The sequence below is a fragment of the Variovorax sp. J31P207 genome (assembly GCF_030316965.1).
Taxonomy (GTDB): Bacteria; Pseudomonadota; Gammaproteobacteria; order Burkholderiales; family Burkholderiaceae_C; genus Variovorax; species Variovorax ginsengisoli_B.
In genome coordinates this window covers 1-55,720 of record NZ_JASZYN010000004.1, presented here as the reverse complement: position 1 = coordinate 55,720, position 55,720 = coordinate 1, and the positions used below count along the sequence as shown (strand labels likewise).

At 69.4% G+C, this 55,720-nt stretch carries 55 protein-coding genes (1 of these 55 cut by a window edge); 30 read left to right on the top strand and 25 right to left on the bottom strand.

Annotation, left to right across the window (positions count from 1 at the left end; genetic code table 11):
• The 3 genes in view from QTI68_RS14860 to QTI68_RS14850 are tightly spaced (at most 55 nt apart) and all read right to left on the bottom strand, a layout consistent with a single transcriptional unit that may run on beyond the window.
• Positions 1 to 41, bottom strand: the 5' end (the start) of a protein-coding gene (locus QTI68_RS14860) for a Crp/Fnr family transcriptional regulator (RefSeq protein WP_286367633.1). Its footprint begins 682 nt before the window's first position; the window shows 41 of its 723 coding nt (coding positions 1–41); its start codon is at positions 39 to 41; its stop codon lies off the left edge, out of view.
• Positions 42 to 96: 55 nt separating this feature from the next.
• Complete coding sequence (locus QTI68_RS14855) at positions 97 to 876, bottom strand: oxepin-CoA hydrolase, alternative type (protein ID WP_286522335.1); 780 nt, start codon at positions 874 to 876, stop codon at positions 97 to 99.
• Between the two features lie 10 nt (positions 877 to 886).
• Positions 887 to 2,407: a 3-hydroxyacyl-CoA dehydrogenase gene (locus tag QTI68_RS14850; RefSeq protein ID WP_286522334.1), complete on the bottom strand. Its 1,521-nt coding sequence runs from the start codon at positions 2,405 to 2,407 to the stop codon at positions 887 to 889.
• A gap of 197 nt (positions 2,408 to 2,604) precedes the next feature.
• Between QTI68_RS14850 and QTI68_RS14845 the strand changes: the two genes are divergently transcribed.
• Positions 2,605 to 4,698 carry a hypothetical protein gene (locus tag QTI68_RS14845; protein WP_286522333.1) on the top strand — a complete coding sequence of 698 codons (2,094 nt, stop codon included), beginning with the start codon at positions 2,605 to 2,607 and terminating at the stop codon, positions 4,696 to 4,698.
• On the opposite strand, the gene QTI68_RS14840 is transcribed toward QTI68_RS14845, so the two are convergent.
• The 4 genes from QTI68_RS14840 to lexA all read right to left on the bottom strand — a co-directional run bounded on the left by QTI68_RS14840 (position 4,688) and on the right by lexA (position 8,118).
• Complete coding sequence (locus tag QTI68_RS14840) at positions 4,688 to 5,860, bottom strand: MFS transporter (RefSeq protein WP_286522332.1); 1,173 nt, start codon at positions 5,858 to 5,860, stop codon at positions 4,688 to 4,690. The genes QTI68_RS14845 and QTI68_RS14840 overlap by 11 nt on opposite strands.
• Positions 5,857 to 6,864 (bottom strand): D-2-hydroxyacid dehydrogenase family protein, encoded by a 1,008-nt coding sequence (locus QTI68_RS14835; RefSeq protein ID WP_286522331.1) that lies wholly within the window; start codon positions 6,862 to 6,864, stop codon positions 5,857 to 5,859. The genes QTI68_RS14840 and QTI68_RS14835 overlap by 4 nt, the downstream gene beginning before the upstream one ends.
• 83 nt (positions 6,865 to 6,947) lie before the next feature.
• Positions 6,948 to 7,295, bottom strand: a complete 348-nt coding sequence (locus tag QTI68_RS14830) for a hypothetical protein (RefSeq protein WP_286522330.1) — start codon at positions 7,293 to 7,295, stop codon at positions 6,948 to 6,950.
• Positions 7,296 to 7,443: 148 nt separating this feature from the next.
• Complete coding sequence (gene lexA, locus QTI68_RS14825; protein WP_286504326.1) at positions 7,444 to 8,118, bottom strand: transcriptional repressor LexA; 675 nt, start codon at positions 8,116 to 8,118, stop codon at positions 7,444 to 7,446.
• Positions 8,119 to 8,192: 74 nt separating this feature from the next.
• On the opposite strand from lexA, the gene QTI68_RS14820 reads away from it, so the two are divergent.
• Genes QTI68_RS14820 through QTI68_RS14810 form a run of 3 tightly spaced genes read left to right on the top strand, consistent with a single transcriptional unit; the run spans position 8,193 to position 10,108 of the window.
• A complete protein-coding gene (locus tag QTI68_RS14820) occupies positions 8,193 to 9,182 on the top strand; it encodes an asparaginase (RefSeq protein WP_286522329.1) in 990 nt (329 codons plus the stop codon).
• Positions 9,183 to 9,198: 16 nt separating this feature from the next.
• Positions 9,199 to 9,603 (top strand): hypothetical protein, encoded by a 405-nt coding sequence (locus QTI68_RS14815; protein WP_503011681.1) that lies wholly within the window; start codon positions 9,199 to 9,201, stop codon positions 9,601 to 9,603.
• A gap of 31 nt (positions 9,604 to 9,634) precedes the next feature.
• Entirely contained in the window at positions 9,635 to 10,108 is a 474-nt protein-coding gene (locus tag QTI68_RS14810; protein ID WP_286522327.1) for a DUF6152 family protein, read from the top strand.
• Here the strand turns inward: QTI68_RS14810 and adk are convergent, their stop codons facing one another.
• The 6 genes from adk to QTI68_RS14780 form a co-directional block, all read right to left on the bottom strand.
• The gene (adk, locus tag QTI68_RS14805) at positions 10,109 to 10,765 is read right to left on the bottom strand and encodes an adenylate kinase (protein ID WP_286522326.1); all 657 of its coding nucleotides are present in this window, start codon (positions 10,763 to 10,765) and stop codon (positions 10,109 to 10,111) included. It abuts the gene before it with no gap.
• Positions 10,766 to 10,891: 126 nt separating this feature from the next.
• Positions 10,892 to 11,659 (bottom strand): 3-deoxy-manno-octulosonate cytidylyltransferase, encoded by a 768-nt coding sequence (gene kdsB, locus QTI68_RS14800; RefSeq protein ID WP_286522325.1) that lies wholly within the window; start codon positions 11,657 to 11,659, stop codon positions 10,892 to 10,894.
• Positions 11,660 to 11,666: 7 nt separating this feature from the next.
• Positions 11,667 to 11,849 (bottom strand): Trm112 family protein, encoded by a 183-nt coding sequence (locus QTI68_RS14795; RefSeq protein WP_286504333.1) that lies wholly within the window; start codon positions 11,847 to 11,849, stop codon positions 11,667 to 11,669.
• Entirely contained in the window at positions 11,830 to 12,804 is a 975-nt protein-coding gene (gene lpxK / locus QTI68_RS14790) for a tetraacyldisaccharide 4'-kinase (protein ID WP_286522324.1), read from the bottom strand. The genes QTI68_RS14795 and lpxK overlap by 20 nt, the downstream gene beginning before the upstream one ends.
• Complete coding sequence (locus QTI68_RS14785; protein ID WP_286523168.1) at positions 12,805 to 13,230, bottom strand: ExbD/TolR family protein; 426 nt, start codon at positions 13,228 to 13,230, stop codon at positions 12,805 to 12,807.
• Positions 13,231 to 13,232: 2 nt separating this feature from the next.
• Positions 13,233 to 13,799, bottom strand: a complete 567-nt coding sequence (locus QTI68_RS14780; protein ID WP_286522323.1) for a MotA/TolQ/ExbB proton channel family protein — start codon at positions 13,797 to 13,799, stop codon at positions 13,233 to 13,235.
• On the opposite strand from QTI68_RS14780, the gene QTI68_RS14775 reads away from it, so the two are divergent.
• The 3 genes from QTI68_RS14775 to QTI68_RS14765 all read left to right on the top strand — a co-directional run bounded on the left by QTI68_RS14775 (position 13,786) and on the right by QTI68_RS14765 (position 16,134).
• Positions 13,786 to 13,947, top strand: a complete 162-nt coding sequence (locus QTI68_RS14775) for a hypothetical protein (protein ID WP_286522322.1) — start codon at positions 13,786 to 13,788, stop codon at positions 13,945 to 13,947. The genes QTI68_RS14780 and QTI68_RS14775 overlap by 14 nt on opposite strands.
• A gap of 229 nt (positions 13,948 to 14,176) precedes the next feature.
• A complete protein-coding gene (xseA, locus tag QTI68_RS14770; RefSeq protein ID WP_286522321.1) occupies positions 14,177 to 15,454 on the top strand; it encodes an exodeoxyribonuclease VII large subunit in 1,278 nt (425 codons plus the stop codon).
• Positions 15,455 to 15,552: 98 nt separating this feature from the next.
• Complete coding sequence (locus QTI68_RS14765; protein WP_286522320.1) at positions 15,553 to 16,134, top strand: superoxide dismutase; 582 nt, start codon at positions 15,553 to 15,555, stop codon at positions 16,132 to 16,134.
• Positions 16,135 to 16,201: 67 nt separating this feature from the next.
• Here the strand turns inward: QTI68_RS14765 and QTI68_RS14760 are convergent, their stop codons facing one another.
• Positions 16,202 to 16,657 carry a DUF192 domain-containing protein gene (locus tag QTI68_RS14760; protein ID WP_286522319.1) on the bottom strand — a complete coding sequence of 152 codons (456 nt, stop codon included), beginning with the start codon at positions 16,655 to 16,657 and terminating at the stop codon, positions 16,202 to 16,204.
• Positions 16,658 to 16,837: 180 nt separating this feature from the next.
• Complete coding sequence (locus QTI68_RS14755) at positions 16,838 to 17,254, bottom strand: cell envelope biogenesis protein TolA (RefSeq protein WP_286522318.1); 417 nt, start codon at positions 17,252 to 17,254, stop codon at positions 16,838 to 16,840.
• A gap of 100 nt (positions 17,255 to 17,354) precedes the next feature.
• Between QTI68_RS14755 and icd the strand changes: the two genes are divergently transcribed.
• From icd to QTI68_RS14700, 11 genes are all read left to right on the top strand, one after another.
• On the top strand, positions 17,355 to 18,614 hold the full coding sequence (icd, locus tag QTI68_RS14750; RefSeq protein WP_286522317.1) for an NADP-dependent isocitrate dehydrogenase: 1,260 nt from the start codon (positions 17,355 to 17,357) through the stop codon (positions 18,612 to 18,614).
• A 238-nt stretch (positions 18,615 to 18,852) separates the two neighbouring features.
• Positions 18,853 to 19,212, top strand: coding sequence for an ATP-dependent Clp protease adapter ClpS (clpS, locus tag QTI68_RS14745; RefSeq protein WP_286504342.1), 360 nt, complete (start codon positions 18,853 to 18,855; stop codon positions 19,210 to 19,212).
• A gap of 67 nt (positions 19,213 to 19,279) precedes the next feature.
• A complete protein-coding gene (gene clpA, locus QTI68_RS14740) occupies positions 19,280 to 21,601 on the top strand; it encodes an ATP-dependent Clp protease ATP-binding subunit ClpA (protein WP_286504343.1) in 2,322 nt (773 codons plus the stop codon).
• Between the two features lie 91 nt (positions 21,602 to 21,692).
• Positions 21,693 to 23,150, top strand: coding sequence for a cardiolipin synthase (cls, locus tag QTI68_RS14735; protein ID WP_286522316.1), 1,458 nt, complete (start codon positions 21,693 to 21,695; stop codon positions 23,148 to 23,150).
• Between the two features lie 2 nt (positions 23,151 to 23,152).
• A complete protein-coding gene (sbcB, locus tag QTI68_RS14730; RefSeq protein WP_286522315.1) occupies positions 23,153 to 24,595 on the top strand; it encodes an exodeoxyribonuclease I in 1,443 nt (480 codons plus the stop codon).
• Between the two features lie 6 nt (positions 24,596 to 24,601).
• Complete coding sequence (locus tag QTI68_RS14725; protein ID WP_286522314.1) at positions 24,602 to 25,123, top strand: GNAT family N-acetyltransferase; 522 nt, start codon at positions 24,602 to 24,604, stop codon at positions 25,121 to 25,123.
• A 58-nt stretch (positions 25,124 to 25,181) separates the two neighbouring features.
• The gene (locus QTI68_RS14720; RefSeq protein WP_286522313.1) at positions 25,182 to 26,633 is read left to right on the top strand and encodes an efflux transporter outer membrane subunit; all 1,452 of its coding nucleotides are present in this window, start codon (positions 25,182 to 25,184) and stop codon (positions 26,631 to 26,633) included.
• A gap of 5 nt (positions 26,634 to 26,638) precedes the next feature.
• Complete coding sequence (locus QTI68_RS14715; RefSeq protein ID WP_286522312.1) at positions 26,639 to 27,823, top strand: efflux RND transporter periplasmic adaptor subunit; 1,185 nt, start codon at positions 26,639 to 26,641, stop codon at positions 27,821 to 27,823.
• Positions 27,820 to 30,984 carry an efflux RND transporter permease subunit gene (locus QTI68_RS14710; protein WP_286522311.1) on the top strand — a complete coding sequence of 1,055 codons (3,165 nt, stop codon included), beginning with the start codon at positions 27,820 to 27,822 and terminating at the stop codon, positions 30,982 to 30,984. The genes QTI68_RS14715 and QTI68_RS14710 overlap by 4 nt, the downstream gene beginning before the upstream one ends.
• A complete protein-coding gene (locus QTI68_RS14705; protein ID WP_286522310.1) occupies positions 30,981 to 31,667 on the top strand; it encodes a heavy metal response regulator transcription factor in 687 nt (228 codons plus the stop codon). The genes QTI68_RS14710 and QTI68_RS14705 overlap by 4 nt, the downstream gene beginning before the upstream one ends.
• Entirely contained in the window at positions 31,664 to 33,037 is a 1,374-nt protein-coding gene (locus tag QTI68_RS14700; protein WP_286522309.1) for a heavy metal sensor histidine kinase, read from the top strand. The genes QTI68_RS14705 and QTI68_RS14700 overlap by 4 nt, the downstream gene beginning before the upstream one ends.
• 6 nt (positions 33,038 to 33,043) lie before the next feature.
• Here the strand turns inward: QTI68_RS14700 and QTI68_RS14695 are convergent, their stop codons facing one another.
• The 9 genes from QTI68_RS14695 to QTI68_RS14655 are packed head-to-tail and all read right to left on the bottom strand — an operon-like array spanning position 33,044 to position 42,842.
• Complete coding sequence (locus QTI68_RS14695) at positions 33,044 to 34,324, bottom strand: amidohydrolase family protein (protein ID WP_286522308.1); 1,281 nt, start codon at positions 34,322 to 34,324, stop codon at positions 33,044 to 33,046.
• 6 nt (positions 34,325 to 34,330) lie between these two features.
• Positions 34,331 to 34,801, bottom strand: coding sequence for a DUF411 domain-containing protein (locus QTI68_RS14690; RefSeq protein WP_503011680.1), 471 nt, complete (start codon positions 34,799 to 34,801; stop codon positions 34,331 to 34,333).
• Positions 34,802 to 34,846: 45 nt separating this feature from the next.
• Positions 34,847 to 35,770: an ABC transporter permease gene (locus tag QTI68_RS14685; RefSeq protein ID WP_286522307.1), complete on the bottom strand. Its 924-nt coding sequence runs from the start codon at positions 35,768 to 35,770 to the stop codon at positions 34,847 to 34,849.
• Positions 35,767 to 36,828 (bottom strand): ABC transporter permease, encoded by a 1,062-nt coding sequence (locus QTI68_RS14680; protein ID WP_286522306.1) that lies wholly within the window; start codon positions 36,826 to 36,828, stop codon positions 35,767 to 35,769. The genes QTI68_RS14685 and QTI68_RS14680 overlap by 4 nt, the downstream gene beginning before the upstream one ends.
• Positions 36,825 to 38,366 carry an ABC transporter ATP-binding protein gene (locus QTI68_RS14675; protein ID WP_286522305.1) on the bottom strand — a complete coding sequence of 514 codons (1,542 nt, stop codon included), beginning with the start codon at positions 38,364 to 38,366 and terminating at the stop codon, positions 36,825 to 36,827. Before QTI68_RS14675 ends, QTI68_RS14680 begins: the two co-directional genes overlap by 4 nt.
• The gene (locus QTI68_RS14670) at positions 38,363 to 39,364 is read right to left on the bottom strand and encodes a BMP family protein (protein WP_286522304.1); all 1,002 of its coding nucleotides are present in this window, start codon (positions 39,362 to 39,364) and stop codon (positions 38,363 to 38,365) included. Before QTI68_RS14670 ends, QTI68_RS14675 begins: the two co-directional genes overlap by 4 nt.
• A gap of 27 nt (positions 39,365 to 39,391) precedes the next feature.
• Positions 39,392 to 40,021, bottom strand: coding sequence for a uracil phosphoribosyltransferase (gene upp / locus QTI68_RS14665; protein ID WP_286367663.1), 630 nt, complete (start codon positions 40,019 to 40,021; stop codon positions 39,392 to 39,394).
• Between the two features lie 56 nt (positions 40,022 to 40,077).
• A complete protein-coding gene (locus QTI68_RS14660) occupies positions 40,078 to 41,466 on the bottom strand; it encodes a DUF1688 family protein (protein WP_286522303.1) in 1,389 nt (462 codons plus the stop codon).
• A gap of 17 nt (positions 41,467 to 41,483) precedes the next feature.
• On the bottom strand, positions 41,484 to 42,842 hold the full coding sequence (locus tag QTI68_RS14655; RefSeq protein ID WP_286522302.1) for a GTP cyclohydrolase II: 1,359 nt from the start codon (positions 42,840 to 42,842) through the stop codon (positions 41,484 to 41,486).
• Between the two features lie 188 nt (positions 42,843 to 43,030).
• On the opposite strand from QTI68_RS14655, the gene QTI68_RS14650 reads away from it, so the two are divergent.
• Both QTI68_RS14650 and QTI68_RS14645 read left to right on the top strand, forming a co-directional pair.
• On the top strand, positions 43,031 to 43,582 hold the full coding sequence (locus QTI68_RS14650; RefSeq protein WP_286522301.1) for a sigma-70 family RNA polymerase sigma factor: 552 nt from the start codon (positions 43,031 to 43,033) through the stop codon (positions 43,580 to 43,582).
• Complete coding sequence (locus QTI68_RS14645; protein ID WP_286522300.1) at positions 43,579 to 44,220, top strand: DUF1109 domain-containing protein; 642 nt, start codon at positions 43,579 to 43,581, stop codon at positions 44,218 to 44,220. The genes QTI68_RS14650 and QTI68_RS14645 overlap by 4 nt, the downstream gene beginning before the upstream one ends.
• A 12-nt stretch (positions 44,221 to 44,232) precedes the next feature.
• Here the strand turns inward: QTI68_RS14645 and QTI68_RS14640 are convergent, their stop codons facing one another.
• Positions 44,233 to 45,750, bottom strand: a complete 1,518-nt coding sequence (locus QTI68_RS14640) for a helicase HerA-like domain-containing protein (protein WP_286522299.1) — start codon at positions 45,748 to 45,750, stop codon at positions 44,233 to 44,235.
• Positions 45,751 to 45,894: 144 nt separating this feature from the next.
• On the opposite strand from QTI68_RS14640, the gene QTI68_RS14635 reads away from it, so the two are divergent.
• Genes QTI68_RS14635 through fabG form a run of 10 tightly spaced genes read left to right on the top strand, consistent with a single transcriptional unit; the run spans position 45,895 to position 55,329 of the window.
• Positions 45,895 to 46,206, top strand: a complete 312-nt coding sequence (locus QTI68_RS14635; protein ID WP_286522298.1) for a phosphopantetheine-binding protein — start codon at positions 45,895 to 45,897, stop codon at positions 46,204 to 46,206.
• Between the two features lie 3 nt (positions 46,207 to 46,209).
• A complete protein-coding gene (locus QTI68_RS14630; RefSeq protein WP_286522297.1) occupies positions 46,210 to 46,848 on the top strand; it encodes a COG4648 family protein in 639 nt (212 codons plus the stop codon).
• Between the two features lie 14 nt (positions 46,849 to 46,862).
• Positions 46,863 to 48,560: an AMP-binding protein gene (locus QTI68_RS14625; RefSeq protein ID WP_286522296.1), complete on the top strand. Its 1,698-nt coding sequence runs from the start codon at positions 46,863 to 46,865 to the stop codon at positions 48,558 to 48,560.
• Positions 48,557 to 49,537, top strand: a complete 981-nt coding sequence (locus tag QTI68_RS14620) for a lysophospholipid acyltransferase family protein (protein WP_286522295.1) — start codon at positions 48,557 to 48,559, stop codon at positions 49,535 to 49,537. Before QTI68_RS14625 ends, QTI68_RS14620 begins: the two co-directional genes overlap by 4 nt.
• On the top strand, positions 49,509 to 50,162 hold the full coding sequence (locus QTI68_RS14615; protein WP_286522294.1) for a LolA-related protein: 654 nt from the start codon (positions 49,509 to 49,511) through the stop codon (positions 50,160 to 50,162). Before QTI68_RS14620 ends, QTI68_RS14615 begins: the two co-directional genes overlap by 29 nt.
• Positions 50,159 to 52,549, top strand: a complete 2,391-nt coding sequence (locus tag QTI68_RS14610; protein WP_286522293.1) for an MMPL family transporter — start codon at positions 50,159 to 50,161, stop codon at positions 52,547 to 52,549. The genes QTI68_RS14615 and QTI68_RS14610 overlap by 4 nt, the downstream gene beginning before the upstream one ends.
• Positions 52,549 to 53,394, top strand: coding sequence for a polysaccharide deacetylase family protein (locus QTI68_RS14605; protein WP_503011679.1), 846 nt, complete (start codon positions 52,549 to 52,551; stop codon positions 53,392 to 53,394). The genes QTI68_RS14610 and QTI68_RS14605 overlap by 1 nt, the downstream gene beginning before the upstream one ends.
• Entirely contained in the window at positions 53,391 to 54,137 is a 747-nt protein-coding gene (locus tag QTI68_RS14600) for a class I SAM-dependent methyltransferase (RefSeq protein WP_286522291.1), read from the top strand. Before QTI68_RS14605 ends, QTI68_RS14600 begins: the two co-directional genes overlap by 4 nt.
• The gene (locus QTI68_RS14595; protein WP_286522290.1) at positions 54,134 to 54,601 is read left to right on the top strand and encodes a hotdog family protein; all 468 of its coding nucleotides are present in this window, start codon (positions 54,134 to 54,136) and stop codon (positions 54,599 to 54,601) included. Before QTI68_RS14600 ends, QTI68_RS14595 begins: the two co-directional genes overlap by 4 nt.
• Positions 54,598 to 55,329 (top strand): 3-oxoacyl-ACP reductase FabG, encoded by a 732-nt coding sequence (fabG, locus tag QTI68_RS14590; protein WP_286522289.1) that lies wholly within the window; start codon positions 54,598 to 54,600, stop codon positions 55,327 to 55,329. The genes QTI68_RS14595 and fabG overlap by 4 nt, the downstream gene beginning before the upstream one ends.
• The last annotated feature ends 391 nt before the right edge of the window (positions 55,330 to 55,720 follow it).

Below are 55,720 nucleotides of genomic sequence, written 5' to 3'. Positions count from 1 at the left end.
ATCGCCTCGCGTTCTTCGATGGTAAGAATGGGGTCGTCCATGGACTGTCCTGTCGGTGACTGAAAGGCTAGGGGTTGTCGCGCGAGCGACCGGCGCTCATTGGTAGCGCGGCGTTTCCTTGGCGAGGAAGGCGGCGATGCCGATGCCGGCGTTGGCATGGTGCAGGTTGCGCACGAAGTGATCGCGTTCCTGTGCCAGCTGCGACACCAGCGTCGCGCCGCGCGCGTCGCTGAGCAGCTCCTTGATGCTGGCGAGCACGTTCGGCGCCCGCGCATTGAGCTTGGCGGCCAGTGCCAACGCGGCAGCGAGCGCCTGGCCGTTCTCTGTCAGCTGGTTGACCAGCCCGAGTTCATGCAGGCGCGCCGGTTCCAGCCGCTCGCCCTGCATCAGCCATTCGCTCGCCAGCTGGCGCGGCAGCGCCCGCGCCAGGTGCCAGCTCAGGCCGCCGTCCGGCGATAGGCCGACGTTGCTGTACGACGCGGCGAACACCGCATCGCGCGCCGACACCACGAAGTCGCAGGCCAGTGCCAGCGAAAAACCGGCACCGGCCGCCGCGCCCTCGACCGCCGCGATGACCGGCTTCGGGAAGGTGCGGATCGTGTCGATCCAGGCATGCAGGGCCTCGATGCTCTCGGCCTGCACCGAGGGCTCGCGCTCGCGGTTGGCCGACAGGCGCTGCAGCGAGCCGCCGGCGCAGAACCACTTGCCTTCGCCGACGATCACGACGCTCTTGATCTCCTGGCTGCTTTCGGCGCCGTTCAGCGCCTCGACGCCGGCGGCGTACATCTCGGGGCCCAGTGCGTTGCGCATCGAGGGATTGGAGAGGGTCAGCACCATGGTGCCCCCTTCGCTGGTGCTCTTCAGTTCTGCGGTCATGGCGGTGTGTTTACTCTTCGGGATGGGTGAGGCTCAGGCCGAGGGCGCCGCGGCGGCGCAGCCAGGGGCTCGGGCGGTAGCGCGGATCGCCGTAGACGGTCTGCAGGTTGAACAGGACTTCGAGCATGTTGGTCGGGCCGTACAGGTCGCCCATCGCCAGCGGGCCCTGCGGATAGCCGAGGCCGAGGCGCACCGCCAGGTCGAGGTCGGCCGGCGAGCAGACGCCCTGCTGGCACATGTCGGACGCGATGTTGACGATGGTCGCCACCACGCGCTGGGTGACGAAGCCGCCGCTGTCGCGGATCACGCTGACGGCCTTGCCGTCGCTCGCGAACAGCGCGTGGGCGGCGTCGCGCATGTCACGCCGGGTCGCCGGATTGGTGGCCAGCACGCGGCGCTTGGTGGCGGCATCGTCCACCATGAGGTCGATGCCGACGGTGCGGGTGGCGTCGAGCCGTTCGACCGCGGCCACCGTGGTGACGTCGAAGCCGAGCGGCGCGACCAGGATCAGCGCCGCGGAGGAGGGTGCGGCGCCGCTCTCGAGCTGCGCGCCCAGTGCATGCACCAGGCGCAGCAGTTCGGGGCGGCGGGCCGCGCGCGACGACACCCAGACCGGCGGCAGGGCGTCGACCTTCGGCACCGGCGGCTCGGGCACCGGCTCTTGGTTGCCTTCCGGATAGCGGTAGAAGCCGGCGCCGGTCTTGCGTCCCAGGGCGCCCGCGGCCACCCGCTGCGCGGCGATCGGGCTCGGCCGGTAGCGCGGCTCCTCGTAGTATTGGCGGTAGATCGATTCCATCACCGGGTGCGAGACGTCGAGCCCGGTCAGGTCGAGCAGCTCGAAGGGGCCGAGCCTGAAGCCGGCCTGGTCCTTGAGGATGCGGTCGATGGTCGCGAAGTCGGCCACGCCCTCGCCGGCGATGCGCAGCGCCTCGGTGCCGTAGCCGCGACCGGCATGGTTGACGATGAAGCCCGGCGTGTCCTTGGCCTGGACCGCGCTGTGGCCCATCTGCGCCGCATAGCCGGCCAACCGGGCGCAGACCTCGGGCTCGGTCTTGAAGCCGGCCACGACCTCGACCACCTTCATCAGCGGGACCGGGTTGAAGAAGTGGAAGCCGGCCATCCGTCCCGGCTGCTTCAGCACGGTCGCGATCGCGGTCACCGACAGCGACGAAGTGTTGGTGGCGAGCGTCGCCGATGCGGAGACTGCGGCCTCGAGCTCGCGGAACAGCTGGCGCTTGACTTCCAGGTCCTCGACGATGGCTTCGATCACCAGGTCGCAGCCCGCCAGCGCCTGCACCGAATCGACCGCCTGCACACGGCCGCCCAGGGCGTCGCGGTCGGCCGCGTCGAGCTTGCCTTTTTCGTGTAGCTTCTGCCACTGGGCGAGGAGGGCCTCGCGGCCGCGCGCCGCCGCGCCTTCGAAGCTGTCGAGCAGCAGCACCTGGCTTCCGGCTTGCGCCGCGATCTGGGCAATGCCTCGGCCCATGGCGCCGGCGCCGATGACGCCAACGTTGGAAAAGTTCACGGTCATTTGATAATTGTCTCTCTCTGGTTCATTGGTCCTGACCCCCGTGTCAGAATGTGTCAACTTTCGATTGCTATTTGCTGCCCATTTTGCAATTCCCACGCCTCGCGGCGAGCCTGCTGATTGTCGGCTTTGCCCTTGATTCTTACGCCTTGACGATCGGTCGGCCCCAAGGGGCTGTCTGGATCGGCAAGCCGATGGACGTGGCGATCCCACTGTCACTCGATGGCGCCGAGGCGGGCGGGTCGCTCTGCCTCGAGGCCGAAGTGCTGCAGGGCGACAGCCCGATGCCCGACCGGCGAGTGACAGTATCGTTCGAGCAGGGCGCCGGGGGCACCCGCATGCGCGTGCGCTCCACCGTGCCGATCGAGGAACCGGTGGTGACGCTGAACGTGCGTGCCGGCTGCGATCTGAAGTCCACGCGCAACTACGTGCTGCTGGCCGATGTGCCGGTCGATGCCGCCTTGCCTGCGGTGGCGGCGCCGTCGATGCGGCAGTTTCCCGAGTCCGCGCCGCTGCCGCGGCCTGTGGCGCGGGCCGTGCCCCGCAGCACGGCCGGCGATGGCGGCGTGTCCGGGCCGGAGGGCGCCAGCCCGCCGCCGGCCCCGCGCCGCAGCAGCCCGCCGCCGCCACGGGCTCCGGCCGCCGCCGAGGATCTGCCGCCGCGGCCGCGGCGCACGCCCGCCGCCGAAGCCGCGGCCGCCGCGAGACGCACGGCCGCCGCGGTCCCTGCGCCCGCCACGCGCGTCACGCCGCCGCCATCGCCGGCCGCCGCAGCCGACGCAGCGCCACGCGAGGCCGGCGCGGGACGGCCGCGACTGCAGGTGGAGGCGCTGGAGCCAGCACCGGCGCGGGCCGGCAACCTGAGGGCGACGCCCGAACTGACCCTGCCCGACGCGCCGGACCCGGTCCGCCGGGCCGCCGCCGCGGCGCTCTGGAATGCGCTCGATCCCGCCGCCGAAGAAGCGCAGCGCGAGGCCAAGCGCGCCAAGGACACGGACGCCGCGCTGGCCGCGCTGCGCGAGCAGGCCGCCCAGAACCAGCGGACCCTGCTCGAGATGCGCAGCGAACTGGCCGAGGCGCGCGAAAGCCGCTACGCCAATCCGCTGGTCTATGCCCTCGTGGCGTTCCTGTTGCTGGCATTGATCTGCATGTTCATGCTGTGGCGCCTGGCGCGCCGCGCGAGCGCACCGGCGTGGTGGGGCGAAGCGCCGCCGGGCGTCGACGACCCGCGCCGCCCGCGTCCGCACGGCGGTCTGCTCGACGACGAGATGGACCTGGACTCGGAGCCGCCCGGCAAGCGGCGCAGCGTCGGCCCCAGGACCTTCGGGCCGACGCCGTTCGCGCCGCTCGAGCCCGACGACGACCTCGACAGCGGCCCGCACGCACCGCTGCCGCACCCGGCCCAGCTGGCCGAAGGCACACCGGCGCGGCAGGTCAACACCGAAGAACTGTTCGACGTCCAGCAGCAATCCGATTTCTTCCTGTCGCTGGGCCAGCACGACCAGGCGATCGCAGTCCTGCGCGAGCACATCGCCGCCAATCCCGGCACCAGCGCGCTGGCCTATCTCGATCTGCTGCGGATCTTCCATTCGCTCGACCGCGAAGACGACTACACGCGGCTGGCCGAGGACTTCGAACGCGTCTTCAATGCCGATGTGCCGTCCTTCGCCCACTTCACCGACACCGGCAAGGGCCTCGAGCACTACCGCAGCGCGTTAGCGCGCATCGAGGCGCTGTGGCCCGCGCCGGGGACCCTGGCGCTGATCGAGGAGCTGGTGTTCCGCAGGCCCGGCCACAACGACGATGCCTTCGACCTCGCCGCCTACCAGGAGCTGCTGCTGCTCTATTCGGTGGCCAAGGAAGTCATCGATCCCGCCAGCGCGCCCGCTGCCGCCTTCGAGCCCCATGCCTTCGCCGACACGCAGGTGCGCGAAGGGCCGCCGACCGTGACCGCCCCGCCGGACACCGAACTGGCGCCGCCGACGATCACCGAAGGCCCGGTGCTGCCGCCCTCGATCTACGGCTCGATCGACCAGGGCATGCAGCACGAAACGGTGATCGACCCGGATGCGCAGTTGTCGCCGGCCGCCCCGGCCCCGACCGTCCGGCCGGCCGTGCTGCCCGACCTGGAAATGGACCTCGGTGCCTTCGACAAGACGGCCTACGAGACGATGCCGACACCGCTCGAGCCGGCCAAGCCGCCGACGCCCTCGAACGATCCGCACGTGATCGACTTCGAGCTGTTCGATCCGAGCACCGAAGCGGAAATCGCCCCGCGGCCGATCAAGCGCTGAATGCGGGCGCTCGGCGCTGCGCGCGGTCGACCGCCATGCTCAGTGCCAGCGCCAGCAGCATGGTGACCAGCCCGGCCCAGTTCATCCACGGGGCGGCGTCGTGGGCCAGCAGCCAGCCACCCGCCGCCGCGCCGACTGCCTGGCCGACATAGATGCCGGAACTGTTCAGCGCCACCGAGCCCGGCGCCAGCGCAGGCGAGAGCGACACCAGTCGCGCCTGCTGCGCCGAGTTGGTGGCGAAGCAACCCAGGCCCCAAGGCACCAGGATCAGCGCCAGGGTCGCGAAGCTGACCGCCAGCGGCCACAGCAGCAGGCTTGTTGCGATCAGCACCGTGGTGACCAGCACCATGCGCGCTGCCCCGATGCGGTCGATGTAGCGGCTCACGGCCATGTTGCCCAGCAGGCCGCAGAGGCCGAACCAGCCCCACAGCAGGCCCATCTGCGTCGCGTCGGCGCCCAGGCTCTCTCGCACGATCGGTGCGAAGTAGCTGAACAGCACGAACTGGCCGGCGCCCTGCAGGGCCGTGACGCAGACCACGCCCATCAGCAGCGGGCTTCTGAAGACGCGGCCCCAGGCCGCGCGGGACAGCGCCGCGGGGCGGATGCCGGTGGGCAGCTGGCGCCAGATCCAGACTGCGCTCACCACCGACAGTCCGGCGATCACGCCGAAGGCCGCCCGCCAGCCGAAGTGCCCGCCGACCAGCGCACCGATCGGCAGGCCCAGCACCGAGGCCATCGACCAGCCGAGGAAGACGAAGGTGACGGCGCGGCCGCGCTGCTCGGCCGGCACCAGCAGCCCGGCGCAGGCCGCGGCCTGCGCGGTGAAGACCGCCGGCGCGACGACGGTCAGCATGCGCACCAGCAGCAGGCTGCCGAAGTTCGGCATCTGCGTCGCCAGCAGGTGGCCGGCGGCATACCAGAGCATGGTGAAGGCCAGCAGCCGGCGGCGATCCCAGCCGGCGACCAACGCTGCCAGCAGCGGGGCACCGAGGCACATGACGATCGCGCCGGCGGTGATCAGCTGGCCGGCGGTGGCCGCGCCGACCTGGAGCGACTGGCTCAGCTCGTTGAGCGTGCCCGGCACCACCATCACGCCGGTGCCGATCACGAAGTTGCCTGCCAGCAAGGCCCACAAGGTGGCCGGCAGGGCAGGCCGGCTCAACGACGGACCTGCAGCGCGCCGGGATTGACGATGTTGGTCGGGTTGCCCTTGATGAAGCTCACGACGTTGTCGAACGCCTGGCCGAAGTACATCTCGTAGCTGTCTTGCTCGACGTAGCCGATGTGCGGCGTGCAGATGCAGTTCTCGAGCCGCAGCAGCGCGTGGCCCTGCAGCGGCGGCTCGCTCTCGAAGACGTCGATGGCCGCCAGCCCGGGGCGCCCGCGGTTGAGGGCGGCCAGCAAGGCATCCTGTTCGACCAGTTCGGCGCGCGAGGTATTGACGAACAGCGCGGTCGGCTTCATGCGCGACAGGTCTTCGAGCGTCACCAGGCCGCGGGTCTCGTCGCTGAGCCGCAGGTGCACCGACAGAACGTCGGCCGCGGCAAAGAAGGCTTCGCGATTGGGTGCCACCTGGAAGCCGTCGGAGCGCGCCTTGGTGCAGCTCTGCTCACGCCCCCAGATCACGACCTGCATGCCGAAGGCCTGGCCGTAGCGCGCCACCAACTGGCCGATGCGCCCGTAGCCCCAGATGCACAGGGTCTTGCCCTTGAGCACCGAGCCGAGGCCGAAGTTCGGCGGCATCGACGCCGACTTGAGGCCGGCCTGCTGCCAGGCGCCGTGCTTCAGGTTGCTGATGTACTGCGGCAGGCGCCGCATCGCGGCCATGATCAGTGCCCAGGTGAGTTCGGCGGGCGCCAGCGGCGAGCCCGACCCCTCGGCGACGGCGATGCCCTGCTCGGTGCAGGCATTGATGTCGATGTGCCCGCCGGCCCGGCCGGTCTGCGAGATCAGCTTGAGCTTGGGCAGCTTCTCGATCAGTTGCCGGGTGATCTGGGTGCGCTCGCGGATCAGCACGATCACGTCGGCGTCCTTGAGCCGCACCGACAGCTGGCCGATGCCCTTGACCGTGTTCGTGTACACCTTGGCTGCATAGGCGTCGAGCTTGGCAGCGCAATTCAGCTTGCGCACGGCGTCCTGATAGTCGTCGAGGATCACAATGTTCATGGCATGCCATTGTGCCTTGCACGAACGGCATGCTGTGCCAGCCCGGCGACTTTGTGTCGCGCTTCGGTGCTTCAGTGCAGGTATCAGTGCAGGTGGGCGGCCTGCGGCAGCGCCTGGGCGGCCTCCAGCGCGACCAGGCGGTCGAGCTCGGCGCAGACATCGGCCATGCGGCCGGAGATCACCATGCGGCCGGCCGCGCGGCCCGGCTGCTGTGCATCGACCATGCGAACCACGCGCAGCGGGCGCGCCGTGGCCCCCGCGGCGATGGTCGGACCGGCCGTGCCCTGGCGCAGCGGGCAGCTCGGGCGAATCCCGACGTAGCGCAGGCCCGAGGACATCGCCCGGCTCGAGCGGCGCCGGGGCATCCAGCGGTCGGCCAGCGATTGCAACGGCGTCAGAAAGTCAGCAATGCTGAGAAGAGCGATTCCCATGTGAACTCCAGAAAAGTCAGAGGTTGAACACAGGCAGGATTGCTTTCATCGGCCAGGACAGGGTGATGGCTCTTCGCCATACGCCCGCCACCTGTCGCGGCCGGACCGGGTGCGCACGCAGGACCGCGTGCGCGAATGAAAGGCGGGCCTACATCAGCATCGTGTTGCGGATCAGGCCGACCGCCAGGCCCTCGATCTCGAAGGGCTCGCCGGGCTGGACCACGATGGTGGGGTAGTCGGGGTTCTCGGCGTGCAGCTCGATGACCTGCTTGTTGCGCTTGAGGCGCTTGACCGTGACCTCGTCGCCGAGGCGGGCCACCACGATCTGTCCGTTGCGGGCTTCCTTGGTGGACTGGACCGCCAGCAGGTCGCCGTCCATGATGCCGGCGTCGCGCATGGACATGCCGCGCACTTTGAGCAGGTAGTCGGGCTGGCGCTGGAAGAGGGTGTTCTCGACGTAGTAGGTCTGGTCGACGTGCTCCTGGGCCAGGATGGGCGAACCGGCCGCCACGCGGCCGATCAGGGGCAGCGCCAGCTGCGCCATGCCGGGCAGCGAGAGCGAGAACTGGTTGTTGCGGGATTCGTTGAGGGAGCGCAGGGCGTCGCCCTTGAGCCGGATGCCGCGGGAAGTGCCGCTGACCAGCTCGATGACGCCCTTGCGGGCCAGCGCCTGCAAGTGTTCTTCGGCCGCGTTGGCCGACTTGAAGCCGAGCTCGGCGGCGATCTCGGCCCGCGTGGGAGGCGCGCCGGTGCGGGCGATGGCACTCTGGATCAAGTCGAGGATCTGCTGCTGGCGGGCTGTAAGCTTGACGGCGAACTGCATGTAGGCTCCTGTGGAGGCACTGGCTAAACGTCCAGTACCTGTATTTTTAACCAGTTTCGAGAAGTTGGCAAGCCATGGATCACATCTCCGAGAATTCCGCCCGTCGCGTCGTGGTGCTGGGCACCGGCGGCACGATCTCGGGCCGCGCCGGTGCGGCGAACGACAACATCGGCTACACGGCCGGGGAAGTCGGCGTCGCCGATCTGCTGCACGGCATCGACGCGCCGGCGGGCATCGCGCTCGCGGCCGAGCAGGTGGCGCAGGTGGACAGCAAGGACATGAGCTTCGCGATCTGGCGGAACCTGGCGCAGCGTTGTGCCCACTGGCTCGCCCAGTCGGACGTCGCCGGCCTGGTCATCACCCACGGCACCGATACGCTGGAAGAGACCGCGTTCTTCCTGCAGTCCGTGCTCGCGCCTTCGAAGCCGGTGGTCCTGACCTGTGCGATGCGGCCGGCGAGCGCTCTGGCGCCCGACGGGCCGCAGAACCTGCGCGATGCGATCGCGGTCGCCGCAGCACCGGACGCCCGGGGCGTGGTCGTGGTGTGCGCCGGCACGGTTCACAGCGCCGTCGAGGTGCAGAAGGTCCACACCTACCGTCTCGACGCTTTCGATTCCGGCGATGCCGGGCCGCTGGCCTATGTCGAGGAAGGGGCCGTCAGGCAACTCAGGGGCTGGCCGCATGCGGACCCGGCCGCGCGTTCGTCGTTCGATCGGATCGCCGCGGCGGCCGCCTGGCCGCGGGTCGAGATCCTGCTGAGCCACGCCGAGGCGGGCGGCTCCCTGGTCGAGATGCTGCTCGAGGAGCGCCGCCGTGGCGGTGCCTCGCCGGTGCAGGGCATCGTGCTCGCGGCAACCGGCAACGGCACCTTGCACCAGGCGCTGGAGGCGGCGGCGCTGCGGGCCCAGGCCGAAGGCGTCGCGGTGCTGCGTGCCACGCGCTGCGCCGAGGGGCGGATCCTCCCGAAGCCCGGCCAGCGCCTGCGCGACGCCGGCGCGCTGACGCCGGTCAAGGCGCGCATCGCACTCATGCTGGAACTGCTGGCGGGCGCCTCCGCCGTCTGATCCCGTGCTCGAGGTGTTGCGCTCGACCCCTTGGGCCTACCCGGCCCTGGAGGTCGTGCACATCGTCGGCATCGCCTTGCTGCTGGGCAACCTGGTGGCCCTCGAGGCGCGCGTCTTCGGCCACGCCGCCGTGCTGCCGGTGCAGGGGCTGGCCAGGCTGTCGCTGACCCTCGCGCTGTCCGGCTTTGCGCTGGCGGCCGCCAGCGGATCGTTGATGTTCGCCACCCAGCCGGCCGAGTTGCTCGCGAACCCGGTGTTTCTGGTCAAGATGGGCCTGCTGGGGGTGGCCGGCGCGAATGCGCTGTGGTTCCATGGCCGCCGCTCGCTGGCCAAACTCGACCTGCTGGCGCGGGTACAGATGTTGTCGTCCACTGCGATCTGGCTGGCGGTCGTGTTCTGCGGCCGCTGGATCGCCTATTGATGACCGCACGCACCCCGAAAGGAGTTCCCGCATGAAACGTCGCAGCCTCATGTTCGCCGCCGTCACCTTGCCGGGCGCCATGCCCTTCGCCTGGGCCCACCACGGGTGGAGCAGTTTCGACCAGGACCGTCCGCTCTATCTGGAAGGGAAGGTGGTGAGTTCGCGCTGGCAGAACCCGCATGCCGAACTGATGATCGAGGTGCCCGCCGATCTGCGCTTGCCTGCCGACCTGCCGAAGCGTGCGCTGCCGGCGCAGAGCGCGCCGGTCGATGGACCCGGCCTGCTCGCCAAGGCGGCGCTGCCGCGGCGCAAGGACCGCCAATGGGAGCTCGAACTGGCGCCGCTCACGCGCATGGAGGCCTGGCAGGTGCGCGAAATCAAGCCCGGGGCCCTGGTCTCGGCCATCGGCTTCGGCACCAAGGAAGAGAAAGGCGATGCCGTGATGCGGGTCGAGTACCTGTTCGTCGACGGCAAGGCCTACGGGCTGCGTTCCAGCCCGGCCTGATCAGCTGGACAGGGCGGCCAGGGCGCGCTGCGTGATGTCGTCGACGCTGCCGACGCCGCTGATTGCGCGGTACTTCGGCGCGGCGGCCGGCTCGGCCTTGGCCCAGTTCGAGTAGTAGTCGACCAGCGGACGCGTCTGCTGGCTGTAGACCTCGAGCCGCTTGCGCACGGTTTCTTCCTTGTCGTCCTCGCGCTGGATCAGGTCTTCGCCGGTGAGGTCGTCCTTGCCTTCGGTCTTTGGCGGATTGAACTTCAGGTGGTAGATGCGTCCCGAGGCAGGGTGCGAACGGCGTCCGCTCATGCGTTCGATGATGTCGCTGAAGGGCACGTCGATCTCGAGCACGTAGTCGAGCCGGACGCCGGCCGCGCGCATCGCTTCGGCCTGCGGAATGGTGCGCGGGAAGCCGTCGAATAGGAAGCCCTGGGCGCAATCCGGCAGCGCGATCCGTTCCTTGACCAGGTTGATGATCAGGTCGTCGCTGACCAGGGCGCCGGATGCCATCACGGCCTGGGCCTGCAGCCCGAGCGGCGTGCCGGCCTTGACGGCGGCGCGCAGCATGTCGCCGGTGGAGATCTGGGGGATGCCGTATTTCTGGCAAATGAAGGCCGCTTGCGTGCCTTTTCCTGCCCCGGGGGCGCCCAACAAAATCAGTCTCATGGTGTCCTCGGAAGGTTCTTCGATTTCTATCACGCCAAGTCGCGCGCACGAGGCGCGACGAAAAGGCGGAGTTGCTTCGAGGATAGCATGGGGTTCGGGCCGTTTCGGGGCCCCGTGCGGGCGAGGTCAGGTGGCGAAGAGGGCGCGGACCCGGGCCAGATCCTCGGGGGTATCGATGCCGGGGCCGGGGGCGTGGGCGCTGACATGGACCGCGATCCGGTGGCCATGCCAGAGGGCCCGCATCTGCTCGAGCGCCTCGGTGGTTTCGACCGGTGCCGGCGGCAGGCCCGGAAAGCCGCGCACGAAGCCGGCCCGGTAGCCGTAGATGCCGATATGGCGCAGCGGCGCCGGCGCGCTCGGCAGCGAGGTCGGGCCGCTGGCCGCGAAGCCGTCGCGCCACCAGGGGATCGGCGCGCGGCTGAAATAGAGCGCATGGCCACGGGCGTCGAGCACGGTCTTGACCACGTTCGGATTGACGAAGTCCTCGAGCGAGTCGATGGCGTGGGCCGCGGTGCTCATCGCGGCGTCGGGGTGGGCGGCCAGCGTGTCTGCCACCGCATCGATCAGGTCGGGCGCGATCAGCGGCTCGTCGCCCTGGACGTTGACGACGATCGCGTCGTCGGCCAGGCCGAGCTGGGTGCAGGCTTCGGCCAGCCGGTCGCTGCCGCTCGCATGGTCGGTGCGGGTCAGCAGCACCCGCACGCCATGGGCGTGGCAGGCATCGACGATCCGCGCGTCGTCGGCGGCCACCACCACGCTGGCGGCGCTCGAAAGCGCGGCCTGCTGGGCCACCCGCACCACCATCGGCACGCCGGCGATGTCGGCCAAGGGCTTGTCCGGCAGCCGTGTCGAGGCCAGCCGGGCCGGGATCAGGACCGTGAATGCGGTGCGCATGGACAACTCAAAGTCCGAGTTCTTCGTCGGACAGGGTGCGGGCCTCGGTCTCGAGCAGCACCGGGATGCCGTCGCGCACCGGATAGGCTAGGCGGGCGCTGCGCGAAGCCAGTTCCTGCTTTTCGGGGTTCCAGGTCAGCGGCCCCTTGGTGACGGGGCAGACGAGCAATTCAAGCAGCTTGGTGTCCATCGTTCGATGATAGCTTCGCGTCGAGGGCGGCGAAGAAGCCCGGCTCGGGTTCGAACACCAGTGGCACGGCCAGCGCCGCCGGGGTCCGGCGCCACAGCTTGACGGCGTCCTTCTCGGTGCACAGCAGGACCTGGCCGGTGTCCGCCGGCGGCTGCCAGCGGCTGAAATCGTCGTGGTCGGGCAGGGCGATGCTCTGCGCCAGGGCCAGTCCGCGCGCGCGCAGCATCTGGAAGAAGGCCTCGGGCTTGGCGATCGCTGCGACCGCGATCAACTGCCGTCCGGCCAGGGAGGCCAGCGGCACCCGGGAGCCGTCGCGCTGGAGCGCATGGTCGGCGAGCGTGCGGCGGGCCCGGAAGCCGGCAAATGCCGGCCGGTCGCCGGTATGGAGGACCAGGTCGCAGTGCCGCGGCCAGGGCTCGCGCAGCAGGCCGGCCGGCAGCAGCCAGCCGTTGCCGACCCCGCGGTCGTCGAACACGCAGATCTCCAGGTCGCGGCCCAGCGCAAGGTGCTGCAGGCCGTCATCGCTCACGATGACCTGGGTGGCCGGGTGCCGGGCGAGCAGGGCGCGGGCCGCCTCGATGCGGCGCCGGGCCACGAACACCGGCACGCCGGTGGCGCGGCGGATCAGCGCCGGCTCGTCGCCGACCTCCGCCGGGTCGCTGTCTTCCTGGACCTCCCGGCAATCGCGGGTGCTGCGGCCATGGCCGCGCGACACCACGCCGGTGCGCAGGCCGCGTGCCTCCAGGTGCCGGACCACCGACATCACCACGGGCGTCTTGCCCGAGCCGCCGGCGATCACGTTGCCGACGATAACCACCGGTACGCCGACGCGCTCGGTGCGCAGCAGGCCCTGGCGGTAGAAGCCTCGGCGCAGTGCGGCCAGGGCGCCGTACACCAGCGACAGCGGCCACAACAAGCGCGCCAGTGCGCCGCGTTGCAGCCAGGCTTGCGGCAACTAGCGCCCCGCCTGCGCGGCCGACTGGGTGGCGAAGGTGATCTGCATCAGGCCGGCCCGGCGCGCCGCTTCCATCACGGTGATGACCGATTGATGGGCGGCGCTGGCGTCGGCGCTGATGATCACGACGTTGTCCTTGGCGCCGCCGGCCGCCGCCGCCAGCGCGGCGGTCACGGTCTCGACGCTGCGGTCCGGCAGCACGGTCCGGTTGATCGAATAGCGGCCATCGGCCGACACCGCGACGATGACTTCCTTCGGGTAGTCGCGCTGGGCCTCGACGTCGGCCACCGGCAGCCGCAGCTGCATTTCGGTGAACTTGCTGTAGGTGGTCGACAGCATCAGGAAGATCAGCACGACCAGCAGCACGTCGATGAACGGGATCAGGTTGATCTCGGGCTCTTCGCGCGAGCCGTGGCGGAAATGCATCCTCATCGGCGCAGCGTGTCCAGGTGGCGGGCGAAGCGCTCGCCGGCCAGTTCGAGGTTCAGCAGGTACTCGTCGACCCGGCTGCGGAAGTAGCGCCAGAAGATCAGCGCCGGAATGGCGATGATCAGGCCGAAGGCCGTGTTGTAGAGCGCGATCGAGATCCCGTGCGCCAGCTGCGCCGGATTGCCCGAGCCGACCGCGCCATTGGCCGGCGACTGGGAGCCGAAGATCTCGATCATCCCGATCACGGTACCGAGCAGGCCGAGCAGGGGCGCCGCCGAGGCAATGGTCGCCAGCGCCGGCAGGTAGCGCTCGAGCCGGTGCGCCACCACGCGGCCGGCGGATTCCATCGAGACGCGCAGGTCGTCCTCGGTTGCCATCGGGTTGGTGTTGAGAGCCCGAAAGCCGGCCGCGAGCACCTCGCCGAGGCCGGAGTTCCTTTCGAGCTTGGTAACGACGTCGGGACCGGGAATCGATGTGCGCGAGACCGTGATGGCTTCGTCGAGCAGCTTGGGCGGCAGCACCTTGGAGGTCTTGAGACTGGTGAAGCGTTCGATGACGAGCGCCATCCCGATCACCGAACAAGCGAGCAGCGGCCAGATCGGCCAACCCGCAGCAACTATGATGGAAAACAAAAAATCCTCCGGCCCGTGGACTGCAAATGCGCGGCGATTATCCACCGAGGCGGCGCCGGGTCACGACATGTCTTTCATGTAGGCCTAGACGCACAGAAACTGTGGATAACTTTGTGACTAACACGCAGGGCAACTCGCCCGGAGCCGCACGGGCCGGGCATCTCGTTGGATCGACTGAATTTTGAGCAGCACTTTCTTCAATCAAATCAAAGGCTTGCACGACAACATGTGCCCGTGGTGCCGGCCCCGCCCCTTGGGCAGGGTCATCGGGGCTCTTGTGGACGAATCGTTAGCCGAAAGTGAGATGAGCAATGGCGGAACGTGAGCAACCGCCTTCGTCCGGCGCGAGAGTCTGGGCCGTCGGCGCCTTGTGCCGGGCGATCGCCGACGCGCTCGATGCGCGCTTCAACCCGGTCAGCGTGCGCGGTGAGATCTCCGGCTTTTCGCGGGCGGCCAGCGGCCATTGCTACTTCTCGCTGAAGGACGAATCCGGCCAGTTGCGCTGCGCCATGTTCCGTCGGGCGGCGAGCCTGCTCGATTTCTCGCCGCGCGACGGCGACCAGGTCGAAGTGCGCGGCCGGCTCGCGGTCTATGAGCCGCGCGGCGACCTGCAGTTGGTGGTCGAAAGCCTGCGCCGGGCGGGACAGGGCGCGCTGTTCGAGCAGTTCATGCAGCGCAAGGCCCGGCTGGAGGCCGAGGGCCTGTTCGATCCGGCCCGCAAGCGGGCGCTGCCGACGCTGCCGCGTGCGATCGGGCTCGTGACCTCGCTCGGTGCCGCGGCATTGCACGATGTCGTCACCGCGCTGCGCCGGCGCGCGCCGCACATCCCGGTCGTGCTGGCGCCGGCGGCGGTGCAGGGCGCCGCCGCGCCGGCCGAACTGGTGCGGTCGCTGCAGGGCCTCTACGCGCTCGAACCCAGGGTCGATGTCATCCTGCTGGTGCGCGGCGGCGGCTCGATCGAGGACCTGTGGGCCTTCAACGACGAGATCCTGGCCCGCACCATCGTGCAGAGCCCGGTGCCCGTGATCAGCGGCGTCGGCCACGAGACCGACTTCACGATCGCCGATTTCTGCGCCGACCTGCGCGCGCCCACCCCGACCGCCGCCGCCGAACTGGTCGCCGCGCCGCGCGAGGTGTGGCTCGGCGCACTGGACCTGATCGAGGAGCGCCTGCGCGACGCCGTCGCGACGCGCGTCGACCTGCTGGGGCAGCGCCTGGACCAGGCCACCGGCCGGCTCGGGCGCCCGTCGGCGCTGGTGGCCCGCCAGCGCCTGGGACTGGCGCACCAGGCCCAGCGGCTGCACTTCGCGGTGCTGGCGCGGACCGGCCGCTTCGCGCAGGCCCAGCAGGTCCTGGCGGCGAGGGGGCCGCTCGGGCTGCGCGCCACGCTGGCGCGCCACCACGAGCGGCTCGATCGTGCGGCGCTGCGCCTGCAGCTGCTCGACCCGGCGCTGGTGCTGCAGCGCGGCTACGCCTGGCTGACCGATGCCGATGGCCGGCCGGTCATGCACGCCGCCGACCTGGCGCCCGACGACCACGTGACGGCGCGGCTTTCCGACGGCACGGTGGCCCTGAAAGTGCTGCAATAGGGCGTGCGTCTGGGACAAACGCGACCGCGTCCGACGCCCCTTGCCCGAATCCTTCCTAGAATCTTCGATTCCTTCAACCAACCCGCGAGAAAAACACCATGGAACACGTTCTTCCTCCCCTGCCGTATCCGCTCGACGCCCTGGCGCCCGAGTATTCGAAGGAAACGATGGAGTACCACTACGGCAAGCACCACAACGCTTACGTCGTGAACCTGAACAACCTGCAGAAGGGCACCGAATTCGAGAGCATGACGCTCGAGGAAATCGTCAAGAAGTCCAGCGGCGGGATCTACAACAACGCGGCCCAGATCTGGAACCACACCTTCTTCTGGAACTGCATGAAGCCCGCCGGCGGCGGCGAACCCAGCGGCGCGCTGGCCAAGGCGATCGACGCCAAGTGGGGCAGCTACGCGGCCTTCAAGGAAGCTTTCGTGAAATCGGCCGTGGGCAACTTCGGCTCCGGCTGGACCTGGCTCGTCAAGAAGGCCGACGGTTCGGTCGACATCGTCAACACCGGCGCCGCCGGCACGCCGTTGACCACCGCCGACAAGGCGCTCCTGACGGTCGACGTCTGGGAACACGCCTACTACATCGACTACCGCAACCTGCGCCCCAAGTTCGTCGAGACCTTCCTGGCGAAGCTCGTCAACTGGGACTTCGTGGCCAAGAACTTCGGCTGATCCGGGTTCTGCGCCGACGCGAAAAAGCCGACCTGCGGGTCGGCTTTTTCGTTGGGGCGGCCGCGCCTCAGCGCCGGGCGGCGGTGAACAACTCGCCGCCGAGCTTGCTGCCGGCCTTGATGTTCTTGCGCGCGAACCAGCCCTGGTTCATTTCCAGGACGAAGCGCACCGGCTCCTTCGAGCAGTGCGAATCCTCGGTCATCGGCTGCATGTCGACCAGGTTCACGATGCGGCCATCGTCGGCGACGAAGGCGGCGGTCAGGGGCAGCAGCGTGTTCCTCATCCAGAAGCACTGGGTGGCGGGCTGTTCGAAGACGAACACCATGCCTTCGGTCGGCGGCATTTCCTTGCGGTACATCAGGCCGATTTCGCGTTCCTTTGGCGACTGCGCCACCTGGGCGTCGATCTGGTACATGCCGGCCGATATGCGGGTCCGCGGCAATTGGCTTTGCGGTTCCTGGGCATGGGAAATAGCCGTCAATGAAACAGACAGCGCGAGAAGACTGAAAAAACGCAAGAACATGGGTCGACTTTCGGGGACGGCAACGCAAACAAGAATGCCCGCGCAGGCGGGCATGATCGATTGAACGCAAAGCTTACCTTCTATTGGCCAGGATTGCCTGACCCAAAAGGACAGGATCGCTTCGCCAAGACGAAAAAAAGCGCTCCGTGGAGCGCTCTTTCAATAACGGAACGAATCCGATCAGTTCGGCGTGCCGCCTTGCGGGTTCATCTTGCGAACGCTGCCGTCCTTGTTGCGGCGACGGTCGCTGCGGGTTTCGGCGCGTGCCTGGCCGGCGGTTGCGGCACGGCTCGGGGCCAGGCCGCCGCTGCCTTCAGCGGTCTTGGGGGCGTCGCCACCTTGAGGACGCACTTCGCCTTGCGGCTTCGAGGCACGGCGCTCGACAGCACGCTGCTGCGGCTTGGAGTTCGTGATCGGTTGTTGTTCCGACGTAGTGCCAGCCGGATTTTGCGCATAGGCACCAGCTGCGAACAGGCCGGCCATCATGACTGCGAGAACTTTGCTCATTACGGATTCCTCAATGGAAATGGTTTGAAAACGCCTCCCGGCCAGCAGAAGGTCTGCCAACAACGGAGCCGGGCCGGCGGTGGTTGACACATCCTTCGGGCTCCTCCGGTTGCGTCTAAAATTCTAAGGGTATTCAGACGATTGCAAACTCATTGTCTTCCCGTCTTTCCTCACCCGGAGTCCTCGTTCCATGTCCAGGTACCAGCACATCAAAGTCCCGACCGAAGGCCAGAAAGTCACGGTCAACGCCGACAACTCGCTCCAGGTGCCGGACCAACCGATCATTCCCTTCATCGAAGGCGACGGCACCGGACTGGACATCACGCCGGTCATGTTAAAGGTGGTCGACGCGGCGGTCGCCAAGGCCTACGGCGGCAAGCGGAAGATCCAGTGGATGGAGGTCTACGCCGGCGAAAAAGCGACCCGGATCTACGGTCCCGACGTCTGGCTCCCCGAAGAAACCCTGCACGCCGTGCGCGACTACGTGGTCTCGATCAAGGGTCCCTTGACGACCCCTGTGGGCGGCGGCATCCGCTCGCTCAACGTGGCGCTGCGCCAGGAGCTCGATCTGTACGTTTGCCTGCGGCCGATCCAGTATTTCGAGGGTGTCCCCAGCCCCGTGAAGGAGCCCCAGAAGACCAACATGGTGATCTTCCGGGAGAACTCCGAGGACATCTATGCCGGCATCGAATTCGAGGCCGAAAGCGACAAGGCCAAGCGGCTGATCAAGTTCCTGCAGGAGGAGTTCGGGGTCAAGAAGATCCGCTTCCCAAACACCTCCGGCATCGGCATCAAGCCGGTGTCCCGCGAAGGGACCGAGCGGCTGGTCCGCAAGGCGATCCAGTACGCGATCGACAACGACAAACCGAGCGTCACGATCGTCCACAAGGGCAACATCATGAAGTTCACCGAGGGCAGTTTCCGCGACTGGGCCTACGGTCTGGCGGCCAAGGAATTCGGCGCCGAACTGATCGACGGCGGTCCCTGGATGCGGTTCAAGAGCCCGAAAACGGGCAAAGAAATAACCGTGAAAGATTCGATTGCTGATGCTTTCCTGCAACAGATTTTGCTGCGACCGGCCGAATACAGCGTCATCGCGACCCTCAACCTGAACGGCGACTACATTTCCGACGCCCTGGCGGCCCAGGTCGGCGGCATCGGGATCGCCCCCGGCGCCAACCTCAGCGACACGGTCGCGATGTTCGAGGCGACGCACGGCACGGCGCCGAAATACGCCGGCAAGGACTACGTGAACCCGGGCTCCGAGATCCTCTCGGCCGAAATGATGCTGCGCCACATGGGCTGGACCGAGGCCGCCGACCTGGTCATCAGCTCGATGGAAAAATCGATCGCCAGCAAGAGGGTCACCTACGACTTCGCGCGCCTCATGGAGGGCGCCACGCAGGTCAGCTGCTCGGGCTTCGGGCAGGTGATGATCGACAACATGTAAAGATGGCGGCGGCGTCCGGCCCGACGCCTTGCCCACGCAGCCCCGGGACCCCAGGTGCCGGGGCTTTTTCATGGGCCGGAAAAACCCCTGGGGCAGCAGCCTCCGCGCCTTCGGGGCATGCTGCTTGCATGGGTGTGAACTGCTGATCCGGCCGCATTCGACTTGAATGTCACAAAGCCGCCACCAGTTGTGTCACATCGTCGAGTGCAACCCGCGGCGGCTCTATAAAATGAATTCCATGGCTACCAGAATCCCTTCGACCCCCAAGACGCCGCCGGCTGCCAAGCCGAGGCGGGACGATGGCGACGCGGTCGTGCTCGAGCGGCGACCGCAGAAGACCGCGCCGCCCCAGATGTTCCAGGTCGTGATGCTGAACGACGACTACACGCCGATGGAATTCGTGATCGTCGTGATCCAGGAGTTCTTCAGCAAGGACCGCGAAACCGCGACCCAGATCATGCTCAAGATCCACCTCGACGGCCGCGGCGTCTGCGGCGTCTACTCCCGCGACATGGCGGCCACCAAGGTCAATCAGGTGATGGAAGCGGCCCACCAGGCCGGGCATCCGTTGCAGTGCGTGAGCGAACCGGTTGAATGAACCTGTTGAATTGAGCGCGCTCCAACCCATCTGAGAAATTATTTACAGCAAGGCAAAAGGAAATCACATGATTGCCCAGGAACTGGAAGTCAGCCTGCACATGGCTTTTGTAGAAGCCAGGCAGCAGCGCCACGAGTTCATCACGGTGGAGCACCTGCTGCTCGCTTTGCTGGACAACCCGAGCGCCGCAGAGGTGCTGCGCGCCTGCTCGGCCAATGTCGACGACCTGCGGGCGTCGCTCACCAACTTCATCAAGGACAACACGCCCCAGGTGGCGGGTACCGACGATGTCGACACCCAGCCGACGCTGGGTTTCCAGCGCGTGATCCAGCGCGCCATCATGCATGTGCAGTCCACCGGCAACGGCAAGAAGGAAGTGACCGGCGCCAACGTGCTGGTCGCGATCTTCGGCGAGAAGGATTCGCATGCCGTGTACTACCTGCACCAGCAGGGCGTGACGCGCCTCGACGTCGTGAACTTCATCGCTCACGGCATCAAGAAGAGCGATCCGCCTGAAGCCGCCAAGGGCAGCAGCGACGCCTCCTCGGGCGAAAGCGAAGAGGGCGGCGGCGAGAAGAACGAGAAGTCGTCTCCGCTCGAGCAGTTCACCCAGAACCTGAACCAGCTCGCCAAGGACGGCAAGATCGATCCCCTGATCGGCCGCGAGTACGAGGTCGAGCGCGTGATCCAGATTCTGTGCCGCCGGCGCAAGAACAATCCGCTGCTGGTCGGCGAGGCCGGCGTCGGCAAGACCGCGATCGCCGAAGGCCTGGCCTGGCGCATCACCCAGAACGACGTGCCCGAGATCCTGGCCGAGTCGAACGTGTACTCGCTCGACATGGGCGCGCTGCTGGCCGGCACCAAGTACCGCGGCGACTTCGAGCAGCGCCTGAAGGGCGTGCTCAAGTCGTTGAAGGACAAGCCGAACGCGATCCTGTTCATCGACGAGATCCACACGCTGATCGGCGCCGGCGCCGCTTCGGGTGGCACGCTCGACGCCTCGAACCTGCTCAAGCCGGCGCTCTCGAGCGGCCAGCTCAAGTGCATCGGCGCGACCACCTTCACCGAGTACCGCGGCATCTTCGAGAAGGACGCGGCCCTGTCGCGGCGCTTCCAGAAGGTCGACGTGGTCGAGCCGACGGTGCAGGAAACGGTCGACATCCTCAAGGGCCTGAAGTCGCGCTTCGAGGAACACCATGGCGTGAAGTACGGCGTGGCCGCACTCCAGGCCGCGGCCGAGCTGAGCGCCAAGTACATCAACGACCGTCACCTGCCCGACAAGGCGATCGACGTCATCGATGAAGCCGGCGCTGCCCAGCGCATCCTGCCCGCCAACAAGCGCAAGAAGACCATCAGCAAGACCGAGGTCGAGGAAATCGTCGCCAAGATCGCGCGCATTCCCCCGGCCAACGTCTCGAACGACGACCGTGGCAAGCTGCAGACCATCGAGCGCGACCTGAAGAGCGTGGTGTTCGGCCAGGACAAGGCGCTCGAAGTGCTGGCTTCTGCCGTCAAGATGGCGCGTTCGGGCCTGGGCCGGGAAGACAAGCCGATCGGCTCCTTCCTGTTCAGCGGCCCCACCGGCGTCGGCAAGACCGAAGCCGCCAAGCAGCTGGCCTACATCATGGGCATCGAGCTGATCCGCTTCGACATGTCGGAGTACATGGAGCGCCATGCGGTGAGCCGTCTCATCGGCGCGCCTCCGGGTTATGTCGGGTTCGACCAGGGCGGCCTGCTGACCGAGGCCATCACGAAGAAGCCGCACGCGGTGCTGCTGCTCGACGAAATCGAGAAGGCGCATCCGGACATCTTCAACGTGCTGCTGCAGGTCATGGACCACGGCACCCTGACGGACAACAACGGACGCAAGGCCGACTTCCGCAACGTGATCATCGTGATGACCACCAATGCGGGTGCCGAGACCATGAACAAGGCGACCATCGGCTTCACCAACCCGCGCCAGGCGGGTGACGAGATGGCCGACATCAAGCGCCTGTTCACGCCGGAGTTCCGCAACCGCCTCGATGCGACCGTGAGCTTCAAGGCGCTCGACGAGCAGATCATCCTGCGCGTGGTGGACAAGTTCCTGCTGCAGCTGGAGACGCAGCTGGCCGAGAAGAAGGTCGACGTGACCTTCACCGACGCCCTGCGCAAGCACCTGGCGAAGAAGGGCTTCGATCCGCTGATGGGTGCGCGGCCGATGCAGCGCCTGATCCAGGACACGATCCGTCGCGCCCTGGCCGACGAACTGCTCTTCGGCCGCCTTCAGGAAGGCGGACGCCTGACCGTCGACCTCGACGACAAGGAAGAAGTGCAGCTGGACATCCAGCCGCTGCCGAAGAAGGAAGGCCGGGCCAAGCCCGAAGCCGAAGAAGCGGCGACGGGTTGAGCGCCTTCCGCCCACTGCGGCGGAAGCATCTGATCGGAAGGCCGGTAGCATTGCTACCGGCCTTTTTCGTTTCACCTCGAGATTTCTCCCCTTGATCGTCCCCGAGCTCAGCCAGGAATGGAAGACCGGCCTCTCCCTCGCATGGAGCGGCTACATCGCAGTGCTTTCGGTCTGGATCGTGATGCAGAAGCGCGCACCGGTCTCGACCATGAGCTGGATCCTGTCGCTGGCGCTGCTGCCTTTCGCGGGCTTTCTCATCTACTACTTCCTGGGGCCGCAGCGGCTCAAGAAGCAGCGCCTCAAGCGGCTTCGCAGCCGGGCGAGCGCCTTGGCGCCGGCCGACGTCGTGATGCTGCGCGAGGCGAGGGCGCACGCGCCGCCCGCCTTGCGCCAGATGGCCGCGCTCGGGATGGCGGCCTGCGGGCTGCCGGTGTCGAGCGCGACCTCGGCCGTGCTGCTGTCCGGCGGCGCGACCACCTTCGATGCGATCTTCGATGCGATCCGCGCGGCGCGCGACCACGTCCATCTCGAGTACTACATCTTCGAGCCCGACCAGATCGGCACGGCGCTGCGCGACCTGCTGATCGAGCGCGCCCGGGCCGGCGTCAAGGTGCGGCTGCTGCTCGATGCGCTCGGCTCCAAGCGGGTCGGGCGCAAGTTCATGGCGCCGATGCAGGCGGCCGGTGTCCATGTAGCGCTGTTTCACGAGACCCGCATCGGCCGGCGGCTGCGGCCGGTGACCAACTACCGGACCCACCGCAAGATCGTGGTCTGCGACGGGCTGGTGGGCTTCACCGGGGGCGTCAACATCACCGACGAGGAAGACGCCCGCACCCGGCCCGACGCCTACCACGACGTTCATCTGCGCATCGAGGGCAGCGCGGTGCGCTGGCTGCAGACCACCTTTCTCGAAGACTGGACCTACGCCACCGGCGAGGACCCGCGCCAGATCGACAACGCGCTGCCGCTGCTGCTGCCGGACCTGCCGCTGGGCGAGGCAACCGGCGAAATCCCGGTGCAGATCATCACCAGCGGGCCCGACAGCCCGCTCGAGGCGATCCACCGCATGCATCTCGCGGCGATCCAATCCTCGGAGCGGCGCGCCTGGCTCACCACCCCTTACTTCGTGCCCGGCGAGCCGGCCCTGATGGCGTTGACCAGTGCCGCGCTGCGCGGCGTCGACGTCCGGCTGCTGGTGCCGCGGCGCAGCGATTCGCTGGTCGTGAGCGCGGCGGCGCGCTCCTACTACGACGAGCTGATCGCCGCCGGCGTCAAGGTCTGGGAGTACAAGGCCCGCATGCTGCACTCCAAGACGCTGGTGGTGGACGACCACTGCGCGATGATCGGCACGGCCAACTTCGACAATCGCAGCTTCAGGCTCAATTTCGAGGTGATGGCCGTGATCTACGGGACGACCTTGGCCGAACCCCTGGCGGCACAGTTCGAGACCGACCTCCGAAGCGCCTCGCCGATCCGGGCCAACCGGCGCCAGAAGTTCCTGCGCCGCCTGGCCGATGCCACCGCCCGCCTGTTTTCTCCTTTGCTTTGAACATGCCTCCACACACCTTCCTCTGGCACGACTACGAAACCTTCGGCGCGGTGCCGCGCCGCGACCGGCCGTCGCAGTTCGCCGCGATCCGCACCGACGCCGAGCTCAACGAGGTCGGCGAGCCGTTGATGGTCTATTGCCAGCCGGCGCCCGACTACCTGCCCAGCCCGGAGGCCTGCCTGATCACCGGCATCACGCCGCAGCAGTGCCTGGAACTCGGCATTCCCGAGCATGAATTCGCGGCCCGGATCGAGCAGGCCTTCTCGCAGCCCGGCACCATCGGCGTTGGCTACAACACGATCCGCTTCGACGACGAAGTGACCCGCTTCCTGTTCTGGCGCAACCTGATCGATCCCTACGCGCGCGAGTGGCAGAACGACTGCGGCCGCTGGGACCTGCTCGACGTGGTGCGGCTGACCTATGCGCTGCGCCCCGACGGCATCGTCTGGCCGACCAAGGCGGACGGCAGCCAGAGCTTCAAGCTCGAGGACCTGGCGCGCGCCAACGGACTGCTGCACGAGGCGGCCCACGATGCGCTGTCGGACGTGCGCGCGACGATCGCGCTGGCCCGGCTGATCCGTGACAAGCAGCCCCGGCTGTTCGACTTCGCGTTCGGGCTGCACCGCAAGGACCGGGTGGCGGCCGAGCTCGGCCTGCCGGCGACGCGCGAGAGCGCGCGGCCCTTCCTCCACGTGTCGGGCATGTTCCCGGCCGAGCGCGGCTGCCTGGCCGTTATGTGGCCGCTGGCCAGCCATCCGACCAACAAGAACGAACTGCTGGCCTGGGACCTGGCCCACGACCCGGGCGAGCTTCGCGACCTCGACGTCGAGACCCTGCGCCTGCGCCTGTTCACCCGCAGCGCCGACCTGCCCGAGGGCGTGCGCCGGCTGCCGCTCAAGGGCATCCACCTGAACAAGTCACCGATGGTGGTCGGCAACCTGAAGACGCTGGCGCCGGCGATGGCGGCGCGCTGGGGTCTCGACATCGAGGCGGCATTGAAGAACGCCGCGCTCGCGGCCGCGCTGCCCGACATGAGCGCGATCTGGCCGCAGGTCTACGAGCGGCCCCGCGAAGGCGCGCCGGACGTCGACGAGGATCTCTACGGCGGCTTCGTCGGCAACGGCGACCGGCGCCGCCTGAACCAGCTGCGCGGCCTGTCGCCGGGCGAGCTTGCGCGGGCCCGCACCGGCTTTGACGACCCGCGGCTGGAAGAGCTGGTGTTCCGCTACCGGGCGCGCAATTTCCTCGATACGCTGAACGAAGACGAGGCCGGGCGCTGGGAGGCGCACCGGGCCGCGCGGCTGCTCGAAGGCGAGGGCGGTGCGCGCAATGTCGATGCCCTGTTCGCCGAGATCGATGCGCTGGCCGAGACCGCGGACGAGCGCGCCGAAGCCATCCTGGGCGCGCTCTACGAGTACGCCGAGGCGATCGCCCCGGAGGTCTGAACGATCATGACCGTGCGCCGACTGCTCCCCGCCGATGCCGCCGCCTACCGGGCCTTGATGCTCGAAGCCTACGCGCGCCATCCGGATGCCTTCACCTCCAGCGCCGAGGAGCGCGCGGCGCTGCCGTTGGCCTGGTGGGAAGCGCGGCTCGACGAATCGCCGCGGGCCGGCCAGGTCGTGCTCGGTGCCTTCGGCGGCGACCGGCTGGCCGGTGCCGCCGGGCTCGAATTCGAGTCGCGCGCCAAGGCCCGCCACAAGGCGCATCTCTTCGGCATGTACGTGGCGCCCGATGCCCGGGCGGGCGGCCACGGCCGGCAGCTGGTGCAGGGCCTGCTGGACGTGGCAGCCGGCAGGGAGGGCGTCAGGCTCGTCCAACTGACCGTGACCGAAGGCAACGCCGCGGCGCAGTCGCTCTACGAACGCTGCGGGTTCGCGGTGTTCGGCGTCGAGCCCTTCGCGGTTGCGCTCGATGGCCGCTATCTGTCGAAATGCCACATGTGGCGCCTGCTCGGGAGCGAAGCCACCTGACAGGAATGTCATCGTTGCGTCAGCTTGCCGTCCCGGACGGGTGCCTACAGTGGGCGGCATGCGAATATTGTGTCTGGCCCTGGCGGCATCCCTGGCAGGCTGCGCCGTCGGGCCCGACTATCGGCGTCCCTCGTTGCCCGAAGGCGTGTCGGCGCCGGCCTTCAAGGAAAGCGGCGCCTGGAAGACGGCGGCGCCCGCCACCGTCGATGCGGCCCATCCCTGGTGGACCGGTTTTGGCGACCCGCGCCTCGATGCGCTGATCGAGGAAGCGAACGGCGCGAACCAGAGCCTTCGGCTGGCCGAGGCCCAGTACCGGGAGGCCCAGGCGCTGGTGCAGAACGCGCAGGCGGGCTGGGCGCCGACGCTCGGGCTGGACCTTTCGGGCCAGCGCGCGCGCAGCCAGAATTCGACCGGCGCGCCGGTGCAGGGCAACACGCACGCCTGGTCGCTGCAGGCGGCCTGGGAACCCGACCTCTGGGGCCGGGTGCGGCGTGCCGTCGAAGGCGCCGCCGACAGCGCGCAGGCCAGCGACGCCGACCTGGCCGCGGCACGGCTCGCGGTGCAGGCCGCGGTGGCCAACGACTACATCCAGCTGCGCATGACCGATGCCCAGCAGCGGCTCTACGACCGGACCATCGAGGCCTACCGCAAGTCGCTGCAGATCACCCGGAGCCAGTACCGCGCCGGCGTGGTGACGCGCGCCGATGTCGACCTGGCCGACACCACCCTGCAATCGACCCAGGCGCTGGCCCTGGACACCCAGCTGACGCGCCGGCAACTCGAGCACGCGATCGCGGTGCTGCTGGGCAAGACGCCCTCGCAGTTTTCCATCGCGGCGGACGACAGCCTGCCCAGCCTGCCCGCGGTGCCGATGGCCGTGCCGTCGGAACTGCTCGAGCGCCGGCCGGACATCGCGGGCGCCGAACGCCGGGCGGCGTCGGCCAACGCGGGCATCGGCTATGCGCAGGCCGCCTACTACCCGAGCCTGTCGCTGAGTGCCGCGGGCGGTTTCGCCGGTGCCGGCTTCGGCAACTGGTTCGCCGCGCCGGGCAAGGTCTGGGCGCTGGGCGCGGCGGTGGCGCAAAACCTGTTCGACGGCGGCCAGCGCAACGCCCAGGTGGCACAGGCGCGGGCGACCTTCGATGCCTCGTCGGCCAGCTACCGCCAGACCGTGCTGGCCGGCTTCCAGGAAGTCGAGGACAACCTGGCCGCGCTCGACCTGCTGGCGCAGGAGCGCCAGGTGCAGGACGGCGCGGTCGCCTCGGCGCGCAACGCGGAACGGGTGTCGTTGAGCCAGTTCCGCGCCGGCACGACCACCTACCTGGCGGTCATCACATCGCAAACGCTGGCGCTCAACAACGAGCGCACGGCGCTGCAGCTGCAGAGCCGGCAGTTCGCCGCCCAGGTGGCCCTGGTCAAGGCGCTCGGCGGCGGCTGGGACGCCAGCCAGCTGCAGGCCAGCGCCGACGCCAGCCCGGCGGCCGCATACGCATCTTCGAATTCCAAGTGAACCTCATGGACAGTCCTTCCTCCGTTTCCCGCCAGCGTCCGCGCTGGCTGCTTCATGCCGGCTGGCTGCTGCTCGCCGTGCTGCTCGCCGTGGGCGCCTGGCGCCTGATGCGGCATCCGGCCCCGCCGGTGGCCGCGGGGCCGGCGGGAGTCCCGGCGACCACCGTCCAGGTCGCGAGCGAGACGGTGCCGATCGCACGCAGCGGCGTCGGCACGGTGCTGCCGGTGGCCTCGGTGACGGTGCGCACGCGGGTCGACGGGCAGCTCGACAGCGTCGAGTTCAAGGAAGGGCAGGACGTCAAGGCCGGCCAGGTGCTGGTGCGCATCGATCCGCGCACCTTCCAGGCGCAGCTCGAGCAACTGATGGCGCAGAAGGCAAAGGACGAGGCCACGCTGGCCAATGCGCGCGCCGACCTGCAGCGCTACGGCGAGCTGATCAAGGAGGACGCCACCACCCAGCAGACGCTGGACACGCAGCGCGCGCTGGTCAACCAGCTGCAGGCTTCCCTGAAGAGCGACGAGGCGCAGATTCACCTGGCCCAGGTGCAGCTCGGCTTCACCACCATCGCCGCGCCGATCAGCGGGCGGATCGGCGCCCGGCTGGTCGACCCGGGCAACATCGTGCATGCGGCGGACGCGAACGGCCTGCTGGTGATCAACCAGATCGATCCGATCGCGGTCCAGTTCACCTTGCCCGAAAGCAGCTTCCAGGCGGTCAACAAAGCGCTGAACGGCAGCCATGAGCCGCTGGCGGTCGAGGCCATCGACCGCGACACCCGCGAAGTGCTGGCGACCGGCAAGCTGGTGCTGCTGAACAACCAGATCGACACCGCCACCGGCACCATCTCGCTGAAGGCGCAGTTCGCCAATGCCGGCCATGCGCTGTGGCCGGGCCAGTCGGTCGACGCCCGGGTGGTGCTCGGCGAGCGGGCAGACGCCCTGACGGTGCCTTCGGCGGTGGTGCAGCGCAACCAGGAAGGCTTCTTCGCCTACGTGGTCGGGCCCGACGACAAGGTCCGGGCGCAGCCGTTGACGGTGGCCGACACGGTGAGGGGCAAGTCGGTGATCGAGACCGGTCTGGCGGCCGGCGACCGGGTGGTGCTGGACGGCCAATACCGCCTGACACCCGGCGCACGGATCGTCGAGAAGGCCGCCGTCGTGCCGGTCGCGTCCTCGGGAGCCAAGCCTTGAACATCTCGGCCGCCTTCATCAAGCGCCCGATCGGCACCTCGCTGCTGGCCGCGGCCGTGCTGCTGATCGGGCTGGTCGCCTGGCCGCTGCTGCCGGTGGCGCCGTTGCCGCAGGTCGACTTCCCGACCTTGCAGGTGACGGGCCGGCTGCCCGGCGCCAGCCCCGAGACGATGGCGTCCAATGTGGCCCAGCCGCTGGAACGCCAGTTCTCGCTGATCGCCGGGCTGTCGCAGATGACGTCGAGCAGCTCGCTCGGGCTGACCCAGATCACCTTGCAGTTCGAGCTCGACCGCAACATCGACGGTGCCGCGCTCGACGTCCAGACCGCCATCAACGCGGCCCAGGGCCAGTTGCCCAACAACCTGCCGAGCCCGCCGAGCTTCCGCAAGATCAATCCGGCCGACTCGCCGGTGCTGATCCTCGGCGTGCAGTCCAAGGTGCTGCCGCTGGTGCAGGTCAACGACTATGCCGACAACGTGCTGGCGCAGCAGATCTCGCGCATCTCGGGGGTCGGGCTGGTCAACATCTTCGGCGTCCAGAAGCCGTCGGTGCGGATCCAGGTCGATCCGGCCAAGATCAAGGCGGTCGGCATGAGCCTGGAGGACGTGCGTGGCGTGATCGCCGCCACCACCGTCAGCGCGCCGACCGGCACCATCGACGGCGAGCGCCAGGCCTTCAACGTCTACACCAACGACCAGCTGCTCAAGGCCGCACCCTGGAACGACATGGTGCTGGCCTGGCGCAACGGGGCGCCGATCCGGGTCCGCGACATCGGCGTCGCGGTCGACGGGCCGGAGAACAGCAAGGTCGCGGCCTGGGGCTTTGCCGGGCCGGCGGCAGCCGTTGGCAGCGACATCGGCAACGGCCGGGCGATCATGCTGGCGATCACCAAATCGCCAGGCGCCAACGTGATCGAGACGGTCGACCGCATCCAGGCGGCGATGCCGAAGCTGAAGGCGGCGATTCCGCCCAGCATCAGCGTCAACACGCTGGTCGACCGCACGCAGACCATCCGGGCCTCGGTCAAGGACGTCGAGTTCACGCTGCTGCTGTCGATCGCGCTGGTGGTGGCGGTGATCTTCGTCTTCCTGCGCAACGTCACGGTGACGCTGATCCCGAGCGTGACCGTGCCGCTGGCGCTGCTCGGCACGGCGGCCGTGATGTACGTGGTCGGCTACAGCCTGGACAACCTGTCGCTGATGGCGCTGACGATCGCGGTCGGCTTCGTGGTCGACGACGCGATCGTGATGCTCGAGAACATCTACCGCCACATCGAGGACGGCATGGCCCCGATGGAGGCGGCGCTGAAGGGGGCCGGCGAGATCGGCTTCACGATCATCTCGATCTCGGTCTCGCTGGTGGCGGTGTTTATCCCGCTGCTGCTGATGGGCGGCATCGTCGGGCGGCTGTTCCGCGAATTCGCGGTCACGGTGACGCTGACCATCGTGGTGTCGGTGCTGATCTCGCTCACCTTGACGCCGATGCTCTGCGCGCGCTTCCTGAAGCCGCACGTGCCGAACGAGCGGCACGGCCGGCTCTACCTGCTGCTGGAGCGCGGCTTCGACGCCATGCTCGATGGCTACAAGCGCGGGCTCGGCGTGGTGCTGCGCCATCCCTTCATCACCTTGATGAGCTTCATCGCGACGGTGGCGGCGACGGTGGCGCTGTTCATCGTGATCCCCAAGGGCTTCTTCCCGCAGCAGGACACCGGCTTTCTCTTTGGCACGGCCGACGCGGCACAGGACTCGTCGTCCAACGCGATGCGCGACCGGATGCTCAAGATCGCCGACATCATCCGCCAGGACCCGGATGTCACGAGCTTCGGCATGCAGGCCGGCGCGAGCACCTTCAACTCGGGCAATTTCTTCATCGGTCTCAGGCCGAAGGACGAGGGCCGCACCGCCAACGCCGACGAGGTCATCGCCCGGCTGCGGCCGAAGCTGGCGCCGGTGCAGGGCATCACGCTGTTCATGCAGGCCGGGCAGGACATCAGCGTCGGCGGCCGGCCCTCGCGCACGCAATACCAGTACACGCTGACCGACACCGACCTGAACGAACTCAACACCTGGGCGCCGAAGGTGCTGGCGCAGCTGCGCGAGCTGCCGCAGCTGACCGACGTGACCTCCGACCAGCAGAACGCCGCGCCGACGGCCCAGGTGACGATCGACCGCCAGCGGGCATCGAGCTACGGCATCACGCCGGCGATGATCGACGCCGTGATCTACGACGCCATCGGCCAGCGCCAAGTGGCGCAGTACTTCACGCAGCTCAACAGCTACAACGTGGTGCTAGAGGTCACGCCGGAACTGCAGCGCGACCCCTCGCTGTTCGATCGCCTGTACCTGACCTCGCCGATCAACGGCCAGCAGGTGCCGCTGTCGACTTTCGTCAAGCTCGACACCAGCAAGACCGGCTACCTGTCGATCAGCCACCAGGGGCAGTTCCCGGCAGTGACGGTGTCCTTCAACCTCAAGCCGGGCACCTCGCTGGGCCCGGCGGTCGATGCGATCAACGCGGCCCAGGCCCGGATGGGCGTGCCGGCCACCTTGAGCGGCACCTTCCAGGGCACGGCGCAGGCCTTCGGCGATTCGCTGCGGACCCAGCCCTACCTGATCCTGGCGGCGCTGATCTCGGTCTACATCGTGCTGGGGCTGCTCTACGAGAGCTACATCCATCCGCTGACCATCCTGTCGACCCTGCCGTCGGCCGGGGTGGGCGCATTGCTGATCCTGATGGCCGGCGGTTACGATCTCAGCGTGATCGCACTGATCGGGATCATCCTGTTGATCGGGATCGTGAAAAAGAACGGCATCATGATCGTGGACTTCGCCCTGCACGCCGAGCGCGACCGCGGCATGTCGCCGCGCGATGCGATCTTCGAGGCCTGCATCCTGCGCTTCCGCCCGATCATGATGACCACCATGTGCGCACTGCTGAGCGGACTGCCGCTGATGCTCGGCCACGGCGCCGGCTCCGAGCTGCGCCGGCCGCTGGGCTACGCGATGGTCGGCGGCCTGATCCTGTCGCAGATGCTGACCCTCTTCACGACGCCGGTGATCTATCTCTATCTCGACCGTGCCCATCACTGGTACGTGCGGCGCAAGGCGGCGCGCCAGCAGCGCCGGCTGCCGCCGGTGGCGGGCGGAGTGCTGATCGAATGAAGGTCCTGATCGTCGAGGACGAGCGCAAGACGGCCGACTACCTGTACCAGGGCCTGACCGAGCAGGGCTGCACCGTCGACCTCGCCTTCGACGGCATCGACGGCCAGCACCTGGCCTTGCACTACGACTTCGACGTGATCGTGCTCGACGTGATGCTGCCCGGACTGGACGGCTTCAGCGTGCTCAAGTCGCTGCGCAGCGTGAAGAACACGCCGGTGATCATGCTGACGGCCAGGGACGGCGTGGCCGACCGGGTGCGCGGGCTGCAGGACGGCGCCGACGACTACCTGGTCAAGCCCTTTTCGTTCCTCGAACTGCTGGCCCGGCTGCAGGCGCTCACGCGACGCGGCCGCAGCCAGGAAACGACCCTGCTGCGGGTCGGCGACCTGCGGGTCGACCTGCTGAGCCGCAAGGCGATCCGGCAGGAGCAACGCATCGACCTGACGGCCAAGGAGTTCGCGCTGCTGGCGGTGCTGGCGCGGCGCCAGGGCGAGATCCTGTCGAAGACGGTGATCGCCGAGCTGGTCTGGGACATGAATTTCGACAGCAACACCAACGTGGTCGAAGTCGCGATCAAGCGCCTGCGCGCCAAGATCGATGCACCCTTCGGAAAGAACCTGCTGCACACCATCCGTGGCATGGGCTACGTGCTGGAGAACCGCGGCGGTCCGGAGCCGGAATGAGGAACTCGATCGCGATCAGGCTGGCCGCGATGTTCGCGGCCGCGGCGCTGGTGGCCTTCGCGCTGCTGGGCGGCGCGCTGCACCGGGTGCTGTCGGTCGAGCTGGCGCGCCACCAGCAGGCACAGATCGATGGACGGCTGGAGGACATGGCCTACATGCTCGAGCATGGGCGAGCCGCCGGCCTCGGCGAGCGCATCCGCGACAAGCTCGACACGCTGGGGGCCGCCGATCCGCGCACCCGCTCGTGGCTGGCCAGCGACGACCCGGCCTTCCGCTACGGCGAGGACCTGCCGCTGGTCGCGGCGGCGATCGACGCCGGGCGCGACAGCGTCGAGCTGCCGGTCGGCACGCCGCCCCGGCTGACCCGGATGCGGATCCGCGGCGGGGAGCTGGCGGCCAACGGGGCCCGGCCCGCGGTGCGCTACATCGCCGGCGTGGATGCCGAGCCCTTCGGCGACACCCTGCGCACCTTCGAGACGGCGGTGGTGCTGCTGACCTTGGCCGGCACGGCGCTGGCGGCGGCGCTCGGCTACTGGATCGCCCGCATCGGGCTCGGCCCGGTCCAGCGGCTGTCGGGCGATGCCCAGCGCATCGGGCCGGACGACCGTGCGCGGCGCCTGCAGCTGCCGGCGCTGCCGCGGGAACTGTCCGATCTCGGCAGCTCCTTCAACGCCGCGCTGGACCGGCTCGATGCCGCCTACCGGCAGCTCGCGACCTTCAGCGACGACGTCGCGCACGAACTGCGCACGCCGCTGGCCAACCTGATCGGCCAGACCCAGGTGGCGCTGGCCCGCGAGCGCAATGCGGACGCGCTGCGCGAGGTGCTGCAGTCGAATCTCGAGGAGCTCGAACGGCTGCGCGCGATCGTCGCCGACATGCTGTTCCTGGCGCGGGCCGAGCAGGGCGTTCGCGCGCGCGACCTGGTGGCGTCGTCCCTCGCGCAGGAGGTCGGCAAGACGGTGGAATTCCTCGACCTGCTGCTCGACGAGGCCGGCATGTCGGTGCAGGTGGAGGGCGATGCGGTGGCGCCGATCGAGACCTCGCTGTTCCGGCGCGCGCTGACCAACCTGCTGCAGAACGCGATCCAGCACTCGCGGCCCGGCAGCCGCGTGGTGGTCCGGATCGGTGGCGACGAGCGTTCGGCGGCGGTCAGCTTCTCGAACCCGAGCGCGCCGATCGCACCCGAACAGCTGCCGCGGCTGTTCGACCGCTTCTATCGCGTCGACTCTTCGCGCCGCAACAGCGGCGAGAACCACGGGCTCGGGCTGTCGATCGTCAAGGCGGTGGCGGTGATGCACAACGGCACCGTGTTCGCGCGCTCGGACAACGGCATCACCACGGTGGGCTTCAGCGTGGCGTTGAAAGCCTGAACCGGATCAGGCCCGCGGGTTCATCCAGCTGGTCGCCGACGCTCGCCCGGCCAGGTGCAGTGCGGCCGTGGCGGCCGGCGTTTCGGCCATCAGCCTGCCTTTGCGATAGACCTTGAGCCGCGTCGCCCGCAGCCGGATCGCCTCGACCGGATCGCGCGCCTGCAGCAGCACGAAGCTGGCGTCGCAGCCGGCCGCGAGGCCGTAGCCTTCGAGGTGCATCACCCGGGCGGCGTTGACGGTCACGGCGTCGAAGCACTGCCGGATGCCGGCCTGGCTGGTCATCTGGGCCACGTGCAGGCCCATGTGCGCGACCTCCAGCATGTCGCCCGAGCCCATGCCGTACCAGGGGTCCATCACGCAGTCGTGGCCGAAGGCGACGTTGACGCCGGTGGCCATCAGCTCGGGCACCCGGGTCATGCCGCGGCGCTTGGGGTAGCTGTCGTGGCGGCCCTGCAGCGTGATGTTGATCAGCGGGTTCGAGACCACGGCGACGCCGCTCTCGGCGATCAGCGGCAGCAGCTTGCTGACGTAGTAGTTGTCCATCGAGTGCATCGAGGTGCAGTGCGAGCCCGTGACCCGGCCTTGCAGTCCGAGCCGCTGGGCCTCGAAGGCCAGGGTCTCGATGTGGCGCGACAGCGGGTCGTCGGATTCGTCGCAGTGCATGTCGACCAGCTTGCCGCGCTCGGCGGCGATCTCGCACAGCAGCTTCACGCTGGCGGCGCCGTCGGCCATCGTGCGTTCGAAATGCGGAATGCCGCCGACCACGTCGACGCCCTTGTCGAGCGCACGCTTCAGGTTGTCGACGCCGCCGGGCGAACGCAGCACGCCGTCCTGCGGAAAGGCTACCAGCTGCAGGTCGAGGTACGGCGCCACCAGCCGCTTGACCTCCAGCAGCGCGTCGACCGCCAGCAGGCTGGCATCGCTGGTGTCGACATGGCTGCGGATCGCGAGCAGTCCCTTGGCCACGGCCCAGTCGCAATAGGCCAGCGCACGCTCGATCAGGGCCTCGGCCTTGAGCAGCGGCTTGAGCTCGCCCCACAGTGCGATGCCTTCGAGCAGCGTGCCGCTCTGGTTGATGCGCGGCAGGCCGTAGCTCAGCGTGGCGTCCATGTGGAAGTGCGGGTCGACGAAGGGCGGGCTGACGAGCAGGCCGCCGGCATCGAGGACCTCGCGTGCCGGTGCCTGAAGGCCCCGGCTGACTTCGACGATGCGGCCATCGCGCACCGCCACCGACATGTCGGTGGCGCCGTCGGGCAGGGTGGCGTTGTGGATGAGGAGGTCGAGCATCGTTGCTTATGCGTAATGCCGATAGACCTTCGAGCCGCCGCCGCGGGTGAGCAGCAGCACGTCGAAGGCATCCTTCCGGCCGCCGTAGGCCGGGCCGTCCATTCCTGGCGAACCCACCGGCATGCCCGGCACCGCGAGTCCTATCGCGACGGGGCGCTCCTTGAGCAGTCGCCTGATCTCTGGTGCCGGCACATGCCCTTCGATGGCGTAGCCGCCGACCAGGCCCGTGTGGCACGAGCCGAACTTGCGGTCCACGCCCAGGCGCTGGCGCGCCGCGTCGTTGCCCGCTTCATGGACCTGGACGGCGAAGCCGCTCGCCTCCAGGTGCGTGACCCAGTCCTGGCAGCAGCCGCAATTCGGGTCCTTCCAGACTTCCATCGCCGTCCGCGCGGCGCTGCCTTGGGCAAAGGCCGGCGCAAGGCCCAGAGTCAGCATGGCGGCCAGCACGGTGCGGCGGGTGTTCGGTGGTGGGTGCATCGGTGGGGTCCTTCGCTTTTCTCGGCTCCCCATGATAGGACCCATTCAGCGCTCGCCCTTGCGATAGGGCTTCATCAGGGCCTGCGGATAGCTCGCCTTGCGCGCGACCAGCACCAGCGCCAGGATCGACAGCAGGTAGGGCAGCATCAGGTAGACCTGGTAGGGCAGCACGGCATCGCCCGACTGCTGCAGCCGCAGCTGCAGCGCATCGAAGAAGGCGAACAGCAGCGCGCCCAGCAGCGCCTTGCCCGGACGCCAGGACGCGAACACCACCAGTGCCACGCAGATCCAGCCGCGGCCATTGACCATGTTGAAGAAAAAGGCGTTGAAGGCCGACAGCGTGAGGAACGAGCCCGCGACGCCCATCAGCGCCGAACCGGCGACGATGGCGCCGGTGCGCGTGGCCGCGACCGACACGCCCTGGCCCTCGGCCGCCTGCGGGTTCTCGCCGACCATGCGCACCGCCAGCCCGACCGGCGTGCGGTACAGCACCCAGGCGAGCAGCGGCACCAGCAGCAGCGCCAGCAAGGTGAGCGGGGTCTGCGCCGAGAGCACCGGCACCTGAAGCCAGTCCATCGGCGCGAACGGCGTCACGGTCGGCGGCGTGTTGACCTTCGGGAAGCTCACGCGGTAGCCGTAGTAGCTCAGCGCGGTCGCCAGCAGCGTGATGCCCAGCCCCGACACATGCTGCGACAGCGCCAGGCCGACCGTCAGGAACGCGTGCAGCAGGCCGAACACCGCACCCGCCAATGCCGCGACGCCGACCCCGGCCCACAGCGGCGCGCCGGCGTAGACCGCGAGCCAGCCGGCGAAGGCGCCGGCGACCATGATGCCCTCGATGCCGAGGTTCAGCACGCCGGCCCGTTCGCAGAGCAGCACGCCCAGGGTGCCGAAGATCAGCGGCGTGGCGATGCGCAGCACCGCGACCCAGAACGAGGCGTTCGACAGGATGTCGGCGATGTCGCTCATTTCAAGCGCACCCGGTACTGCGTGAGGAGGGTGGCGACCAGCACGGCGATCAGCGAGGCGGCGACGATCACGTCGGCGATGTAGGTCGGCACGCCGATCGCGCGACTCATCGTGTCGGCCCCGACCAGCACGCCGGCCACGAACACGCCCGCCGCCAGCACGCCGAGCGGATGCAGCCCGGCCAGCATCGCGATCACGATGCCGCTGTAGCCGTAGCCGGGCGACATGTCGAGGGTGACGTAGCTGGTGCGCCCGGCGACCTCGATCGCGCCCGCGAGGCCGGCCAGGGCACCCGACAGCAGCGCCACCCACACCACGGTGCGCGTCACCGGAACGCCCGCGAACGCCGCGGCGCGGGCGTTGGCGCCGACGGCGCGGATGTCGAAGCCGATCACGGTGTACTTGAACAGCAGCCAGACCAGCACAGCCAGCCCGGCGGCCCACAGCAGCCCGGTGTGGATCCGGGTCTGGGCGACCAGCTTGGCCAGCTCGAGCTCCGACTGCAGCGAGACGCTCTGCGGCCAGCCCATCGCGCTCGGGTCCTTCATCGGGCCGTCGAGCATCGCCGAGACGCCGAGCAGGACGATGAAGTTGATCAGCAGCGTGGTCACCACCTCGTCGACGCCGAGCCGGCTCTTCATGAGCGCCGGCCCCAGCAGCAGCAGCGCGCCGGCGAGCGCCGCGGCCGCCATCATGAGCGGGAACAGCAGCCAGGTCGGCAGCTCGAAGCCGGTGCCGCCATGCAGGCCGCCGACCGCTACCGCGGCCAGCGCCCCGGCATAGAGCTGGCCTTCGGCGCCGATGTTGAAGAGCCGGGCCTTGAAGGCCACGGTGGCCGCCAGGCCCGTGAGGATCAGCGGGACGGCGCGGGTCAGGGTCTCGCTCCAGGCGAAGACCGAGCCGAAGCCGCCCTGCAGCAGCAGCGCATAGGTGCGTCCGACCGGCGCGCCGGCCCAGAGCACGAGCAGTGCGCTCACCAGCAGGGTGAACGCAACCGCGCCAACCGGCGCCAGCAGGAGCGCGGCGCGCGAGCTTCGATGCCGGCGCTCGAGCCTCATGAGCCCGCCATCGCCAGGCCGATGGCCTCGCGCGTCCAGGCGGCGGCGGGTCGCGGCTCGCCGAGTCTGCCGCCATGCATCACGGCGACCCGGTCGCCGAGGGTCAGCACCTCGTCGAGGTCATCGGAGATCAGCAGCACCGCCGCGCCGGCATCGCGCGCCGCGATCAGCTGCTGCTGCACGTAGGCGACGGCACCGATGTCCAGGCCCCAGGTCGGCTGGTGCGCGACGATCAGCCGCGGCGTGCGCTGCTTCGCGCTGGCCGAGGCCGGCGCCATCAGCGCCCGGCCGAGGATCAGCTTCTGCATGTTGCCGCCCGACAGGGCCCGGGCCGGTGCGTCGAGGCCGGCGCCGCGCACGTCGTAGGCCTTCTCGACGCTGCGCGCATGGGCCTTCGCGGCGCCGCGCCGGACCCACAGCCAGCGCGAGAAAGCCCGGCTGCGCAGGCGCTCCGAGACCGCGTTCTCCCACACGGGCAGGTCGCCCACCACACCAACCGCATGGCGGTCCTCCGGAATCCGGGCCACGCCGCGCTGCACCAGCCGGGCCGGCGAGGGCGGCAGTTCGCGGCCCATCAGCCGGACCGTGCCGGCGATGGCGCGCCGGGTGCCGCTCAGCAGTTCGGCCAGCGCCACCTGGCCATTGCCAGAGACACCCGCCACCGCGACGATCTCGCCCGCCCGTAGCGAGAGGCTGAGGTCCTGCAGTCGATCGTGGCCGCTGCCCCCGGTGCGCACGTGGTCGAGCACGCAGACCGCATCGCCGATCCGGCCGGCCGGCCGGCGCACCGTGTTCTCGATCGCATGGCCGACCATCCACAGCGCCAGCTGCGCCTGCGTGGTGTCGCCGGCGCGGGCCTCGGCCACCAGCCGGCCGCCGCGCAGCACCGCGATGCGGTGCGACACGCGCAGCACCTCGGGCAGCTTGTGGCTGATGAAGATGATCGACAGGCCGTGGGCCACCATCTGGGCCAGGGTGGCGAACAGCGCCTCGCTCTCCTGCGGTGTCAGCACCGCGGTCGGCTCGTCGAGAATCAGGATGCGGGCGTCGCGGTACAGCGCCTTGAGGATCTCGACCCGCTGCCGCTCCCCGACCGACAGGCTGCCGACCCGGGCCTCCGGCTGCACCGGCAGTCCGAAGCGCTTCGCCACCGCCAGCAGCCGGGTGCGTGCCGCATGGCGGCGCGAGAAGGGCTGCCAGAGCGGCTCGGTGCCGATCAGCACGTTGTCGAGGACGCTGAGGTTGTCGGCCAGCGTGAAATGCTGGTGCACCATGCCGATGCCGGCGGCCAGCGCCGCCCTCGGATTGCCGGGCGCCAGCGGCCGCCCGAAGACTTCGATCTCGCCCGCGTCGGCCACGTAGTGCCCGAACAGGATCGACATCAGGGTCGACTTGCCGGCGCCGTTCTCGCCGAGCAGCGCCAGCACCTCGCCGGCCTGCAGCGTGAGCGAGATGCCGTCGTTGGCCACCAGCGCGCCGAAGCGCTTGGTGATGCCGCGCAGCGACAGCACCGCGGCGGGCGGCGTCCCGCCGCTCACTTGGCGGTCGACTTGGGCTGGCTGTCGTCCACCTTGACGGTGGTCTTGCCCGAGAGGATGTCGGCCTGCTTGGCCTTCACCTTGGCGACGATGTCGGCCGGCACCTTTGCCTCGAAGGTACCGAGCGGGGCGAGCTCCGAGCCCTTGTGCTTCATCATCGAATAGGGGCCGTAGTCCTCGGCCGTGAACTTGCCTTCCTTCACGAGCTTGATCGCGCGGTCGGCCGAGGGCTCGAAGTTCCAGAGCGCGGAGGCGACCACGGTGTCGGGGTACTTGTCCTGCGTGTTGATCACGTTGCCGATCGCGAGCTTGCCCTTTTCCTTGGCCGCATCGCTGACGCCGAAGCGCTCGGCATACATCACGTCGGCGCCCTTGTCGATCATCGCGAAGGCGGCTTCCTTGGCCTTCGGCGGATCGAACCAGCTGTTGATGAAGCTGACGCTGAACTCGACCTTCGGATTGGTCTCCTTGGCGCCGGCCATGAAGGCGTTCATGAGGCGGTTCACCTCGGGGATCGGGAAGCCGCCGACCATGCCGATCTTGTTGCTCTTGGTCATGCCGCCGGCGACCATGCCCGACAGGTAGGCCGGCTCCTGGATGTAGTTGTCGAAGACCGAGAAGTTGGGCGCCTGCGGCTTCAGCGAGGAGCCCATCAGGAAGGCGGTCTTGGGGAAGTCCTTGGCGACCTTGCGCGCCGCGGCCTCGACGCCGAAGACCTCGCCGAGGATCAGCTGGTTGCCGGCGGTCGCGTACTCGCGCATCACGCGCTCGTAGTCGGCGTTGGCGACGTTCTCGGTGGCCGTGTACTCGATCTCGCCGCGGGCCTCGGCCGCCTTGAGCGCCTTGTGGATGCGCCCCACCCATTGCTGCTCGAAGGGCACGGTGTACACCGCCGCGACCTTGAGCTTGGCCTGCGCCAGCGCGAGGCCCGGCGCCCCCGCGGCGAGCACGGCTGCGATGGCGACCGAACGGATGATCAGATGGCGGCGTAGGGACACGGTGGACTCCTCGTTCTTGAGTTGAAGTTATTTGGTGCCGAAAATTCTGTCGCCGGCGTCGCCGAGGCCGGGCAGGATGTAGCCGTGGCTGTTGAGTTCGCGGTCGATCGCGGCGGTGTAGATCGGAACGTCCGGGTGCGCGTCCTGCATGGTCTTGACGCCCTCGGGGCAGGTCAGCAGGCAGACGAACTTGATCGACTTGGGGTTCAGTTCCTTGAGCCGTTCGACCGCCGCCACGGCCGAGTTGCCGGTCGCCAGCATCGGGTCGACCACGATCGCATCGCGTTCTTCCATGCCGCCGGGCATCTTGAAGTAGTACTCGACCGCGGTCAGCGTCTTGGGGTCGCGGTAAAGGCCGATGTGGCCCACGCGGGCGCCCGGGATGACGCTCAGCATGCCGTCCAGGATGCCGGTGCCCGCGCGCAGGATCGACACCAGCACCACCTTCTTGCCGTCGATCACCTTGGCATGCATGGTCTCCAGCGGCGTCTCGATCTCGATGTCCTGCATGGCCATGTCGCGCGTGACCTCGTAGGCCATGAGCATGCTGATCTCGTTGAGAAGCCGGCGGAAGCTGTTGGTGCTGGCCTCCTTGCGGCGCATCAGCGTGAGCTTGTGCTGGACGAGTGGGTGGTCGACGAGGTGGACGTTGCTCATGGATTTGGAGGAAGGCGCGAGGGCGTTCTTGTCGTTGTGGAAAAAAGATGTGAAGTCTAGAAGACGGTGCCGTCGCTCTCGATGCGCAGGGGTGGTGCGCCCTCACGCAAGCGCTGTGCCATGACACGGCCGGCGGCCCAGGTACCGCCTTCGAGCACGCGGGCCAGGGGCAGGTCTTCTTCGCTGAGTTCCATCACCCGGCGCACCCGCGCCGCGACCTCGTCGAGCAGGGCCACGGTCAGCGCCCGCCACTCGACGATGAACTCGTCGCCGACCTTCCACGAGCGCTGGAGAAACGCGGGGCTGCGCGGCACAATCAAGCCGCTGTCGATCAGCAGGCCGCCGTTGCGGTACTCGGGCAGCGCGGTCAGGGCCTCGACGTGGCGCACCTTGACGCCGGCCCACTCGAAGGGCTCGAGCATCGAGTAGGTGAGCCACTGCGACAGCTTGTGGAAAGGCATCCAGCCGTTCGTGAGGCCGGGCCCGCGCACGGCACGGTGGCGCCAGCAGTCGCCCAGTGCCAGCGCCGGATCGCCCGAGCCGATCGCGCCCGCTGCATCGCTGCCGTCGGCCGCGATGCTGTCGATCGCGTTGGCCGCGGGCCAGATCCCCGACAGCGATTCGAGCAGCAGGGACAGGATGTCGTGGGCCGCGATCTCGGCGGTGGGGGGCGCGGCCGGTCCGTACGGCCCGATCAGCGCATCGAACAGGCCCCCAGGCCGGCCGTCGTCGCCGAACACCTCGGGCCGCTCCTGCATCGCTTCGCCGAGCCGACGCAGCAGCGTGGCCCGACCCGCCAGCCCGACCAGCGGATTGACCGAGCTGACCTGGAAGGCGTCGCCCAGCCGGTCGGTGACCAGGGCGCGCAGGCCGGCGGCATCGGCCTGCAGCGGATGGGCGGGGTCGGACGAGAACAGTCCGATGGTGAAGGCATGGAAGCTGGCGATGCCCAGGCCCTCGGAGCGCGTGAAGCGCTGGCCGCTGGTGGCCTCGAAGTAATGCCAGTCGGGGCCGGCACCGGCGTCGAGGAGCACGCTGACCAGCACCAGGTCGAGATGGGCGCGGGCGCGCTGGCGCGCCGTGACATCGCCGAGCAACTGGTCGAGGGCCGCCACCCGGTTGACGCCGCCGGCCTCGAAATGACGCCAGCGGCTGTGGTAGGGGATCGGGCCCCAGGCGTAGCGGTCGCGCGTGACCTCGGCCACCGTGCGGGCGGTGTCCTCGAGGGCATCGTCGTTGCCGATCGTGAACCATTCGGATTCGCCCTCGCGGGCCCGTGCCAGCAGCGCGGCGGCGCGGCTGCGCACCGCCTGGGTGGTGCGCAGGAAGGCAGCGGCACCGGCCGGATGCGCCGTGTCGCCGACGAATTCGACCGCCGGGTCGACATGGCCTTCGGCGTCGGCGCTCAGCACGCCGGGATTGGCGGTCGGGCGTTCAGGGTCCACCCCGTAGTTGCTGCCGCTCATTGGTCGAGCCCCCGCCCCTTGGCCTTCTTGAGTTCCTCGGCATCGGGCACCGCGCCGGGCGTGAAGTAGCCGGCCGCCATCTTGGCGTCCATCTCGACCCGGGCATCGGCCGGTATCAGTTCGTCGGGGATGTTGACCCGGGTGCCGATCTCGATGCCCGAGCCCGTGATGGCGTCGAACTTCATGTTGCTCATCGACACCAGGCGGTGGATCTTGCGGATGCCGAGCCAATGGAAGACATCGGGCATCAGCTCCTGGAAGCGCATGTCCTGGACGCCGGCCACGCACTCCGTGCGGGCGAAGTACTGGTCGGCGGTGTCGCCGCCGACCTGGCGCTTGCGCGCGTTGTAGACCAGGAACTTGGTGACCTCGCCGAGCGCCCGGCCCTCTTTGCGCGAGTAGGCGATCAGGCCGACGCCGCCGCGCTGGGCCCCCTGGATGCACTCCTCGATGGCATGCGTCAGGTAGGGGCGGCAGGTGCAGATGTCGGAACCGAAGACGTCCGAGCCGTTGCATTCGTCGTGGATGCGGGCGGTGAGCTCGACCTCCGGGTTGGCGAGGTCGCGCGCATTGCCGAAGATGTAGAGGGTCTGGCCGCCGATGGGCGGCAGGAACACCTCGAGGTCGGAGCGGGTGACGAGTTCCGGGTACATGCCGCCGGTCTCCTCGAACAGCACACGGCGCAGGTCGGTCTCGGAGCAGCCGAAGCGCTGGGCCACCGCGGGCAGGTACCAGACCGGCTCGATGGCGGCCTTGGTGACCATCGCCGCGCCGCCGGCGGTCAGGAACTTGCCGTCGGCCTTCAGGCGGCCGCTCTGCAGGGCCTCGATCACCTCGGGCAGGATCACGTGGGCCTTGGTGATCGCGATGGTCGGGCGGATGTCGTAGCCGGCCGCGAGTTCGGTGGAGAAGGCGTCGGCCACCACCGCGCCCCAGGGGTCGAGCGAGACGATCCGGCCGGGCTCGCTCCATTGCGGGTAGGGCCCGATGGCGTCGGTCGGCGAGGTGTTGGTGAGGTCGGCCTTGTGGTGCGGCGAGAGGGCCCCGGCGGCCACGGCCAGCGCCCGGTAGACGCTGTAGGACCCGCTGTGGGTGCCGATGACGTTGCGATGCGCGCGCTTGGTGGTGGTGCCGACCACCGGGCCGCGCTCGGCCGCGGTCGCGGCGCCCCACTGGATCGGCAGGGCGCCGAACCCGCCGGCATGCGAGGTCAGGCGGATGTGGCTGCGAGTGGGAGGGGTCCCGGGAAGGGGCGGGGAGAGCGCGGCCGGCTCGGGCGGCACGGCGTCGGGGGAGGGCTGGGAAGCGGTCGAAACGGAAGCGGAGGAAGGAGTCGGAACGGTGTCTACGGACATTGCGGGCCCTCAAAAAACACAATGTACCGATGGCTCCGGCAACTGGCAAGCTGGCGCATACGCCATTTGCCGTAAACCCGGGGCCTCGCGGTTCATGCTTGGCGTCACGGCACAATCCGGCGGTCTTCTTTTTTTGGCTGCGCCTGTAACCGGCCGCGGCCGTTGCCCGAATGTCAGAGAGAAGCCCGATGGCGAAAAGCGAAGCGGAGCTGCGGCTGCACGGGTTGTTCGTGCGCGGGCTCGCCGGCGACGCGGCCGCCTATCGCAGCTTCCTGGAGCAGCTTGCCTCGCACCTTCGTGCCTTCCTGGCCCGGCGACTGTTCGGCTGGCCCGACGAGGTCGAGGACCTGGTCCAGGAATGTCTTCTCGCCATGCACAACCAGCGCCACACCTACCAGCCCGACCAGCCCCTTACCGCCTGGGTGCATGCGATCGCGCGCTACAAGATGATCGACCTGCTGCGGGCCCGGGCCGGTCGCGAGGCGCTGCACGACCCGCTGGACGACGAGCTCGCCGTGTTCGCCGAGTCGGCCAACGAGGCCAGCGATGCGCGGCGCGACCTGGCGGGCCTGCTGGCGACGCTGCCGGACCGCCATCGGCTGCCGATCGTCCACACCCGGCTCGAAGGGCTGTCGGTCGCCGAGACCGCGCGCCTGACCGGCATGTCGGAATCGGCGGTCAAGGTGGGCGTTCATCGCGGCCTGAAGGCGCTGGCACAGAAGATCAGGGGGAGCCGATGAGAACAGACCAACTCGTCGCCCTGCTGGCGGCGGATGCCGCCCCGGTGCGCCGGCGCGCGGTGTCGCGTCGGCTGGGGGTGGCGCTGGCGATCGCACTGCCGGTCTCGTCGGCCTGGATGCTGATGGCCTATGGCGTCAGGCGCGACCTGATCGAGGCCATGTTCTGGCCGATGTTCTGGGTCCGCCTGTTGTTCGGCGCCGGCATCGCCCTGGCAGGTTTCGTGGTGGTGCAGCGGCTGGCGCGTCCGGGCGTGCGGGTTCGGGGCGCCTGGCTGGGGCTGGCGGCGCCTGTGCTGCTGATCTGGCTGCTGGCCCTGGTGGCGTTGCTCTCCGCGTCGGTCGAAGAGCGCGCTGCGCTGGTCATGGGGCACACCTGGCGCAGCTGCGCGATCGACATCGCCGTGGTGTCGCTGCCGATGTTCGCGGCCCTGCTGTGGGCGCTCAAGGGCCTGGCACCGACCCGGCCGGCGTTGGCAGGGGCGGCGGCTGGCGCGCTGGCCGGCGGCGCCGGGGCGATGGTCTATGCCCTCCATTGCCCGGAGCTGGCGGCGCCGTACATCGCGGTCTGGTACGTGGCGGGCATCGCGCTGCCGGTGGTCGCCGGCGCCCTGATCGGGCCCCGGCTGCTGCGCTGGTGAGCTTGCCGCAGGCTATCGTTTGGTCTTCGACCCGAAGATCCCGCCCAGCACCCCGCGCAGGATCTCGCGCCCCACCGTCGTGCCCATGGTCCGCACGGCCGATTTCGCCATGGTCTGCGCCAGGCCGTCGTGCTTGCCGCCGCGTGGCCCGGTGGAGCCAAACAGGAGCTCGTTGAGGCTGCCCATGACACCGCCGGACTCGGGCGCCGCCGGCGCGCCGGGCTTGCCGGCGGTGGCGGGCGCATCGGGTGCGGTCGCGGCGCGGCCCTTGAGCTTCTCGTAGGCCGATTCGCGGTCGACCGCTTTCTCGTAGACGCCCGCCACCAGCGATTCCGCCATCAGGGCCTGCCGCTGGGCCGGCGTGATCGGGCCGATCTGGCTGCCCGGCGGCAGCACGAAGACGCGTTCGGTGACGCTCGGGCGGCCCTTGTCGTCGAGGAAGCTCACCAGTGCCTCGCCGACCGCGAGCTCGGTGATCGCCGCCTCGATGTCCAGCCCCGGCTTCTGGCGCATGGTGGTGGCGGTCGCCTTCACCGCCTTCTGGTCGCGCGGCGTGAAGGCCCGCAAGGCATGCTGTACCCGGTTGCCAAGTTGGGCCAGCACCGAATCCGGGATGTCCAGCGGGTTCTGCGTGACGAAGAAGACGCCCACGCCCTTGGAGCGCACCAGCCGCACCACCAGCTCGATGCGCTCGACCAGGGCCTTGGGCGCCTCGTTGAACAGCAGGTGGGCCTCGTCGAAGAAGAACGCCAGCTTGGGCTGCTCGGGGTCGCCGATCTCGGGCAGCTGTTCGAACAGCTCCGACAGCATCCACAGCAGGAAGGTGGCGTAGAGCCGTGGCGAGTTCATGAGCTTGTCGGCCGCCAGGATGTTGATCACGCCCTTGCCGTCCACCGACTGCATGAAGTCGGCGATGTTGAGCATCGGCTCGCCGAAGAACTTGTCGCCGCCCTGGCTTTCGATCGCGAGCAGGCCGCGCTGGATCGCGCCCACGCTGGCGGCGCTGATGTTGCCGTATTCGGTCGTGAACTGGCTGGCGTTCTCGCCCACGTGCTGAAGCATCGCCCGCAGATCCTTGAGGTCGAGCAGCAGCAGGCCGTTGTCGTCGGCGATCTTGAACACCAGGTTCAGCACACCCGACTGGGTCTCGTTCAGGTTGAGCATCCGGCCCAGCAGCAGCGGGCCCATGTCGGACACCGTGGCGCGCACTGGATGGCCCTGCTCGCCGAAGACGTCCCACAGCGTGACCGGGCAGGCCAGGGGCTGCGGCAGGTCGAGCCCGCGCTCTTTCAGGATGCCCGCCATCTTGGCGCCGATGCTGCCCGCCTGGCTGGCGCCGGTGAGGTCGCCCTTGACGTCGGCCATGAAAACCGGGACGCCGATCGACGACAGCTTTTCGGCGATGGTCTGGAGCGTGACGGTCTTGCCGGTGCCGGTGGCGCCGGTGATCAGGCCGTGTCGATTGGCCAGCCCCGGGAGCAGGGTGCATTCGATGCTGCCGTGGCGGGCGATGAGGAGAGGGTCGGCCATGGGGTGTTCCGGTCGTTCGAAGGGGCCCAGTCTAGCGAAGCCGGCCTCCTATAATCGCGACCCCATGCGAAGCTTCCTCCGGTGTGACCGAAGGCGTATTCGCGTATCCCTTTGCGACAATTCCCCAAGACCCGGAGTTCTCCTTTGTCATCGACTGCCCAATCCCCCGTTCCCGCCGCTGGCGACGCCACTGAACAGTCACCCCTCGAGAATGAATTGGCTGTCCTCCTGGTCGAGTCGCTCAACCTGGAAGTGGCCCCGGCCGACATCGTGCCGACCGCACCGCTGTACGGCGAAGGCCTCGGGCTCGATTCGATCGACATCCTGGAAGTCGCGCTGGAGGTGTCGCGCAAGTACGGCTTCCAGCTGCGCTCGGACGACGAGCGCAACCAGCAGATCTTCGAATCCTTGCGCAGCCTGGCCGCGCATGTCGCGGCGCACCGCGGCACGTCCTGATCCATGTCCCGTTGGCGCATGGCGCTCCTGCTGCTGGCGGGGGTGAGCTATGCCTGCGTGTCGCACTGGATGATGCTCTACCACGCGGCCGAGCCCTGGGCCGTCGTGGTCTTGCTGGGCCCGCTGTGGCTCACCGCGCTCGGTCTCGCAGGCAGCCGCTTCGGCCGCTCGGGATTGGCGCTGGCCGGCCTGGCCGGGGTGGCGGGTTTCGCGCTGGTGCTGCTGGGCGAGGCCGGTGACCCGAACCGCCTCTACGTGCTGCAGCATGTCGGCATCAACGCCTTGCTCTGCGGCTGGTTCGGCGGCACGCTCTGGGGCGACCGGCTGTCGCTGATCGGCCAGTTCGCCCAGCGCGTGCATCCGCTGTCGCCGGCCATGCGCATCTATACCGCCCAGGTCACGCGGGTCTGGACGCTGTACTTCGCCTTGATGGTGGTGGCGTCGATCGCGGTCTACGCGAGCCTGTCGTTCGCGGCCTGGTCGGTGCTGGCCAACCTGCTGACGCCGCTGCTGGTGGCCGGCCTGTTCGTCGGCGAGCACCTGATGCGCTACCGGCTGCATCCCGAATTCGAGCGCACCCGCCTGATCGACGCGGTGCGCGCCTTCTATGGTGCGCCGGCGGACCCCTCCGCGCGGCACTGAACCTGGCGAATCCCTTGAGTCCCGACACCTTCCTGCCGCTGCTGGCGCAGCGCGACCTCGACCAACCCCTGGCCTGGCGCGCCGGCACCCCGGTGAGCGCGCGCGAGTTCCTGGCCGATGTCGCCCGCTTCGCGCCGGCGCTGCTGCCGGGTGGTCCGGTCGTGAACCTGTGCGTCGACCGCTACGCCTTCGCGGTCGCGCTGGCCGCGGCCCTGGTGCGCGGCGAAGCCAGCCTGCTGCCGCCGGATGCGCGCCCCGACACGCTGGCGCGGCTGCACGAGATCGGCGACCCCGCCTATGCGGTGATCGACGACCCGGCGCTCGAGACCCCCGGCCTGCCGCGGGTGCAGGTCGAAGACCGTGCGCCGGCGGTCGATGGCCCGGAGCCGCCGCTGCCGTCCTTTGCCGCCGGCATGCATGCGGTGAGCCTGCTGACCTCGGGTTCGACCGGCGCACCGCAGCCGCATGCCAAGACCTGGGGCACGCTGTTCGGCGATGTCCAGGCCGCGGTCGACCGCCTGGCCGGCCTGCTCGGACGGCCGTCGCTGGCTGGGCTGACGCTGGTCGCCACCGTGCCGGTCCAGCACAGCTACGGCATCGAGTCCTCGGTGCTGCTCGCCCTGCTGGGCGGCGCCGCCTTCGACAGCGGCCGGCCGTTCTTTCCCGCCGACGTGGCCGAGGCGCTGGCTTCGGTGCCGCAGCCGCGGGCGCTCGTGACGACGCCGTTCCACCTCAAGACGCTGCTGCTGTCCGACATCGCGCTGCCGCCGGTCGACCTGATCCTGTCGGCCACGGCCCCCTTGTCGCCCCAGTTGGCGGCCCAGGCCGAACAGGCGATGGGCGGCGCTCTGATCGAGATCTACGGCAGTACCGAGTCGGGCCAGGTCGCGACCCGCCGGCCGACCCAGAGCGAAGTCTGGGAGACCTTCGGCGAGATCCGGGTCCAGGCCGAGCATGACGCGGCCGGCGTCGAGCGCTTCATCTTCTCGGGTGATTTCATTCCCGAGCCGACGCCGATGGCCGACATCCTGGAACTGGTCGACGACCGGCGCTTCCGGCTGCTCGGCCGGGCCAACGACCTGATCCACGTGGCCGGGCGGCGCAGTTCGCTGGGCTACCTGAACCACCACCTCAACAGCATCCCGGGCGTGGTCGACGGCGCCTTCTGGCTGCCGGACGACGTGGCGGACGGCGTGGTGCGGCCGGTGGCCTTCGTGGTCGCGCCCGGGCTCGATGCCGCGGCGATCATCGCGGCCCTGCGCGAACGGATCGAGGCGGTCTTCGTGCCGCGCCGGGTGGTGCACGTGGCGGCCTTCCCGCGCGAGGGCACGGGCAAGCTCACGGCGCGCTCGCTGCGCGAGTTCGCGCTGGCCCAGCTGGCCGCCGACGGCACGGCGGTGCAGGTCACGCGCGAAGTGCCCGCGGACCATCCGGCCTTTGCCGGCCACTTTCCGGGCCAGCCGCTGATGCCGGGTGCCTTGCTGCTGGCCGAGGTCCTGGAAGCGGTGCACGGCGTGCCCGCACTGGCCGCGCGCCTCGGCACCGAGCCGACGCTGGCCGCGGCCAAGTTCCTGGCGCCGGTGCGCCCGGGCAGCACGCTGGTGATCGACCTGGTGCCCGAGACCGGCGCCGCCCGGGGCCTGCGCTTCGAGGTCCGCTGCGGCGCGGTGGTTGCGGTCAGCGGACGCTGGGTGCCTGGCGCGGCCATATGAGCGCAACGCCGCCCGAGCCGGGCGATGCGAAGTCGCGCCAGGCCGAGTGGTCGCGCGCGCCCGAGCGCAGCAACATGCTCGCGCTGCGCATCATCTGCGCGATCGCGATCTTGTGCGGTCGGCCGTTGACGCGGCTGATCCTGCATCCGATCTCGCTCTACTTCCTGCTGTTCTCGCCGACCCCGCGGCGCCACATCAAGCGCTACCTGTTCCGCGCCGTCGGTCCCAAGGCCGGCTGGGCCGACGGCTATCGCCTGCTGCACGCCTTCGCCTCCACCGTGCTCGACCGGCTCTATTTCCTGCGCGGGCGCATGGACTTGTTCGACATCCGGGTCTTCGGCAATGCGCCGGTCGAGGTCGAGGTCAACGCCGGCCGCGGCGCCTTCATGCTCGGCGCCCATGTCGGCAGCTTCGAGGCGCTGGGCGCGTGCAAGCACCGCGCCGGTGCGCCGGCCGATCTGCGGCCCGCGATGGTGATGTACCCCGACAACGCGCAGCAGATCAACGCGGTGCTCAACGCCATCAGCCTGCCCGAGCTGCGGCCGCACATGATCGCGCTCGGGCGGCCGCATTCGATGCTGGACCTGCGCGACTGGCTCGATTCCGGGGGGCTCGCCGGCTTGCTCGCCGACCGCACCCTGGCCGGGCCCGAGGAGGCGGGCCAGCAGCGCGGCAGCAGCATCGAGGTGCCTTTCCTCGGCCGACCGGCGCTGTTCAACGACGGGCCGTTCCGGCTCGCCGCCTTGTTGCGCCGCAAGGTCTTCTTCATGGCCGGGCTCTACGTGGGCGGCGCCCGCTACGATGTGCTGTTCGAGCCGCTGGCCGATTTCAGCGAGCGCGCGAGCGACCCGGCCGAGCGGGAACGGCGCATCCGCGCGGCGCTCGAAGCCTACGTGGCCCGGCTCGAGGCGCTGTGTCGCGCCTACCCGTACAACTGGTTCAACTTTCATGATTTCTGGCTCGAAGATCCGCATTGAACGCTGGGGCAGGGCGCTGGCCGCGCTGATGCTGTCCGGGCTTTTCGCCTCGTCGGCCTGGGCTTTCGACCTGCCCGAGCTGATGGGCCTGCTGGCGCAGCAGAAGAGCGGCGAGGCCCGCTTCACGGAGCAGCGCTTCGTGCGCGGCCTGGAAGGCCCACTGGACGCCAGCGGCGTGCTGAGCTTCACGGCCCCCGACCGCCTGATCCGCCGCACGCTGTCGCCGCGTCAGGAGACGATGAGCGTCGAGGGCAACACGCTGACCCTGTCGCGCGGCGGCCGCACGCGCACGCTGGCCCTGGACAGCATGCCCGAGCTGCTCGGCATGGTTGAGGCCATGCGCGGCACGCTGAGCGGCAACAGCCAGAGCCTGCAGCGCTACTTCCGCAGCACGCTCTCCGGCTCGGCCGCCGGCTGGAGTCTGGATCTGCAGCCGATCGATCCGCGGCTGGCGGCCCAGGTGCGCTCGATGCGCCTGAGCGGACGCGGCGGCGAGGTGCTGGGCATCGACATGGAGTTCATCGGCGGCGACCGCTCGGTGATGGCGATCACGCCCGAACGCGGCGCCGGCACGGCGGCCGTTCCGTCCGCCCCCTCCGCGGCATCGGCGCGCACCACCCCGTGACCCGAGCCGCTGCCGCCCCCGGTCGCCGCCGTGTCGCGTTGACCCTGGGCCTCTGGCTGCTGGCGCTGCTGGCCGGTGCCACGCTGATCGCGCGCACCCATTTCAGCGCCGACCTGTCGGCTTTCCTGCCGGCCAGCCCCGACGCGCGGCAGCAGATCCTGATCGAGCAGCTGCAGAGCGGCATCGCCTCGCGCACGATCTTCATCGGCATCGAGGGCGGGCGGGACGCGGCGCAGCGGGCGGCGGTGTCGCGCGCGGTCGCGCGTGCGATGCGCGACAGCCGGCTGTTCGACCTGGTCCAGAACGGCGACACCAGCGACTGGAAGGACACCGGCACCTGGGTCTTCGACCACCGCTACCTGCTGGCAGCCGGGCTGACGCCGGAGCGATTCAGTGCCGCCGGCCTGCGCGACGCGATCCTCGACAGCCTGTCGATGCTCGGCACGCCGGCGGGCAACGCGCTCAAGCCGCTGCTCGACCGCGATCCCACCGGCGAGACCCAGCGCATCGCCGAAGGCCTGATTCCCGCCAGTTCGCCGCGCAGCGAGGAGGGCGTCTGGGTGTCGCGCACCGCGCCGCGGGCGCTGATCCTCGCCACCACGCATGCCGCCGGCAGCGACCTCGACGCCATTGCCCTGGCGATCGCGCGCGTGCAGGGCGCCTTCGACGAGGCCACGCGCGAGATGGCCGGCGCCGGTCCGAGCCTCGAGATGACGGGCGCGCCCGTGTTCTCGGTGCAGAGCCGCGACCAGATCAAGGGGGAGGCGATCCACCTGGCGGTGGTCGGTGGCATCGTCATGGGCGCCTTGCTGCTGCTGGCCTTCGCCTCGCCGCGGGCGCTGGTGATCGCCCTGCTGCCGGTCGCCACCGGCGTGGTCGGCGGCACCGCGGCGGTGAGCCTGGTCTTCGGCGAAGTGCACGGCCTGACGATGGGCTTCGGCAGCACGCTGATCGGCGAAACCGTCGACTACGCGATCTACTACCTGATCCAGGCCCGCGGCGCCGCCGTCGCCGGCACCGGCTGGCAGCGCTGGCGCGACATCCATTGGCCCACGGTGCGGCTCGGGCTGCTGACCTCGGTCTGCGGCTTCGCGGCGCTGGTGTTCTCGGGCTTCCCGGGGCTGGCGCAGCTCGGCGTGTTCTCGATCGCCGGCTTGGTCGCGGCGGCGCTGGTCGCGCGCTTCGTGCTGCCGGTGCTGGCGCCCGACGGCGCCACCGGCATGGGCATGCGGCGCCAGATGGCCCAGCTGGCCGGCTTCCTGGTGCGCGGACTGCCGCGCCTGCGCTGGCTGCTCTCGGGCCTCGGCGTGGCGGCGCTGGCGCTGGTGCTGTGGCAGGGCGGCTATCTCTGGCGCGCCAACCTCGGGGCGATGAGCCCGGTGCCGAAGGCGATGCAATCGCTCGATGCCGAACTGCGCGCCGACATAGGCGCCAGCGACGGCGGCACCCTGGTCGTGGTCCATGGCAGCGACATGCAGGCCACGCTGCGCAGCACCGAGGCGGCCGGCCAGCGTCTCGAGGCGCTGGTCGACAAGGGCGATCTCTCGGGCTTCGAGACCGTCACCCGCGTGCTGCCGAGCGAGGCTTCGCAGGCGGCGCGCATCGCCAGCCTGCCGGACGCCGCGACCTTGCGCAGCCGCCTGGCCGAAGCGACGCAGGGCCTGCCGCTGCCGGCTGCGCGCCTCGAGCCCTTCATCGCCGACGTGCAGGCCGCCCGGGCGCTGCCGATGATCCGGCGCGCCGACCTGGCGGGCACGCCGCTCGACGCCGTGGTCGGGGCACTGATGTTCGAGCGCGCCGCCGGCGGCTGGTCGACGCTGATCTCGCTGCACCCGGGCGCCAGCTTCGATCCCGCCCGGCTGGCGGCCGCGCTCGACGGCCTGCCCGACGTGCAGGTGGTCAATGTCGGCGACGAACTGTCCGGACTCTACAAGCGCTATCTGCGCGATGCTTTCGTCCAGGTGATGCTGGGTGCCCTCGCGGTGGTGGTGCTGCTGGCCGCCTGGCTGCGCTCGGGGCGCCGCCTGCTGGCGGTCTGCCTGCCGCTGGTGGTCGCCGTGGTGCTGACCCTCGGCGGCATGGCGGCCTTGCACGTGCCGCTGGGCATCCTTCACCTGGTCGGCCTGCTGCTGATCGTGGCGGTGGGGTCGAACTACGCGCTGTTCTTCGACCAGCTGCGCGAGACCGGCCGGGCCGACGAGGACACCCTGGCCTCGCTGATGCTGGCCAACCTGACGACCGTGGTGTCGTTCGGGCTGATCGCGATCTCCGACATTCCGGCGCTGTCCTCGATCGGCCGGGTGGTGGCGCCCGGCGCCTTGCTGGCACTGCTGTTGTCGGCGGCCTTCGCGCGCACCGCAGCCCCTTCCGGGACCGGTCCACGCTGATGGGAAAATCGGGCCCCATGGCTGCCGTCGTTTCTTCTTCCCCGACCCGCTGGTCGTGGCCACCGCTGGTGCGTGCCAGCGTCGGCTGGCACCTGCTCGCCCTCGGGGCCGCGGTGACGGTGCCCGGCGCGCTGCCCTGGGCCATTGCTGCGGTGGTGCTGAACCATGCGCTGATCACCGCCGCCGGACTGACGCCGCGCAGCAGCCTGCTGGGGCCGAACATGACGCGGTTGCCGGCCGCCGCCGCGGCGCGCAGCGAGATCGCGCTCACGATCGACGACGGGCCCGACCCGGAGGTCACACCCCAGGTGCTCGACCTGCTGGACGCCCACGGCCAGCGCGCCACCTTCTTCTGCATCGCGGAGCGCGTGGCCGCGCATCCGGCGCTGGCGCGCGAGATCGTCGCCCGCGGCCACAGCATCCAGAACCACACGGCGCGGCACCGCCACGACTTTTCGCTGCTGGGCCCGCGCGGCTTCGAGGCCGAGATCGCGCGCGCCCAGGCCGTGCTGTTCGAGGTCACGGGCGAGCGGGCGAGCTGCTTCCGGGCTCCGGCCGGGTTGCGCAACCCTTTCCTGGCGCCGGTGCTGCACCGCCTGGGCCTGTCGCTGGTGAGTTGGACGCGGCGCGGCTTCGACACCCGCGAGGGCAATCCCGCGATCGTGCTGGCGCGGCTCGAGAAGGGCCTGAAGGCCGGCGACATATTGCTGCTGCACGACGGCCATGCCGCGCGCACCGAGGGCGGCCGCGCGGTCGTCCTCGAGGTGCTGCCGCCGCTGCTGGCCAGAATCCGATCCGACGGCCTGCGTGCCGTGACCCTGCCCGAGGCCCTGGCTGAACGATGAACCCGGTTTCCACCGACGCCGCCTGGCGTCAGATCCACGAGCACGCGACCGCGCCGTACCGCAAGGCCGGCAAGTTCGCCTGGCATTTCGCGCGCGGCAAGCTGGGCCGCGACCCGGTCTTCCGCGGCCTGGTCGAGCGCGGCCTGATCGGCGCGCACCGCGGCCGGGTGGTCGACATCGGCTGCGGGCAGGGCCTGTTCGCGAGCCTGCTGTCGGCCCTCGGCACGATGCAGTCGCGCCCGGGTGCGTGGCCCGCCGCCTGGAGCGCAGCGCCGGCCGCGATCCGCTACACCGGCATCGAGCTGATGCCCAAGGACGTGGAGCGCGCCCAGGCGTCGATCGGCCACCTGCAGCCGGCGCCGGAGTTCGTCTGCGCCGACATGTGCCGGGCCGCCCTGCCGCCCAGCGACCTGGTCGTTATCCTCGACGTGCTGCACTACGTCGACCTCGACGCCCAGGAGGGCGTGCTGCGCCGCGTGCGCGACGCCCTGCAGCCCGGCGGACGTCTCCTGCTGCGGGTCGGCGATGCCGCCAGCCGGCGCGGCTTTGCGATCAGCCAGTGGGTCGACCGCACCGTGACCCGGATCCGCGGCCACCGCGTGTCGCCGACCTGGGGCCGGCCGCTCGATGACTGGATGCTGCTGCTGGAGCGGCTCGGATTCAAGGTCCACAGCATCCCGATGAGCGCAGGCACGCCCTTTGCCAACGTGCTGCTGGTGGCCGATATCAAGGAAGCCGAATGACCGCACCCCAGACCCTCGACCGCGCCGGCATTGCGCGGCGCATTCCGCACAGCGGCACCATGTGCCTGCTCGACCGTCTCGCCGCATGGGACGCCGAATCCATCCACTGCACGTCCGCCTCGCATGCGCATCCGGACAACCCGCTGCGCACCGCCTCCGGCCTGCTGTCGCCGAACCTGATCGAGTACGCGGCGCAGGCCATGGCGCTGCACGGCGGCCTGCTGGCGGCGGAGGGCAGCGCGCCCTCGGCCGGGTTCCTGGCCAGTGCGCGCAATGTGCGCCTGAGCGTCGCCCGCATCGACGACATCGCGGGCGAACTGCAGGTGCATGCGCAGCGGCTCACCGGCGACCAGAGCCAGATCCTCTATCAATTCGCAGTCACTGACGCCACCGGCCGGCCGCTGGCCGAGGGCCGGGCGGTCGTCGTCCTGAACACCCCGCTTGCCATGGAAGCCAACGCATGAGTCTCATCGGAAAACGCGCCCTGATCACCGGCGCCAGCGGCGCCCTGGGCGCGGCCATTGCGCAACGACTGGCGCGCGACGGCGCCACCGTGCTGCTGCATGCCAACTCGCGGCCGGAGTCGGTGGCGCAACTGGCTGCCACGATCACTGCCGCCGGCGGCAAGGCCGAATGCGTGGTCTTCGACCTGCGCAGCGACGACGCCGCGCAGGCGGCCTGCCAGCGCCTGCTCGAGGGCGGGCCGGTGCAGGTCATCGTCAACAATGCCGGCGTCCACGATGACGCCGTGCTGCCGGGCATGCGGCCCGAGCAGTGGCACAAGGTGATCGACGTCTCCCTCAACGGCTTCTTCCGCGTCACGCAGCCGCTGCTGCTGCCGATGCTGCGCACGCGCTGGGGGCGCATCCTCAATATCTCTTCCGTGGCCTCGTTGACCGGCAATCGCGGGCAGGTCAACTATGCGGCGGCCAAGGGCGCGCTCAACAGTGCCACCAAGGCCTTGTCGCTCGAAGTCGCGGCGCGTGGCGTGACCGTCAACGCGATCGCGCCGGGGATCATCGCTTCGCCGATGGCGGATGGCGTGTTCGACGCGGCGATGATCAACCAGATGGTGCCTGCGAAGCGGGCCGGGACGCCTGATGAGGTCGCGTCGCTGGCCGGGTTCCTGGCGAGCGACGAGGCGGCCTACATCACGGGGCAGGTGATCTCGATCAACGGCGGGATGATTTAGAGGTTGGCCCATTGGGACGGGCGCCCGGCACGCGGTGCGGGCCGAGCGACCCCACTGCGCCGGCCCTTCGGGCTCCCTTGCGGTGCTCGCTTCAGGCGGGGTCCACGCGAAACTCGCTTCGCTCAAACACGCGCGGCCCTGATCCGCCTGAAGCTGCGCTCCTCAGCGGCGCAGAGGGGATCGCCCGTCCCGCACCGCATGCCGGGCTCAGGGGGTGATCAAAGATCCGTGTCGTGTCCAACGCTGATGCAACCCCAACGTGTCAGCGGTGGCGGGCGGTATGCCCCGGGCCGGCCGTTGAGGCACCGCCGAGCAGCGCAGCGGTGCGCGGAAAAAGGGCCGCGCGTGTTTGAGCGAAGCGAGTTTGCGCGGACCCCGCGTACCGCGAGCA

Bases quoted from the DNA above. Each gene is read 5' to 3' on its own strand.
- QTI68_RS14855 (WP_286522335.1), bottom strand. From the start codon at position 876: ATGACCGCAGAACTGAAGAGCACCAGCGAAGGGGGCACCATGGTGCTG.
- QTI68_RS14850 (WP_286522334.1), bottom strand. From the start codon at position 2,407: ATGACCGTGAACTTTTCCAACGTTGGCGTCATCGGCGCCGGCGCCATG.
- QTI68_RS14835 (WP_286522331.1), bottom strand. From the start codon at position 6,864: ATGAACATTGTGATCCTCGACGACTATCAGGACGCCGTGCGCAAGCTG.
- QTI68_RS14830 (WP_286522330.1), bottom strand. From the start codon at position 7,295: ATGGGAATCGCTCTTCTCAGCATTGCTGACTTTCTGACGCCGTTGCAA.
- lexA (WP_286504326.1), bottom strand. From the start codon at position 8,118: ATGCAGTTCGCCGTCAAGCTTACAGCCCGCCAGCAGCAGATCCTCGAC.
- QTI68_RS14820 (WP_286522329.1), top strand. From the start codon at position 8,193: ATGGATCACATCTCCGAGAATTCCGCCCGTCGCGTCGTGGTGCTGGGC.
- QTI68_RS14810 (WP_286522327.1), top strand. From the start codon at position 9,635: ATGAAACGTCGCAGCCTCATGTTCGCCGCCGTCACCTTGCCGGGCGCC.
- adk (WP_286522326.1), bottom strand. From the start codon at position 10,765: ATGAGACTGATTTTGTTGGGCGCCCCCGGGGCAGGAAAAGGCACGCAA.
- kdsB (WP_286522325.1), bottom strand. From the start codon at position 11,659: ATGCGCACCGCATTCACGGTCCTGATCCCGGCCCGGCTGGCCTCGACA.
- QTI68_RS14795 (WP_286504333.1), bottom strand. From the start codon at position 11,849: ATGGACACCAAGCTGCTTGAATTGCTCGTCTGCCCCGTCACCAAGGGG.
- QTI68_RS14785 (WP_286523168.1), bottom strand. From the start codon at position 13,230: ATGCATTTCCGCCACGGCTCGCGCGAAGAGCCCGAGATCAACCTGATC.
- QTI68_RS14775 (WP_286522322.1), top strand. From the start codon at position 13,786: ATGACGAGCGCCATCCCGATCACCGAACAAGCGAGCAGCGGCCAGATC.
- QTI68_RS14780 (WP_286522323.1), bottom strand. From the start codon at position 13,799: ATGGCGCTCGTCATCGAACGCTTCACCAGTCTCAAGACCTCCAAGGTG.
- xseA (WP_286522321.1), top strand. From the start codon at position 14,177: ATGGCGGAACGTGAGCAACCGCCTTCGTCCGGCGCGAGAGTCTGGGCC.
- QTI68_RS14765 (WP_286522320.1), top strand. From the start codon at position 15,553: ATGGAACACGTTCTTCCTCCCCTGCCGTATCCGCTCGACGCCCTGGCG.
- QTI68_RS14760 (WP_286522319.1), bottom strand. From the start codon at position 16,657: ATGTTCTTGCGTTTTTTCAGTCTTCTCGCGCTGTCTGTTTCATTGACG.
- icd (WP_286522317.1), top strand. From the start codon at position 17,355: ATGTCCAGGTACCAGCACATCAAAGTCCCGACCGAAGGCCAGAAAGTC.
- clpS (WP_286504342.1), top strand. From the start codon at position 18,853: ATGGCTACCAGAATCCCTTCGACCCCCAAGACGCCGCCGGCTGCCAAG.
- clpA (WP_286504343.1), top strand. From the start codon at position 19,280: ATGATTGCCCAGGAACTGGAAGTCAGCCTGCACATGGCTTTTGTAGAA.
- sbcB (WP_286522315.1), top strand. From the start codon at position 23,153: ATGCCTCCACACACCTTCCTCTGGCACGACTACGAAACCTTCGGCGCG.
- QTI68_RS14725 (WP_286522314.1), top strand. From the start codon at position 24,602: ATGACCGTGCGCCGACTGCTCCCCGCCGATGCCGCCGCCTACCGGGCC.
- QTI68_RS14720 (WP_286522313.1), top strand. From the start codon at position 25,182: ATGCGAATATTGTGTCTGGCCCTGGCGGCATCCCTGGCAGGCTGCGCC.
- QTI68_RS14715 (WP_286522312.1), top strand. From the start codon at position 26,639: ATGGACAGTCCTTCCTCCGTTTCCCGCCAGCGTCCGCGCTGGCTGCTT.
- QTI68_RS14705 (WP_286522310.1), top strand. From the start codon at position 30,981: ATGAAGGTCCTGATCGTCGAGGACGAGCGCAAGACGGCCGACTACCTG.
- QTI68_RS14700 (WP_286522309.1), top strand. From the start codon at position 31,664: ATGAGGAACTCGATCGCGATCAGGCTGGCCGCGATGTTCGCGGCCGCG.
- QTI68_RS14695 (WP_286522308.1), bottom strand. From the start codon at position 34,324: ATGCTCGACCTCCTCATCCACAACGCCACCCTGCCCGACGGCGCCACC.
- QTI68_RS14690 (WP_503011680.1), bottom strand. From the start codon at position 34,801: ATGCACCCACCACCGAACACCCGCCGCACCGTGCTGGCCGCCATGCTG.
- QTI68_RS14685 (WP_286522307.1), bottom strand. From the start codon at position 35,770: ATGAGCGACATCGCCGACATCCTGTCGAACGCCTCGTTCTGGGTCGCG.
- QTI68_RS14680 (WP_286522306.1), bottom strand. From the start codon at position 36,828: ATGAGGCTCGAGCGCCGGCATCGAAGCTCGCGCGCCGCGCTCCTGCTG.
- upp (WP_286367663.1), bottom strand. From the start codon at position 40,021: ATGAGCAACGTCCACCTCGTCGACCACCCACTCGTCCAGCACAAGCTC.
- QTI68_RS14655 (WP_286522302.1), bottom strand. From the start codon at position 42,842: ATGTCCGTAGACACCGTTCCGACTCCTTCCTCCGCTTCCGTTTCGACC.
- QTI68_RS14650 (WP_286522301.1), top strand. From the start codon at position 43,031: ATGGCGAAAAGCGAAGCGGAGCTGCGGCTGCACGGGTTGTTCGTGCGC.
- QTI68_RS14645 (WP_286522300.1), top strand. From the start codon at position 43,579: ATGAGAACAGACCAACTCGTCGCCCTGCTGGCGGCGGATGCCGCCCCG.
- QTI68_RS14640 (WP_286522299.1), bottom strand. From the start codon at position 45,750: ATGGCCGACCCTCTCCTCATCGCCCGCCACGGCAGCATCGAATGCACC.
- QTI68_RS14630 (WP_286522297.1), top strand. From the start codon at position 46,210: ATGTCCCGTTGGCGCATGGCGCTCCTGCTGCTGGCGGGGGTGAGCTAT.
- QTI68_RS14620 (WP_286522295.1), top strand. From the start codon at position 48,557: ATGAGCGCAACGCCGCCCGAGCCGGGCGATGCGAAGTCGCGCCAGGCC.
- QTI68_RS14615 (WP_286522294.1), top strand. From the start codon at position 49,509: ATGATTTCTGGCTCGAAGATCCGCATTGAACGCTGGGGCAGGGCGCTG.
- QTI68_RS14605 (WP_503011679.1), top strand. From the start codon at position 52,549: ATGGGAAAATCGGGCCCCATGGCTGCCGTCGTTTCTTCTTCCCCGACC.
- QTI68_RS14600 (WP_286522291.1), top strand. From the start codon at position 53,391: ATGAACCCGGTTTCCACCGACGCCGCCTGGCGTCAGATCCACGAGCAC.
- QTI68_RS14595 (WP_286522290.1), top strand. From the start codon at position 54,134: ATGACCGCACCCCAGACCCTCGACCGCGCCGGCATTGCGCGGCGCATT.
- fabG (WP_286522289.1), top strand. From the start codon at position 54,598: ATGAGTCTCATCGGAAAACGCGCCCTGATCACCGGCGCCAGCGGCGCC.